Below are 57,671 nucleotides of genomic sequence, written 5' to 3'. Positions count from 1 at the left end.
ACGGAGCCGGCCGCCCGGCCGTGGCCGGGTCCAGCGCGGGGCCCGTCGGCACCAATGCCAGCAAACTACCTGCGACCGGTGACTTCGCCACTCCTCCGTAACCGAGCGAGGACAGCGCCTGCGCGCTCACCACCGGGTACTTCCGGCCCGTGTCGGTCACCAGGTAGGTGGTGGCCGAGCCGGCTTCGACGACGACGGCTCCCCCCGACGGAGGTACGAACACCTCGTCCGCCACCCTTGCTTCGGTCCGGGTGGCGACCTGGATTGCCTTGGCACCAGGGGAAAGCGGGAATTCGGCCGAAACGAGCAACCGGCTGCCCTGAACGCACAGGGAAACCGAGCCGCCGGTGATCGGCGCCTTGCCGGGGATGCGGTCGGGGTAGGCCGCCGGGTCGGCGCCGCCGGCGCGGGGCGCGGCGACCTTGGCCACCGCGGCGACGTCGGCCGCGCGGACCTCCACCGGCGCCGGCGGTCCGGCGTAGGCGGCGGCGTTGGCCTCCGTCGTCACCAGGAGGCTCGCTTCGGTCTGCCCGACCGGCTCGAGACCGTCGCGGCGGACGAGGTAGTACGAAGTCGCGGCGCCGGGCGCGGCCATCGCGTCGACGACGGCGAGCACCTCACCGACGCGGGTTTCGCGGCCGCCCACCGCGGGGCCCCGGTCGCCGGCGCCCTCGACCGGGAGCGCGGCGAGGTCGCGCCCGGCCGGGACGGTGTCGATCCACCGCGAGGACACGGCGATCGTCGGGTAGCTGTCGAACTGCAGCGCGGTCGCGGCTTCGTCGCTGAGCTTGTAGCGCCGCCCGCCGGCGAGGAGGAAGCGGTCGCCCTGCGGCAGCCGGACGATCACGCCCTGGTCCCGCGGCAGTTCGACGCCGGACGCGGGCGGGGCCAGCAGGACGGCGGTGCGCGGTTCCTCCGACGCCGGCGCGTCCTGGCTGGTGCGGCTGCAGCTCGTCCAGGCGGCGCTCACGAGGGCGCCGGCCGCGGGCAGCGAGTCGGGTGCGCCCGGGATGCCGATCTGGGTGCCGCGGCCCGCCTTGCCGAGGTTCTCCGGCGACACGCTCACGGTCGCCTCACCGGTGCCGCCGGCCAGCAGCCGCGCGGACGCGTAGTTGAGCACCGGGTGCAGCACGCCGTCGGCGCCGAGGACGAACCGCGCACCGGTGCCCTCTTCGACGATCACCTTGCCGCCGGCGAGCCAGTCCTTGCCGCCCGAGGGGTTCAGCAGGCCGATGATCCCGAAGACGGCGGTGACGAGCAGCGCGGCCACGAGCCCCAGCACGGTGGCGAGCACGAGCCGGCGGCTGGGCGAGACGGGGTGGTTGGCGTCGGCGGCGACGAGCGCGGAAACGAGCCTGCGGCGGAGGAACTGGTACGCCTGGATCTGGTCCCGCTGCGTCCACACGCTGTTGTGCCCCCGCTGTGCGTCGTCCCTCCGAGAGGCCGATGCTAAGCACCCTCCCGCGCGGCGGCGAGGGTAATTTTTACGCCCACGCGACATCTGGGGAGGCAGTAGCGTCGGGTTCCGGGGAAAGGGGAGCCCGTGTCCGTCGAAACCGCCGGCGCCGTCCGCCCGGCACCGTCCCGGCCCGCCTCCGCCGCGCTGCCCTGGCTGCTGCCGATCCGGCCGCTGCAGGCCGCGGTGTGGGAGCTCGCGGCCATCGCCGTCCTGCTCGCCTGGCTGGTCGACGGCGTCACGCAGCCGGTACGGATCGTCGTCAGCGTGGTCGCCGGGCTCGTCGTGCTGCTGACGTCGGTGCGGTTCGCCGGCCGGCACCTGGCGGGGTGGGCGCTGACCTGGACGGCGTTCCGGCTCCGGCGCCACGACACCCGCCGCGACAGCCCGGACCCGCTGCTGTCGGTGGCCGGGCCGGTGAAGGTCCGCCAGCACGTCGACCGCGCGGGCAACCGCTTCGGCGTCGCGGAGATCGACGGCAGCTGGAGCGCGCTGGTGCGGCTGACGCCGGGCACGGGAGCGCCGGGCGCGCTGGCCGACGTCCTGCGCGAGGCGTACCGGCGCACGGACGTCCCGCTGGCTTCGGCGCAGCTGCTGACGTGGGCCATCCCGCGCGGCGAGCAGGTGCTGCGCGTCCGCTGGCTGGCGGTCCGCTACCGCCCGGACCAGGCCCCGATCGCGGCACTGGCCCGCGGCGGCGGCGACCTCGGCGCGCTGCGGAGCACGGCGTCGGCGGCGCTGAGCCTGATGGGCGCGCTGGCCGAGGCGGGGTACCAGAGCACGGTGCTGGAGGCCGGGGAGCTGGCGAAGGAGCTGCGGGTGGCGCTGGGCGTCCAGGGCCCCGCGTCCGGCGCACCCGAGAGCTGGAAGGCGTGGACGTGGGGTGGCGGCGCACCGCAGATGTGCTTCGCGCCCCGGTCCGCCCGGATGCAGGACTTCGCGGTCCCGGGCGCGGCGTTCACGGCGACGTCGTACACGCTGACCCGGACCGCTGGTGGGCGTGAGAAGGCGGAAGTGACGATCCGGGTGGGGGCGCGGCCGGGTGCGCCGGTCCCGGTCCCGCCCGCGGCAGTCCCGCTGCACGGCCGGCACGGTGCCGGGGTTCGCCGGACACTGCCGCTCGCACTGGACAGCTGAAAGTTCAGCGCTCGCCCAGTAGCGCGGTCTGGAGGCGGACCACGAAGTCGTCTGCCTCTGCCCGCTTCACGGGATCCGCCAGCCAGCTGCACAGCATCGCTCGACGGAGAACGTGTTGCGGCACTGCCAGGCTGTCCGCCGCAAACGGAATCCACTTGTTGTGCGGCAAGAAGCGGATCTGATCGAATACCATCTCCACTTCTGCCTGGCTTTTTCCCAACAAAGTACTCAATTCATCGACTCGATCGACACAAGCGGACAGCAGCTCCGACTCGGGCCCCGCCAAGCCTGGCAGACACAGGGTCCGGCCATCCGACGAGGTCGTTTTTCCCTGCTGGTCGGCGTCCAGCACTGCGGCAATACCCACTCGCCTGATCCTGGACAAGTCCTTGACGATCCGCGCTGCGGCGGTCGCACCGCCAACGGCGACGATCTCGCTCGTGGCGATGAGACCAGGAGCGAGAATTGCCAGCAATGCGTCGATAAAACCTGCGGCTTCGTCGTCCTCCACGAACACGATGCCGCGCAACTCAGGGCGTTCGTTGCGGTAGAGCGCGACCTGGTCGTCACGCTCGGGCTTCACCACCCGGATACCGGAAGCCGTCAGCGTCAGGACGCGAATCAGCTCAGGTGGGACCCTGGCGAGAATATCGCGTGAATTGGTAGCCAGCACGGCCTGCACGTCATTGGCAAGCGCCAACCGAGCCAGTTCGGCGACCAACGGCCCCTGTCCACGCGCAGCCAGGCCACGTTCCGGCTCGTCGATGAGCAAGACGTCGTCGGGACACGGAGAACGGAAGGCCCCAGACAATGAGCTTCGACCACAAACATATGCTCCGCACAGACGGGACTCGACCGCAACTTCTCCAATCTGCCGTCGTCTTAATTTCGACCGAATCGAAGTTGTAAAGATCCTCTCGGTGGCGAATCGCATCGCCAGACCGGATCCAAATGTTGTGCATTCGCAGCATGGACTCCGGCCGCAGAATGTGCGCGAACGGAGCGATCTCGACCTGAGGATCCCATCTCGTGCCGACTTCCTCCGTGAACGAAGCTGCTCTCACGATCGGCACGCCGTCCGACGTGGCACGCAGAACGAACCTACCGGGTTGCTCGGTGACGACGGGTGGGGAGTCATCACTCGACCAGTAGTTGCAGGTCAGCTCTTCCAGCAACCTGAGCAGGAAGGATTTGCCCGTTCCGTGCAGTCCGCAGAGGACCGTGAACGCACCGAATTCGATCTCCTGATCAGCGAATACCGACGATCCTGTCACCGTCAAGGAGTCGACGCGGCGACTGACCTTCGCGTCGGCAAGCCGCCGCCACACTTTCTGCTCATCGGAAACCACCGGTGCAACTCTGCACCGCGGCAAACCGGAGAGCAAACCGTTTCGTACTCAGCCGCGGACGGCCTCGTAAACTCCCGCGATCATGCCCACGAACGGGACCAGCGACAGCAGCACCAGGAACTCGGACACGTCCAGCAGCCGCGACCAGTACGGCGAACGCAGCCCCCGCGCCACCCGCGTCGCGTAGACCAGGCACACCACCGCGGCCAGCACGACCGCGCAGCCCGCCGCGAAAACCACCGTGCGATTGCCCGACGCCACCAGCCACACACCGGCACACACCAGGCTCAGGATCCCGAAACCGACGAGCACCAGCCGCTGCGAACGACCGGCGTACGACCGGGACCGCAGGATCCACGCCACGCCCAGCACCGCCGCCAGGCCGGCTTCCCACGGGCCGTGCGAAGACAGCACGATGGAAGAAGCCAGCACCACCAAGCCGAGTGCGATGAGCAGGCCCGTCAGCACCGCTTGGGCGCGGGACGTCCGGCCGATCATCTCCGTGCCGAGCGACGGCTGTTCGTCCGCGCGGAACGCCTCCATGTCGTCCGGGACGCGGGGCAGCGGCAGCCGCGCCAGGCGCAGGGACAGCATCGGGGCCACCGCTGCCAGCGCCGTGCACAGCACCGCTGCCACCGAAGCCGCCGAAGCGGGTGAGACGCCGGCCAGCAGGACCACGCCCGTCGTCACCGCGCCTACGCCCGCCGCACCGGTGATCGCCACGAACCACGGGAGGCGGTCGGCCACCGAGACCGCCGCCAGGACGCCGTACACCGTCACCGCCGCCAAGCCCGCTGCCAGCGGGCCCGCCGACAGCGAGAACAGCGGGTGCGGCGGCAGCACCGACATCCCCGCCAGCAACGCGACCCCGACGCCCGCGACCGCGCCCGCGGCACCGGCCTCGGCGTCGCCGTAAGCGCGGCTGAGCGCGCCGCCGCCGAGCAGCAGCACCAACGCCAGCAGCCCGGTGCCGATGGGCGCCAGGACGCTGCCGGACGCCGCCGACTGCACCAGGAGACCGCCCGCCAGCAGCAGCACCACCGCGGCCACCAGGCCGGACCGGCGGGCCACCGACGGGCTCCAGCCGCCGGAGGTGTCGGCGACGCTCGCGATCGAATCGACGACGTCGTCGAACAGCAGCGGACCCCGCGGGCGTTCCCGCGGGGTCAGGTGGAGCACTTCGCCGTCCCGGATCTGGGCGGCCGCGACGCTCAAGCCGAGGGCCAGTGGTGCCCCGCCGAGCCGGGAGAGCACCCAGCCGGGGTGCTCCGCCGACGCCTGCCCGGCCGCCCCGGCCAGGCGGACCAGCTGGGGCACCAGCTCGGCGAACGTCGACTGCTGCGGCAGCGCGACGTCCACGCGGGCCCTCGGCGTGACCACCGTGACCCGGCGGGTCGTGCCCGTGAGCGACGCCGTCATCAGATGTCTTTCGCGGCCGAGATCACCGGGGCGAACTTGGCGTTCGACGCCTCCGCGAGCTTCTGCAGCCCGGCGTTCACCGCCTCGAGGACGATCTCCGAGAGGTTGCGGGCGTCGTACTCGCGGATCGCGCGGGGGTCGATGTCGATCGAGGTGAACCGGCCGTCGCCGCGGAGGGTGACGGTGACCTCGTTCTGGCGCGAGTGCGCCTTGACCTCCATCGCCTCGACCGTGCGCTGGATCCGCTGGACCTCTTCGGTCTGCTTGCGCACCTGCGCGAGCAGCTCGTCCATGTCCGGCACCGCGTACGGATCGGTCACTGTGCTTTCCCTTCGTGCTGGCGGACGCGGACGCTGCCCACGAACCGCTGGAAACCGGGTGAGAGCCGCCGCGCGGTAGCGGGCGCGGCCGTGCAGGCGAGCTCGAGCACCAGCCGGTCCGCCGGCACCGCGCCGGGAACCGTCAGGTGCACCTGGGTCTGGATCAGCTCGTCGCCTTCGCCGGTGCGCAGGCGCAGCAGCTGCATGACGCCGGGCGCGGCCGGGTCGCCGACGTCGCGCCGGCTCAGCACTTCGAGCCCGGCCAGCGTGCGGGAAAGCCGTTCGACGGCTTCGGCGGCGATGGCGTCGATCGACGCGTCGTCCGGCCGCTGCTGCACGCTGACCGTGATGTTCGGCGTGAACTCCTCGCCCGGCACCGGGTGCACGGCGACGAAGACCGCGCCCGAGCCGCCCGGGTCGACGGCGGTCCAGCCGTCCGGGATGACGAAGTCGAGGGGAAGCGTCATCACAGCCCCACGTACGAAACGGCGTCGTCCCAAGCGGAGCCGACCGCGTTGGCCGCGTCGTTCGCGGCGGTCCCGACGTAGTCCGCGGCCGCGCCGCCGTATTCGGTGATCGTGTGGCCGAGCTTCGGCAGGTCGATGTCGATCTTCGCGCCGACGCCGAGCCCGAGACCCAGTGCCGCGCCCGCCTTGAAGTTCACCTTGAGGTGCCCGGCGTCGTAGACGGCCTGGGCGTCGAGCTGCGCGCCGAGGCCGTACTGCAGCGTGCCGTTCGCGCCGACGCCGACACCGGCGACGTCCGCGGCGACCTCGCCCTCGACCTTCCCGCCCACGAAGGCGTTCGCGTGCGCGCCGACGCCGTGCGCGCCGATCGTGCCGGACGCGCTGACCTCGCCGCCGGCGAACACCGTGCCCTTGGCGTGGGCTTCGGCGACGCCCCACTCCTTCTTGGCCTCGGCCTCGCCGTGCACCGCCGCGAGTTCCGCGTGCCCGGACGCGCCGACGTCCCAGCCCTTCGACGTGACCTTCCCGTCGTACTCCGGGGAAAACCCGTCCTGCTCGTGCTGGAACTTGTAGTAGGTGATCTCGGTGTTGCGGCCGATCTTGTTCTTGAGGCCCTCGGCTTCCGGCTGCCCGAACGGCGTGTCCGCCTTCTTCGGCGCGCGGGTGCCTTCGAGGCCGTCCCAGGTGAGCTTCTTCCAGCCCGAGTTGCCGAACCACGACGGCACGGTCCGCGGCCGCTTCCGGCCGTCGAGCGGTTCGCCGTTGAGCCAGTGCAGCGGGCCGCGCGCCCACTTGCCCAGCTCGTGCTCCAGCCGTCCGACGCCTTCGGGCGGGAACAGCCCGGCGAGCGCGTCGGAGAACTCGTCGACGACCTGGCGGGCGGCCTGCACGCTCTGTTCGCCGAGCTGCCGGGCGGCCTGGATGAACGCGCCGACCGAGCCGGAGTTCACCGCGCGCGCCTGGGCGGTCAGCTGCTGGGCGTACTGGTCGAACTGCGCGAGCACCGAGTCCACGGCGGCTTTCGCCGACTGGACGAGCTGCGACGCGGTGGCGAGCCGTTTCGCCTGGTCGTCCAGTTTCGTGGCGGCGTCGGTGAGTTCTTCGCCGAGTTTTCCCGCCGCCGTCGCGAACGCGGTGTAGGCGTCGCCGTCCCAGTCCGCGTGCAGCGTCTTCGCCGACTCGTCGACTTCGCGGGCCTTGCCCGAGACCGTCGAAGCCTGGGTGGCGACCCGTTGCGACGCGGCGCTCAGCGCCCCAGGATCACCGGTGACGCGCCTCTGGCACTCGACGAGCACGCGCCGGTACCCGGACAGCACGGAGCTGACCACCCCCGACGCGTCGACGACCCCCGAGGACCACATGGGCTAGTTCCCGGCCGCGTCGTAGCCGACGTGCTGGCTGAAGTGCTTGCCGTTGTAGTCCAGGTCGATGTCGAGGTCGAAGTCCTGGCCGCCCGGGGCCTCCACAGTGGACTCCCCGGTGGTGAGGTTGGTGTGGATGACGACCTCGTCGGCGCTGTGCACCGGCGCCGCCGGCTGCGTCACCGGCGCGGGCTGCGTGACCGGCGACGGCTGGGCCGGCACGGTCGCGCCGTGCTGCGCCGGGTCGACGGCGATCCAGCTGTTCGCCGGGTTCAGCGGGGTGCCGTTGCCGGTCACCGCCGCGCCGCCACTGGAACCGCCGCCGGTGGCGAGTGCGGGCGGGGTGTAGTCAGTGAACGAGGGCTGCTGCGGGATCCCCCCGCCGCTCCCGCCCGCCACCGCCTGCTGCCCGGCCGAGCTTGCCACCGGCGGCGGGGACTGGGGCGCCGTCACGGGGGTGTTCCCGATCGACGGCGTCGTCGCGCCCGCACTGCCGGAGTCGTGGTGGAAGAGCTTCTCGATCTCGCCGATGACCTGCGCGAGCGTGGTGATCTGCTGCGCGAGGTCGACCGCGCCGAGGGCCTTGAGCAGCGCGCCGATCGCGGTGATGAACGCCCGCAGCGACGCGCTCGTCGCGGTCGACAAAGCGACCGCCGCGCCGTAGGTCCACGGGTTCGACATCAGCGAGGCGACCGTCGGGTTCACCGCGGCCACGACCGAGCGGTACGCCTGCTGCGCCGTCTTGACCAGCGTGCCGGACACGCCGAGCAGCTCGGCGCCCTTCTGCACGACGTTGATGATCGTCTCGAGCTGCTTCAAGGAGTCGGCGATCTTCTTCAGCGCCGACTCGCTCGCCGCGCCGGACCAGATCTTGCCGAGCTGGTCGGCGGCCTTGGTGAGCTCGGAGTACATGCTCAGGAACTGCTCGGCCTTCTTGACCAGGTCGACCACGTGCTTGGCGATCTGCTCCGGCTGGCCGGTGACGATCTGCGGCAGGATGGTGATCGGCCCGCCCGAAGACGCGGTCGCGTCCATCGCGCTGGAGTTCGGGAAAGTCAGCATCGGACCTCACAGAGTCTCGGGGTGCGGAGGGTCAGACGACGGAGGCGGGCCGGTACACGCTGACCCTCGCCAGCCCGCTGATCCGGGCGTCGAGGAGCCCGTGGTTGTACAGGCGGCCGCCGTCGCCGGCGACGCCGATGACCGGCTGGCGGTCGGAGAACAGCAGTGGTTCGACCACCACGACGTCCCCGCTGTGCACGCCGCCGGGAACGTCGGAGAAGGTGCGGGCCGTGCCCGCGTAGACCTCGATCAGCCCGACCCGCGCCTGGTTGTCGGCGTCGCCGGCGAGCCAGTCGTTGAAGTCGGCGACCCCGTGGAACCGGGCGTCGGTGATCGGGTGGTCACCGAGCCCGCCGAGCCGCGCGTCCCCCAGGTAGCGCAGCACGTTCCCGACCGACGACGGCTCGCCGTGGGCACCCGCGCTGTCGTTGATGGCGAGGGTGGCGAGCTCCGACGCGTGCGAGTTGCCCCAGATCGACGAGGACGGCGCCGTGCTCCCGTCGTGCCCGCCGCCGTAGCCGGCCGCGGCGTCCTGGTCGGCCGCCTGGTAGGCGTCCGCGCTGGCCTTGACCAGCCCGTTGATCTGCTGCAGCAGCTGCAGGAGCGTCCGGACGGCGGTGATCTGGCTGGAGTGCAGGGCGGCGTTCGCGGCGGCGACGGCGCTGCCGAAGGTCGCGAACGACATCGGCTGCACGACCAGGCGTTCCAGATCGGCCACGGCGTTGATGCCGTGGGCCAGGATGCCCCCGACGTTGCCCACGGCGGAGCGCATCGCCTCGGGCTCAGCCCGGTACTCGCCGGCCATGGGTCTCCTTCCGGATGGCTTGTCCGGCTGAGCGTAAGTTCGTCCCCGGAAGCGGGCGGACGGCAAAAGTACCCACCGCGGCGTGGCGGTAAGTGGCCAAAATACCGGTCAGAGCCACCCCGATCCGCTGGAGCATTGCTACATGAGCCTCACGCCCGAGCGTCCTTCCGAGATCGTGCTGCAGTCGCCGCCGATGCTCCCGAAGAGCTCGTCCGGCGGGATGGTGCAGCTCATGATGTTCCTGCCGATGATGCTCGGCATGGGCGCGATGTCGTTCGTCTACATCGGACGTGACGGCGGGGTGATGACCTACATCTTCGGCGCGCTGTTCATCTGCGCCATGGGCGGCATGGTCGTGATGTCGCTCGGGCGCGGCGGGATGGCGAAGAAAGCGCAGATCAACGACGAGCGCCGCGACTACCAGCGCTACCTCTCCGGGCTGCGCGCCCAGGTCCGCGACATCGCCGACGGGCAGCGCGCGGCCATGGTCGCCGTCCAGCCCGACCCGGCCGACCTGTGGGCCTACGTCGAGTCCGGGAAGCTGTGGGACCGGCGGCCCACCGACTCCCAGTTCGCGCAGGTGCGCGCGGGCACCGGGCCGCAGCGCCTGGCGACGCCGTTGAAGGCCCCGCAGACCGTGCCGCTGGAAGACCTGGACCCGGTGTGCTCCACCAGTCTCAAGCACTTCATCCGCACCTACTCGACGGTGGACGGCCTGCCGGTGGCGTTGTCGCTGCGGTCCTTCGCCGCGGTGACCCTCGCCGGACGGCGCCCGGACGTGCTCGGCCTCACCCGGGCGCTGCTGTGCCAGCTCGTCGCGTTCCACTCCCCCGGTGACCTGCGCGTCGCGATCTGCGTGTCCCCGGACCGGCAGCACGACTGGGAATGGGCGAAGTGGCTGCCGCACGCGACGGCGGCCGGCGCGACCGACGCCGTCGGCTCCCGGCGCCTGGCCGCGGACTCGGCGGCGGGACTGGCGGAGCTGCTCGGCGCGGACCTCGGCGAGCGCCCCGCGTTCAGCCGCCGCGCGGCGAGCCAGCTCGACCTGCCGCACCTCGTCGTGGTGGTCGACGGCGGCAACGCGCACGGCGAACCGCGGCTGATCGGCGAAGACGGCCGGCTCGGCGTCACCGTGCTCGAAGTCGGGCAGGAGCACCCTCGGACGTACTCGACCGAGCGGCTGCTGAGCCTGCACACCACGCCCGACTCGCTCGGCATGGTCGTCGGCGACGCCACCGAGCAGCGGCTCGGCTTCCTCGGCCGCCCGGACATCCTCGACCGCGGCGCCGCCGAAGCGCTGGCCCGCATGCTGACGCCGTTGCACACCCCGGCCGCGGTCGTCGGCGAGAAGCCGATGTCGTCGACCTTCGGGCTGTCGGGCCTGCTCGGCATCGGCGACCCGCGCGACACCGACACGGCGGTGACGTGGGCACCGCGCGCGGCCCGCGACCGGCTGCGGATCCCGCTGGGCGTCAACCCGGACGGCCGCCCGGTGGAGCTGGACCTCAAGGAGTCGGCCGAGGGCGGGATGGGCCCGCACGGCCTGGTCATCGGCGCGACCGGGTCGGGCAAGAGCGAGCTGCTGCGGACGCTGGTGACGGCGCTGGCGGTGATGCACTCGTCGGAGACGCTGAACCTGGCGCTGATCGACTTCAAGGGCGGCGCGACCTTCGCCGGGATGACCGGCCTGCCGCACACCTGCGCGGTCATCACCAACCTTTCCGACGACCTCGCGCTGGTCGACCGCATGGCCGACGCGCTGAACGGCGAGCTGCTGCGGCGTCAGGAACTGCTGCACGCGGCCGGGAACTACGCGTCCGTGCGGGACTACGAGAAGGCGCGCGCGGACGGCGTCCCGCTGGACCCGCTGCCGTCGCTGCTGGTCATCATCGACGAGTTCAGCGAATTGCTGTCCGCCCGGCCGGAGTTCATCGACCTGTTCGTCGCGATCGGCCGGCTCGGGCGGTCCCTGGGCATTCACCTGCTGCTGGCTTCGCAGCGGCTGGAGGAGGGCCGGCTGCGCGGGCTCGATTCCCACCTGTCGTACCGGGTCGGGCTGCGGACGTTCTCCGCCGCGGAAAGCCGCGCGGTGCTGGGCGTCGCCGACGCCTACCACCTGCCGCCGGTGCCGGGGTCGGCGTACCTGAAGGCCGACACCGACACGCTGATCCGGCTCAAGGCCGCGTACGTCTCCGGGGAGCTGCCGCCGCGCAGCACGGTCGTGCGCGAAGACGGCCAGGAGCTCGGCGTGCTGCCGTTTTCGCTGGCCCCGGTGGAGATCCCGGTGACGACCGAGATCGAGGACGCGCCGAAGGCCGACGGCACCGGCGAGACGATCATCCACGCGATGCTGTCCCGGCTGGAGGGCCGCGGGCCGTCCGCGCACCAGATCTGGCTGCCGCCGCTGAACGAGCCGCCGACGCTGGACCAGCTGCTGCCGCCGCTGGGCGAGGACGCCGCGCGCGGCCTGTGCCCGCTGGGCTGGGGCGGCAACGGGAAGCTGACGATCCCGGTCGCGCTGGTGGACAAGCCGTTCGAGCAGCGCCGCGACATGATGTGGGCCGATTTCTCCGGTGCGGGCGGGCACGCGCTGATCGTCGGCGCCCCGCAGACCGGCAAGTCGACGCTGATGAAGGACATCGCGGGCATGCTCGCGCTGACCCACACCCCCGCCGAGGTCCAGTTCTTCGTCCTCGACATGGGTGGCGGCGCGCTGGCCCCGATCGCCGGGCTGCCGCACACCTCCGGCTACGCCACCCGCCGCGACGCGCAGCGCTGCCGCCGGGTCGTCGCCGAGCTGACGACGTTGCTCGAACAACGCGAGGAGTTCTTCGCCGCCAACGGGATCGAGTCGATCACGACGTTCCGGCAGCGCCGCGCGGAGTTCACCGAGAGCACCGACGGCCGCGAGTTCGGCGACGTGTTCCTGTTCGTGGACAACTGGACCACGATCCGCCAGGAGTACGAGCAGCTGGAGGAGCAGATCACCGGGCTGGCCGCGCGTGGTCTCGGGTTCGGCATCCACGTGATCGTCTCGCTCAACCAGTGGATCGGCGTCCGCGCCCAGCTGCGCGACGCGATCGGCACGCGCTTCGAGCTGCGCCTGGGCGACCCGATGGACTCCTCCATCGACCGCAAGGTGGCGGTCAACGTCCCGGCCGACCGCCCGGGCCGCGGCATCACGGCGGAGAAGCTGCACTTCCTGGCGGCGCTCCCCCGCATCGACTCGGACCAGCGCCCGGAGACGATCGGCTCGGGCGGCGTCGACCTCACCCGCCGGATTTCGGAGGCGTGGAAGGGCCCGCGCGCCCCGCAGGTCCGGCTGCTGCCGCCGGAGGTCCCGCTGGACACGCTGCCCGCGGCCCCGTCCCGCCAGGTCACGCTGGGCATCGCGGAATCGACGTTGCGCCCGGTGTACCTGGACTTCGCGGCGGACCCGCACTTCGTGGCCTTCGGCGACGTGGAGTCGGGCAAGAGTTCGCTGCTGCGGGCGATCGCCCACGGCATCACGTCGGCCTACACCCCGGAGGAAGCGGCGATCATCGTCGCGGACTACCGGCGCGGGTTGCTCGGCGCGGTCCCGGAGCCGCACCTGCTGGGGTACGCGGGCGCGGAGGGCAAGCTGACGGACCTGATCGGCGAATGCGCGACGGCGATGCGCAACCGCCTGCCGGGCCCGTCGGTGACGCCGGAGCAGCTGCGCAACCGCTCGTGGTGGCGCGGACCGGAGCTGTTCGTGCTGGTGGACGACTACGAGCTGGTCGCCACGGTCGGGCGCAACCCGCTGCAGCCGCTGCTGGAGTTCCTGCCGCAGGCCCGCGACATCGGCCTGCACGTGATCATCGTCCGCGGCTCCGGCGGCGCCGGCCGGGCGCTGTTCGAGCCGGTCCTGCAGCGCCTGCGGGAACTGGGTTCGCCGGGCCTGATCATGTCGGGCACCAAGGACGAAGGCGCGCTGCTGGCCGACGTCAAGCCGTCACCGCAACCGCCCGGCCGCGGAACGCTGGTGTCACGCCGGCACGGGACGGGGCTGGTCCAGGTGGCGTGGACCAAGCCGGCGGAGAGCTGATTCACCGCGCGGGCGCGGTCATCTCCGTGGCGAAGCGGTAGTAGCAGACCGCGAGGTGCTTGCCCTTGTTCCAGCTGTCGGCGGTCGGCGTGACGACCTGGACGCGCACGTCCGGCAGCTGCCGGGCGTCGGCCTCGCAGCGGGCCAGGGAGCGCTGGTAGACGTCGAGGATGTCGGGCATCGGGCCTTCGCCGAGCGGAAGCACCTCGAACGCCTCACCGGTGTGCCCCTCGGTGCACGACCGCCGGAGGACATCGGAGGCCCCGGACGCGGGCGGCGCCCAGAAGCAGTCCCCGGCGGCGAGGTCGAACCCGTGCACGGCCCCTTCGGGCAGCCCGCCCTGTGCGGCTCGCTGCTGCCACCAGGCGGTCCCGGTGCTGATCTTGTACCCGAGGAACCCCATCCACCCGGCGAAGGCGACCATCCCGCAGATCACGAGGACGAGGCCGCGCTGCCGCTGCTTCCGGATCCGCACCAGCGCGACGACGGCGAAGACCGGGGCGAGCAGGCCACCCATGAGCCCGGAGACGAGCGTGGCAACCGCGTACCGGCTGACGGGCTGACGGCGGAGTTCGCTCCGCATGAGCTCGTCGAAGAGCTCAGGATCGTGCTGTGGCGCTGCCATGGTTCCCCCTCGTGCCGGAGCACGAAGACTCTAACCACCCGGCCGGCGCCGGCCTCACCGCCCGGTCAGGCGGCGAGCACCTCCCGCGCAAGGGAGTCTTCGCCGCCATGAGCGTCGAGCCCTCCTCGGAGACTCGGAGTGGCTCACGCCGGACCGAGCTCCCAGCCGGCCAGCAGCAGCCGCCACCGTTCGTTGATCACTCCGTGCTCCGCGATCGGGTTCATCTCGGGGTCGAAGTACTCGAGGATGTCCCTGCTCTTGGTGAAGGGGATCCCGGCTTCCTCCTGCAGGGCCAGCAGGAACCGGCCGGGTGGGAGCTTTCCCCCCGCGCGCCTCTTCAGGTGTTCGAGGAGGTCGAGGAACGGAGTCCCCGCGACGACCATGGCACGTAGTTCGGACTCTTCACCCGGCACGGCGTTCTCCTACGGGCGCGAAAACTCAGGCTCGACATTGGTGTAATGACCGTATTCACCCCTGAGCTTGCTCTGATCCACCTTGGCGACGGTCAGACCGTACTTGGCGCACTGCCGGCCGGTGAAGGTGTTGGCCGCCGCCTGTTCGTACGTCATGCCGTTCCTGAGGTTCAGGTTGAACTCGTCGAGGTTGCTCGGCATCGCGGGCACCCACTTCCCGCTGAACACCCGGACGTTCTCCGGGCCGAAGGACCTCATCACCTGGGCGAACATGGCTGAGCCGCTCGGCGACAACGCCCCCTTTTCGATGGACATCGTCAGGACGCCGTCGGTCAGGTCGGCCATGATGTGGCCGCCGTCGTCCCCGTAGAAGCGCACGAGCGAGTTGCACGCCGGGTTGTTGGTGTTGTGCACCAGTACGGGCGTGTTCCCGGCCAGCACGTAGTAGGTGTGGACCGCGTTGACGGTCAGGTTGTACGTCCGTTCGGCACCGGGGTGGCGACGCTCGGCCAGAACCGTCGCCCGGCCGGCCTCCGGGGTGTCGAGCAGGTCTCCTGGTCGCAGGTCCGCCGCCGCGGACCAGACGCCCGCCGACGCGTTCCGGTAAAGGTGCTTCGCGGTGGATTCGATCGTCCGGGGACCGTCGGGTGTGCCGACTGCCAGGTCGACGAAGTCGTGATCGTCGTCGGTGACGTGCACGGCCTCGACCAGGTGCTGCTGGCGCCGCGGATCGCCTGGTTCCTCGTTGGCGACGTGGTCGCCGACCGCGATGTGCTCGATCGGTTCGGTGTGCCCGTCGGCCATCAGCACCCGGGTGCCCGCCGCGAAGCTGTTGCCGGTGCACAACGGGAACCGGTTCTCGTACTCCCGTGCGATCCGGGCCAGCTCGGCGCCCTGGAGATCCGCCTGGATCGCCATTTCCGACACCTTGCCGAGCTCCGCCGCGGCTTCCGCGGCCGCGGCGTTGAACAGCCCGTCACCGCGGGCCAGCGCCTCCGCCATCATCGCCGAAAGCTCCCGGGCCCCGGTCAGGCCTAGTTCCGTTTCGGCGTTGCCGAGGAACGAAGCCAGATCGCACTCGGGGCACATCAGCGCGAGCAGCCCCGCGAGCACGAGGCCGGTCACCGACTGCCCGAGCGCCGAATCGCCGTACGGCGCGGGGCCGGGCATGAACTCGGCGTTGAGCAGGTTGCGGGGGTCGAGGCAGTTGCCCAGCTCGACGGTGCCGGGGTCGTTCAGCTGACGGCACAGCTGCTGCAGGTGGCCGAGGATGCGCTGCTGTTCGGCCGGGGTGCCGCTGAACAGCTTGATGCAGTCGTCGGTGTTCAGCGACTGCGCCACCCAGGCGGCCCGGTTGTTGCAGTCCCACGTCCGCTGGTTGATCGCGTTCTGCTTCTCCAGCTTGGCTTTGTCGGCGACGCCCTGCCAAGCCTCCTTCGCCAGTGCGGCGGCCTGTTGCGCGCTTTTGCCCGCGTCGATCGCGGCGCCGTAGGCGATGTTGGCCGAGACTGCCGCGTCCGATGCGTAACCGGCGGCGTCGTACGCCGACTGCTGCGCCCAAGCCGCCGAAGCGCTCGCCTTGTCCGCGGAGACCGCCGCGGCCTTCGCGGCCGCCGCCGCCGTGTTCGCCGACGCCTGGGCCTGCTGCGCCGACTCCGCGGCCCGGTTGGCCGCGTCCCGCGCCTGGTTCGCGTAGGTCGCGGCTTGGGCGGCCGCGGCCGACGCCTGATCGGCGTAGTTCTGCGCGTCCTGCGCCGCGTTGCGCGCGCGGGCGGCCGCGGCCTGGGCGTCGTTCGCGTCGTGCGTCGCGGTCGCGGCGGCCGTCGCGGCCTGGGCGAGCAGGCCGTCGATCGCCGCGTTGTGCGTCGCGGTGTTCTGGTCCCGCCGGGCGGCGGTGAACTGGCCGACCGTCAGGAACTCGTGCCGCAGCGTCGGCGGCCCGTCGATCGCCGCCTGCGCCGCCGCCACGACCTCGCGGGCACCCGCCGCCTTCGCCGCCGACATGACCTGGTTGACCTTGAGGTCCTCGTCGGTGCTCAGCGCGGTGTACTGCCCGGCCTCGAGGAACGCGCGCAGGGCCTGATCGGTGTTCTGGTCCAGCGCCCGCTGCGCCTGCTGCACCACGACCGTCCGGCCCGCCGTGCGCGCGGCGGCCATCAGCTGGTTGACCAGCAGCGAATCATCGGTGAAGCGGCCCGGGTAGTCGCGGCTGCGCAGGAAGTCCCGGACGGCGGTGTCCGAACCGGCCAGTGCGGTCGCCGCCGCGGCCTTGAACCCGTCGGTGGCCGCCTCGCTCAGGTCGCCGAGGACGACGCGGTCGTCCTGTCCCGCGGCGGCGGCGAGACCGGTGGTGATGAAGTCGACGACCTGATCGTCCGAACCGGCCAGCGCGGCGGTCGACGCGGCCTGCGTCCACGGGCCGCCGGTGACGGCGAGATCGAGCGCGACCTTGCGCGCGTCGGTCAGCACCGTGGCCCGGCCGGTACCGGCCGCCTGCGCCTCGGCGATCAGCCGGCTCGTCTCCGCGCTCCAGGTGCTCGCCTGGTCCACGTCCCGCCGCGGCGGGAGCGCGCGGTTCGCGTACTCGTCCAGCGCCGCCTTCGCCGCGTCGTCGGCCTGCTGGCCGGCCAGTGCGATGCGGTCGTCGTCCGCCTTGCGCGCGTCCTGGGCGATCCGGGTGGCCTGGTTGGACGCGTTGACGGCCGCGGTCGCCGCGGCGGTCGCGGCGTTCGCGTGCTGGGTCGCCTGCTCCGCCGCGTTCGCCGCGTTGCCCGCGTGCGCGGCGGCGTCCAGCGCCGCCACTTCCGCGTTGTGCGCGTCCGTGGCGGCGGCGTCGGCGGCCGTGGCGGCCTCGCCCGCGGCCTGGGACGCCTGGTGCGCCCACGCCTGGGACGCGGCCGCGGCCGCGGCCGCGCGGTCGGCCTGCACGCGGGCTCGCGCCGCGGCGGCCTTGGCTTGCCGCGCGTCCGCGCCGGCGGCGGCGGAGCTGGTGGCCGCGTCCGTCGCGGCGTCGGCCGCGATCCGGGACTGCGCGGCGGCGTCCTTGGCCAGACCGCCCGCGGTTTCCGCTTGCTGGGAAACGGTTCTCGCGCTCTGCGCCGCATCCCGGGCCGCCGCCGCGCTCAAGGACGCGTCGTGGGCGATTTGGGCGGCCTCGCGGGCGGCCGCGGCCTTGTCCCGGTCACCGATCGCCAACGCCGCCGCGTCGTAGGCCCGGGAAGCCGCCCGGCCCGCTTGGGAGGCCGCCGTAGCGGCCCGCGACGCGGCGACCGCGGCGGTGTGCGCCGCGTTGGACGCCGCGTTCGCCGCGCCCACCGCCTGCCGCGCGGTCGCCGCGGCCTGGTCGGCGGCATAGGCCGCGCGGGAAGCCGCGGCCGCGGCCTGCTCGACGTGCCCCTGCGCCGCCGCGGCGGCGTCCTTCGCGGCCTGAGCCGCCTTCTGCGCCGCGGCCGCCTCGGTCACCGCGAGATCGGACTGCCGCTTCGCCACGTCGGTTTCGCTCGCGGCCTGCACCGACGCGGCCTTCGCCGTCGCGGTCAGCTGCGCGATCGAGTCCGTCTCCGCGTCGCGCGCCTGGGCGACGGGCAGATCGACGGCCAGGAACTGGTTGAGCGCGTCGACGGAGTTGGCGTCCAGCGCCTGCTGCGCGACCTTCTTCACCTCGGGGCCGCCGGCCGCCATGATCTGGTTGACCTTGAGGTCCTGGTCGACCCGGAACGGCGCCTGCCAGCCGCTGTCCAGGAACGCCCGGAGCGCGTCTTCCGCGTTGGCGTCGAGCGCCTTCTGCGCGGCCTTCCTGACCTGCGGTCCTCCCGCGGCCATCACCTGGTTGACGTGCAGGTCGAGATCCGTGCCGTGCGGGGTGATCCAGCCGGTGTCCAGGAAGGTGTCGAGCGCGGCGTCGCTGTTGGCGTCCAATGCCTGCTGGGCCGCGTTCCGCGTCGCCGGGCCGCCGTTCGCCATCACCTGGTTGACCTTGACGTCCAGGTCGATGGACGTGTCGACGTCCTTCTGCGTGGTGAGGAACCGCGTGATGTCGGCGTCCGTGCCGGCCAGCGCGGCGGCCGCGTCCCGTTTCGTCGCCGGGCCACCGAACTGCCACAGCCGCAGGACTTTCGCGCGATCGCCGCTCGAGGACGCGGCCGCCGTCGCGGCGGCCCGGGGTGCGGCCTGCGCTTGCGGAACAAGCGATGCACCGCCCGCCAGCGAAACCGTCAAAACCGTTATCAGGGCAGCACGAAATCGCCGTCTCGCCGCACGCATTTCAGGTTTCCCCCCTGTTTAACCCGCCCTCACGAACAGAGCCGCCGGCCCCATTCGCCCGCTGGGGACATTAACGGGCCGGGCAGGTGCCATCAACGGCCAAATGGTCGTGATCGACATCACAACGACCGCTCTGACCTCGATGCCTTAGCCTCACCACGCCCCACCTTCCGACGAAATAATGTCGGATTTGGGGCGAAAGTCTGCTTGTTAATCGAAGAGGGGGAAATAATGCGCGCGCTCAACCGGACAATTCTGGTCATCGCCGCCGCCGGTATCGCCGGGACGGCCGGGGTGCTCACCGCACAGGGGTCCGAGATCGCGGCGAGCGACCAGCCGCCGTCGGTGGTCGAGGACTACAGCTACCCCGGTGCGGCGGCGCTCCTCGCCACCGACCACGTCCAGCTGATCAGCGGTGACGGGCACATCGTGTACACGCCCTGCCCCACCGGGCAGGACACCGTCGGCGTCATCCAGGTGAAGACGACCGAAGCCGTCGGCCAGTCGCTCAACGGGCGGGTCTGCTTCAAGGTCCTGGGCACGGGCGGCGAATTGACCATGAAGATCCCGGCCGTGTACGCCATCCGCTCCGACGGCCTGTCCGCGGGACAGGGACACAAGCTCAAGGCGTCGCTGACCACCGACGCCGGGGTCCACTCGAGCGTCGACGTCCCGTCCGACGGCATCACGCAGGTCGGCGTGGGCGCGGACCCGAACGGCGACCCGACGACGCTGCTGGAACTGGTCGCCACGGCCCCCTGAGCACCGTCGGCGACTTACCGACTTCGGTAGGTACCCGGGAACCTCCCACGAACTTACGTTTGTGCTCGTCGCCCGGTTTCGGGGCCGACATCCGGATCACCTGGCCGAAGGGCATTTTCATGCGAATGTCGAGGGCTGTTGCCGCGGTGGGTGCTGCCGCCGCGGCGCTGAGCGTGGTCTCAGCGGGGGTTGCGGACGCCCAGCAGGACATCATCGGCGGGAGCACCGTCTCCTCCGCGCCGTGGGGCGCCCAGATCTACTGGAACAACGTCACCACCTACGGCGGCTTCGAGTGCTCGGGGACGATCATCGCCCCGCAGTGGGTGCTCACCGCGCGGCACTGCCTGAACTCGCCGGGCATGCACGTCAAGGTCGGCAACGTGACGCTCCAGCAGGGCACGAACGCCAATGTCGACCAGCAGAAGGCGTCGCCGAACGGGGACATCGCGCTGCTGCACCTGACGACCGCGGTGAACACCACGTACATGAAGCTCGGCACCGGCAACCCGCCCACCGGTTCGACCAACCAGATCTACGGCTGGGGCCGCACGCAGGGCACCAGCCCGCCCTCGAGCACGCTCAAGACCGCCAACGTCCGCGTCACCGGCACGAGTTCCGACGCGTTCGGCGGCACGGCCATCGCCAGCCAGGGCGTCAACGGCTCGGCGTGGCACGGCGACTCGGGCGGCCCGCAGCTCTACAACGGCGCCCAGGTCGGGGTGTGCTCCACGGGCAACAACTCCGGTTCGAACCCGCAGGGCACGCAGAACTACGCGAGCATCACGTCGAGCCGCAGCTGGATCCGCACCACGGCCGGCGTCTGACCCGCCCGGACCGGCCTCTCCGCCCGGGAGGCCGGTCCGAGGCATACTCGCCGTCATGGAGTTCCGCACCGAAGTGCTGCTCGGCGGCAAGACCGCGACCGGCCTGCCGGTACCCGACGACGTCGTCGAGGCGCTCGGCGCCGGCAAGAAGCCCGCGGTCACGGTGACGCTCGGCGGCCACACCTACCGCACGACGGTCGCCAGCCGCGGCGGGCGGTTCCTGGTCCCGCTCAGCGCGGAGAACCGCGAGAAGGCCGGCGTCGCGGCGGGCGACGAGGTGACGGTCGGGATCGCCCTCGACACCGCCCCGCGCGAACTGGAGATCCCGCCGGACCTGGCGGCCGCGCTGGCGGCGGACGACACCGCGCGGGCACGGTTCGAGAGCCTTTCCTACAGCGCGAAACAACGGTTCGTGCTGCCGATCGGCCAGGCGAAGACCGAAGAGACCCGGCAGCGGCGCGTGGCCAAGGTGATCACGGACCTGCACGCCGGGAAGTGATGGACTCGCGCACGGTGCTGCGCGTGCTCGGCGCCGCCGCCCCGAACGCGGTGTGGCTCGCGGGCGGCTGGGGCATCGACGCGCTCCTCGGCCGGCAGACCCGCGAACACCGCGACCTCGACCTGCTGCACCGGCTGGACGAGGAAGAAGCCGTCGTGGCAGCGCTCGCGGCCTCGGGCTACCGCGAGACCCTCGACCTGCGCCCGGTCCGGTTCGTGCTGTCCGGCGGCGGCACCGAGCTGGACCTGCACCCGCTCGTCTTCGCCGGGGACGGCTCGGCCACGCAGGAGGCCGACGACGAGGGCGCCGTCTTCCGCTACCCCGCGGACTGCTTCGTCACCGGGCACGTCGACGGCGTCGAAGTGCCGTGCGTCTCGGTCGCCCAGCAGATCTTCTTCCACCAGGGGTACGAGCCGCGCCCGCACGACCTCGCGGACATGCGCCACCTCCGCGAGACCTTCGGCGTCGACACCCACTTCTAGTCCACAACGGACCGCCGCAGCGCCACCTTGTCCGGCTTTCCCGACGGCGCAACGGGAACCGCGCCCACGAAACTGAACCGCGCCGGCACCGCCGCCTCACCCAGCTCCGCCGCCACGCCCTTGCGCACCTCCGCCAGGTCCGGCTCGCGGCCCGGCACCGGGACCACGAACGCGTGTGCCGCCTCGCCCGTCCGCGGGTCCGGGACCGCCACCACGTACGCCTGGTCGACGTCCGGGTGCGCCGCGATCGCCCGCTCGATCGGGCCGGTGTAGTGGATGATCGCGTTCACGATCACCACGTCCCGCGCCCGGCCGGACAGGTGGAGGTAGCCCGACGAATCCAGGTGCCCGAGGTCCTGCGTGCGCACCCAGCCGTCGCGCAGCACCGACGCCGTCGTATCGGGATCGCGCCAATAGCCCGAAAACGCCGACGGTGTGCGCACCCAGATCTCGTCGCGGACGTCGATTTGCACCGTGTCGCAAGCCTTCCCGACCGAGCCGATCCCCTCGTCGGCGCGGCAGATCGTCAGCATCCCGGTCTCGGTCTGCCCGTACGCGTGGTGCATCGCCGGCCCGATCCGCTCGGCCGCCTCGGCCAGTTTGTGCGGTGGTACCGGGGATCCCGCGACGATCAGCGCCCGCAAATCGCCGAGGTCGACCGGCTCCTCGCGCAGGACGTCGAGGATCTGGTGCAGCCGCGGCACGGTCGTCAGCGCCGCGGTGATCCGCAGGCGCGGGAGCACCGCGGGGAAGTCCGGCAGTCCCTCGGGGATCACCGCCGTGCCGCCCGACATCAGCGACACCCCCAGCTGCTCGACCATCACCGCGCTGGCCAGGGAGCCGAACAGCAGGTACCGGCCGAAGCACGCGCCCAGCCGTTCGTGGGCCGTGCCGGGCAGCGGTTTCCGCCAGACGCGGCCCTCGGTCAGGGCGCGGTAGCTGTAGGCCACGCCCTTCGGGAGGCCCGTGCTGCCGCTGGTGAACACCACCGTCGCGATGTCCTCGAGCCGCGCGCCCGGCAGCGGCTCCTCGTACGCGCCCAGCAACGCGGACCCGATCCGCAGCACCGGCACCCCGGCGTCGACCGGGTCCGCCGAGTCGTCCACGACCAGCGCCGAGACGTCGGCGAGGACGTGCCGCAGCTGCGCCTCCGGCAGCCCCGGCCGGACCGCGACCGCGCGGCCGCCGAGCACGTGCACCGCGATCAGCGCGGCGAACCCCTCCGCGGTGACGGCGGTGGCGATGCCGACCCCGTCGCCGGCGCCGAGCCCGGCCGCCCGCAGGCCCGCGGTGAACCGGCCGATCAGCTCCCGCAGCTCTCCGCGTGACGTGACGCGGGAGCCGTGTTCGAACGCGGGAACCTCCGGAGCGCGCTCCAGCTCGTCCAGCAGAGCCTGCGGGTGGACCATCTCGACCGCCTTTCGCCCGGGGGTCCCGGTCTACCGGGCGGATCTCAGAATTTCGGCAGAAGATCCGCCGGTCACCGTTGACGAGCGTGCGATCATCGGACGGCGGGCCGAGCGGCGGCACCGCACCCGGCGTCGCGCCGGGCACTGGATCGCGCCCCCGAATCCCCGCGGAACGCCCCCCGCCGGTCCCCTGTGGGTAGAAGTGCCGTCACCGCGACCGGCAGTTGTGCCGTTTGACCACACTGGCCTCTTTTCTAGCGTGACTTTCACACCGCGCGGACCACCGCGCCAGGGGAATTCGCTTCAGGAAGGAGGTGGCCCGTCGATGTCCAGTCCGGGATTCCAGGCAGATTCCGCTGCCATGACGCGCGCCGTCCAGGGTTTCGAGGAAACCGCGACGAACGCCAAGTCCACGATGGCCAGCTTGGAGTCCGAGCTGACCGAGGCCCTGCGCAACTACAAGGGTGACCAGGCTGTCGCGTTCTGGGACCTGCAGCGCCGGCTCCAGGAGAAGATGACCGTGGCCGTGAAGGAGCTCGACACCATGTCGCAGCTCGTCCACACCAGCCACCAGAACTACGGCCGCGGCGACGCCGACGTCCACCAGAGCTTCCAGGGGGTCGGCAACTCCCTCGAGGGCTCGGGCGTGATCCCCCGCCTCAACCCCTGACCCGAGAGGACGCCCACCATGGCCGACGTCGTCGAAATCAACTTCGCCGCGCTGCAGCACAGCTCGGCATCCCTGGCCGCCAAGGCCAAGGCGCTCACCTCGCAGCTGGAGCAGCTGCACCAGAACCTCCAGCCGATCACCGCGACCTGGTACGCCTCCGGCAGCTCCGCCGGTGACGCGGCCCGCCAGTCGGAGACCCGGCTGCGTCAGGCCACCGCGGACATCGTCGCGATCATCGCGCAGTTCGGCGGCAAGGTCGGCGAGGCCCACGACCTCCAGCAGTCGCTGGAGAACCGCAACCAGGGGCTGTTCGCGGGCTGATCCGCGCCCAGACGTCGGTCGGCCGGTGCGGGAAACCCCCCGCTCGCACCGGCCGACCGGCTTTCCCCATGTCCGCAAGTCGCGCCCAGAGAGCCGGGACCGATGCCAGACCAGTCGTACTACGTCCACCTGGAATCGCTGAAGGACTTCGTGCGGGAGCTGGAAACCCAGATCCACGCGATGTCGAAACCGAACGACTTCCTGCTCACCCTCGGCTCGGAGCCGCTGTTGTTCGGCGAGTTCGGGGAAGCCGGGTCGCTGGCCGACGCGCACCACGCGGCCGTCTCGGAGATGCAGGGCCTGCTCGACCAGGTCCGCAGCGCGATCGGCTTCGCGCAGGACGTGACCACCACGGTGGCCGACGGCTACCAGAACGCCGACCAGGCGGTCGCCGGGGACCTGCACCACTCGGGTGCCGTCACCAACCTGCTCGATCCGGTGCTCGGGCTGCTGGGCCTCGGTGACTCGGACGGGAGCCGCAAGGGATGACCAAGAACACCGCGCACACGAACTTCGCCGCGTACAGCCACCAGCAGCTCTACGCGATGCTCCAGGCCGGCGACCCGAACAGCGCGCGCCACGCCGCCGACAAGTGGAAGTCCGCCGCGCTGCACCTGCACGAGCAGTCCCACAACCTCAACTCGGAGCTCGCCGAGTTCAAGGACCAGTGGACCGGTGGCGCGGCCGACCAGTACCAGCACATGATCGTCGACCTCGCGAACGGCATCGCCAAGGTGGCGCAGACCGCCGAGGCGATGAACGTGATGCTCGGCGACGCCGCCGACGCGCTCGTGAAGGCCAAGAAGGAGATGCCGCCGCCGGTTTCGGTGCCGGACGTCTCCCCCGCCGACGTCGCGCTCGCGGTGAACCCGCCGCTGCTGCCGCCGGACGCTTCCCCCGCCGTCGTGCAGGCCGCGGCGCAGCAGCGCCAGCAGGCGATCTCGAACGTCGAGGCCCAGCAGTCCGCGGCCAACGCCGCCGGGTCGGCGCACGGCAAGGCGATCGTCGTCATGACCGAACTGGCCGGCGAGTACTCCGTGGCCGAGGAGTCGATCCCGGCTTCGCCGAACGCCGTGCAGACGCCCACCGCCCCGCCCGCCGGCGGCGGCGGTGCGGGCAGCGCCGGTTCGCCCGGGCTGGTCGGCAACGGCGTCACCGACCCCGGCGTGGTGGTCACCCCCGGCGACGGGCACCCGCTGCCCTCGACCGGCACGCCGCAGCCGGGTACCACCGTGCCGACGTCGAACCCGCTGTTCGGTGACATGTTCACCGCCGGGCTCGCCGCGGCCTCGGCCGCCGCGTTCGGCCGGTTCGGCTCGATCATGCCCAAGGTGCCGTCCTGGGCCACCGGCAAGGACCCGAAGGACAACAAGGACGAGGCGCCCGGCACCAAGCTCGGCGGCGGCGGGGCCGGCGTCGAAGGCGGCGCCGGGGGCGGCATCCCGATCGGCGGGGGCGACGCGCCGTCGATCGGCGGCGGCATCCCCGGCGGGTCCGGGATCGGCGGCGGTGGCGCCGACGCCCCGGCCGCGCACTCCGGCCTGGCCGGCGACGGCGGCACGGGCAACGCGCTCAGCGGCCTCGCGGGCGGCGCGGCCGGTGCCGTGGGCGCGGCGGCGGCCAAGAGCGCGATGCCGATGATGCCCATGATGCCGATGGGCATGGGCGGTGGCGGCGACATGGGCTCCGGCCGCCGGATCCCGGCGTGGCTGGTCGAAACGGAGAACGTCTGGGGCCAGTCCGCCCCGGTCGCGCCCCCGGTGATCGGCGAAGAGCCCGAAGCGTACTGACCCGGTCGTGGGTGTTCAGGGCGGTTCCCACCGCCCTGAACACTCACGGCCTCTGCTGCGGAACGGAGGCGGGCCGTGACGGCTGCCGGCTATCGTGTGGTCCCCGCCCGCCTCGACACCGCGGCCGGCGAGTTCGGCTCACGCGCGGACGCGCTGGGCACCGCGCAGAAGGCGGTCGCGGGGGAAAAGGTTCCCGCCGCCGCGTTCGGCCAGGTCAGCGAGTCCGCGGCCGCGGCCAAGACGTTCGAGAAGACGATGACGGAGCTGGGCGAGAAGCTCGGCGAGCACGTCGCCCGCGCCAAGAAGCTCCAAAGTGGACTGACCGAGTCGGCCGCCGGCTACCGCCGCACCGACGCGCAGATCGCCGCGATGTACCGGGCGCTGCTGCCCGAAGACCCGCTGCCGAAGGCCGGGAACCCCGCCGGGATCGGCGGTTCCGCCGACACCGGCGCGTGGGCGCACGCGATCGAGGAGAACCGCACCAAGGTCTCGGACGCGCTGACGGCCGAGCGCACCAAGCTCGCCGGGCTGACCGACGCCGACGAGATCAAGCGCTCGCAGGCGCGGATCAAGCTCTACGAAGACATCCTCGCGAACAACCGGCAGATCCTGAAGTTCGACCCGTCGGGCAACGGCCGGATCGCCGAGCTGGTCGGGCACATCGAGCCGGGGACGCGGAACGTCGGGTTGTTCGTCCCCGGCGTCAACACGCAGATGTCCAACTTCGACGCCTACGCCGGCCTCGGGCGCAGCCTGGTGGCCGCGGACCCGACCGGGCGCACCGCGATGGTCGTCTGGGCCGACGGGGTGTTCCCGCAGAACCCGGTCGTGCAGGGCCCGGACGCGAGCTACGCGCAGACGATGGCTCCCGATCTCAAGCACTTCGCCGACGACCTGCGCGGCGAGATCTCGAGCCACGCCGGCTCCGACGTCACGCTGACCGCGATCGGGCACAGCTACGGCGGCGCCACGGTCGGGCTGGCCGAGACGCACGGCCTCGACGTCGACCGCGTCCTGCACGTCGAGTCGGCGGGCATGGGCCACGGCGTGTGGTCGCCGTCGGACCTGCCGGCGAGCCAGGCGGGCGTGCAGCGCTACTCGATGACGGCGCCGCTCGACCCGATCGAGATCGCCCAGGGCAACGCGTGGGGCCTGGAGTGGACCGGCATCGGCCACGGCGCGGACCCGGACACCTTCCCCGGCGTCACCGAACTGGAGACCGGCCGGGACGCGGAGGGCGGCCAGCTGTGGGGCCTGTCCTCGCACAGTGACGTGCTGAAGCCGGGTTCGGAGTCGTGGACGAACATGTACCGCGTGATCACCAGCGGCCCGGTCACCCCGAACGGCACCTTCGACCCGAATGGCATCCTCGAACACGGCGTCGAGTTCCTGAACGACGGAGGGGTGCTGCGATGAGCCCGGAACTGGAGCGGCTGGCCGTCGAGCTGACCGACGTGATCGACAGCGTCGCGGAGGTGTTCGGCGACAGCGCGGACCGCACGGTGGACGGCGAGCTCGACTGCGACCCGACCCGGCCGGGCCGGCTGCTGTGCTGGCAGTACGGCGTCCGGCTCGAACACCCCGGCGAGCCGGAACGCCGCCTGGCCGAGGTCGTCCTGCCCACGCTGGCGGAGCGCGGCTGGCAGGCGCACGACCGCAGCACCCCGCGCGAGCTGATCGCGCGGTTCAGCCGGGAGGGCGCGGACTTCACGGTCCACGTGGCCCGGGCGAGCCACGCGGTGGCGATCATCGGCTCGACCCGCCCGGTCCCCGCCTGACGCTGCGGCCCAGGACGTCATGAACGACCAAGGTTGGGTAGTTAGGGCTGTGGGTGTGGTGTCAACCCCCATGACATAAGGCAACGGAGCTTCCGCTAGAACATCGTCGACCAAGATCAACGTTCGGCGGGAGCTCCGTTGTCCGCGCAGTCTGTCATAACCCGGATAGTCCATGCCGCGTCCGGGGTCTTCGCCCCCGGCCACCTCGGTGAACTCACCCAGATCGTGCCCTTCGACATGATCGACGCCGTCCTGGCCGACTCACCCCCGGCCACCCAGCGGCGGGTGCGGCTGCTGCCCGCCCGGGTCACGGTCTATTTCCTGCTGGCGATGAGCCTGTTCCCCGAGCGCAGCTACCGCGGGGTGTTCTCGGCCCTGACCGCCGGCCTGGGGCAGCCGAGGCCGGCGACTCCGACGGCTGCGGCGTTGCGTCAAGCCCGGTCCCGGGTCGGTCCCGCTCCGCTGGCCTCGTTGTTCCGGCTGTTGAGCGGACCTCTGGCCTGGCCCCGCACCCCCGGCGCCTGCTGGCGGGGCCTGCGACTGGTGGCGATCGACGGGACCGGCATCGCCATCCCCGACAGCGACGCCAACCAGGCCTGGACCGACAAAACCACCGCGTCCCATCCGGCGGCCGGGTATCCGCTGCTGCGGCTTGTCACGCTGGTCGAGTGCGGCACCCGCGCGCTGATCGCGGCGGTGTTCGGCAGCCCCGCCGAGGGGGAACTGGCCTACGCGGCCACGCTCGGCAACCGGTTACGTCCGGGGATGGTGCTGCTGGCCGACCGCAACTTCGACGCCGCGACCTTCATCACCACCACCGCCGCAACCGGCGCGGACCTGCTGATCCGACTCAAAGCCAACCGACGCCCACCACTGCTGGGCCGTCACCGGGACGGGTCGATCACCTCACTCATCGGCGGGGTCGAAGTCCGGATCATCGAAGCTCTGATCACCGTCACCGGAGCCGACGGGTCCCGCCGCAGCGAGCACTACCGGCTGGTCACCACCCTGCTCGACCCCGAGCGTTATCCGGCCACTGACCTGCTCGAGCTCTACCACCAGCGCTGGGAAATCGAAACGGCCTACCTCGCCCTCAAACACACCCTCACCCGCGGGCGGATCCTGCGTTCGCACACCCCAGCCGGGGTCGAACAGGAACTCTGGGCATTGCTGGCGACCTACCAGATCCTGCGGATCGCGATGACCGACGCCACCGGCTCCCACCCCGACATTGATCCCGACCGGGCCGGGTTCAGCGTTGCCCTGCACACCGCCCGCGACCAGATCATCACCGCTCACGCGGTCATCGCCGGCACCCACATCGACCTGGTCGGCAGCATCGGCCGCCACGTCCTCGCCGGTCTGTTGCCCGCCCGGCGGGCCCGGGCCTGCCCCCGGGTCGTTAAACGCCCCTTGTCCAAATACGCCTACAAGAAACCCCGCCAGCCCCGCGCCTGCATCAAGATCACGATCGAAGTGACCGTTACCGACGCCGCGACAAGTCCCTTGACCCGACCGACCCCGCCCTAACTACCCGGCCTTGCATGAACGACCCGTTCACCTCGCCAGACGCCGTGAAAGGGTCGTTCACGACGTGCGCGCGCCCTACGGCGTGAAGCGGGACGGCCGCCAGCCGCGACGCCGGGCTCGCCGGACCGCCGCCACCGTGACGCCCGCCGCCGCCGCCAAAGCCACCCCGGCCAAGGCGATCGTGCCCGCCGGCACGTCCGACGGGTGCTGGGCCGGGGCCGCCGCCGGGACCACGTCGGGTTCGGTGGCCGCCGGGGCGGCCGAACCGGGCGGGGCGATGTCCGCGGGCAGCGTCGACGAGACCGCCGCGTACGCGTCCAGCACTCCCCACCCCAGCCGCGGGTCGTGGCCGCCCGAAGCCGGGCGGTGGGCCGTGAGTGTGAGGCGCGTGGCGACCTGGTCGCCGGTCAGGTCCGGGTGGTACGCCCGGACCAGGGCCGCGACCCCCGCGACGTACGCCGCCGCCAGGCCCGGGTCGGTCACCGGCCAGCGGTGCGCGATCGCGCCGCCCGCGCCGGCCGACGTGCTGACCAGCTCCGCGCCCGGTGCCGCGACGCCGACGTAGTCGCCCGCCTCGGTCTGCACCGGCTCGCCCGCTTGGTTCACCGAACCGACGCCCAGCACCCCGGACGTCGCCGTCGGGTAGGTGCGCGCGCCCTGCTGGGTCGCCGACGCCGCCGAGACGATCACCGCGCCCTCGGACCGCGCGCGGGAAACCGCGCCGGACAGCGCCGGGCTGTCGAACGCCGCCGGGACGGCGATCAGGATGACGCCCGCGTGCCGGTCGAGCGCCGTGTCGATCGCGCCGGCCAGCGCGCCCGGGTCGCCGCCGTCGCGCGACGAGCTGTCGGTGTAGCGGATCGGGAGCAGGCGCGTGCCCGGCGCGACACCGGCGAACGTCGTCGACGGATCCGGTTGCGCGCCGACGATCCCGGCCGCGATCGTGCCGCGGCCGTCGCAGTCGGCGGACTCGGTGCCCGCGCCGCCTTCGAGCTGGCCGGGCGCGAACTGGCGGTTCTGCCCGTCGACGCCGGTGCCGATCACGGCGACCAGCTGGCCGTCACCCCGTGTCAGCGGCCAGATCCGCGCCGGGTCGATCTGGCGCTGGCCCCACGGGACGGCGCCGGAATACGTGCCGGACGGGTTCGCGCACTGCGCTTGCGGGGCCGCGGCCGCCACGGCGGGCGAGCCGGCCGCCACCAGGCCCGCGACCGCGAGCGCCGCCGGTATCCGCACCCGAACCCCCGAACCGAAAGACGGTGGCGGAAAAGGACTTCCGCCACCGCCAGTCTACCCGGGAACCCGCGCTCAGCGAAGGTCCATGCCGAGATCCAACGCGGGTGAAGAGTGCGTCAGCCCGCCCACCGACAGGTAGTCCACACCGGACCGGGCATAGGCTTTACCACGGTCGATGGTGAGCCCACCAGAGGATTCCAGCCGCGTCTTCGGGGAAACCTCGTCGCGGCGCGCGACCGCGAGCCGGCACTGCTCCGGCGTGAAGTTGTCCAGCAGCACCTCGTCCGCCGCCGCGGCCAGCGCCTCCTCGAGCTGTTCGAGCGTGTCGACCTCGACCTCGCACGGCAGTTCCGGCGCGTGCGCGCGGGCCGCGGCCAGCGCCGCCGTCACCGAACCCGCGGCGACGACGTGGTTGTCCTTGATCAGCACCGCGTCGCCGAGGCCCAGCCGGTGGTTCACCCCGCCACCGCAGCGGACGGCGTACTTCTGCAGCAGCCGCAGCCCCGGCAACGTCTTGCGGGAGTCCCGGATCGCGCACCCGGTACCGTCCACTTCGGACACCCAGGCGGCGGTCGCGGTGGCGACGCCGGAGAGGTGGCAGAGCAGGTTCAGCGCCGTGCGCTCGGCGGTGAGCAGCCCTCGCACCGGGCCGGCGAGGACCAGCGCGGGCTCCCCCGCGACCAGCCGGTCGCCGTCCTCGCGCCGGGCGAGCACCTCGTAGCCGTCGCCGAGCACCATGTCGAACACGGCCAGCGCCACCGGCAGCCCGGCGACCACGCCGTCGACGCGCGGGGTCAGCTCCGCCACCGCCGTCGCGGACGCGGGCACCGTCGACGCGGTCGTCGCGTCCGGCCCGTACCGCAGGTCTTCGCCCAGCGCGGTGGTGACCACCCGCTTGACGTCTTCGACGTCGAGACCCGAGGCGGCGATCAGGCGCAGGACCGGTTCGGAGATCGGGAACGTCATGCCACGCCCTCCAGGCGGATCGGGTCGGCCAGCACCGGCTGGCCGGACGGGCTGAGCCGGATGAGCTGGCTGCGCCGCCAGTTCTCGTCCGGGTCCGGGAAGTCGGACCGCACGTGGCAGCCGCGCGACTCGGTGCGCCGGACGGCCGCGGCGAGCAACGCCTGCGCCACCACGGTCAGCGCCGCGTCTTCGACCGCCGCTTGCGTCCACAACGGACTGTCCTGGGTGGACAGGTCGAGCACGGACCCCGCCGCCGCGAGCCCGTCGGCGTCGCGGCCGATCGCCGCGTACCGGCTCATCACCCGCTGCAGCGCGTCGCGCTCGGCGGCGGGCGCGGTGGTCCACGACGGCAGCCGCCCGCGCGCCGGGTCGGCCAGCAGCCCGGCCGCGAGGTCCGCCGCGACGGCCTCCGCGACGCGCTGCCCGACGACCAGCCCTTCGAGCAAGCTGTTGGAGGCCAGCCGGTTCGCGCCGTGCAGGCCGGTCCGCGCCACCTCGCCCGCGGCGTACAGGCCGGGCACCGACGAACGTCCGTCCACTGTGGTCACCACGCCGCCGCACGAGAAGTGCGCCGCCGGGGTCACCGGGATCGGGTCGACGGCGGGGTCCAGCCCGAGCGCCCGGCAGGCCCCGAACACCGTCGGGAACCGGGTCGCGAACCCGGCGATCGAGGTCGCGTCGAGGAAGACGTGGTCGTCGACGCCGCCGGGCGCCGTCGTCATCCGCCGCGTGATCGCCGCCGAGACGACGTCGCGCGGGGCGAGGTCGCCGAGCGGGTGCACGCCGCGCATCACCGGCAGGCCGGCGCCGTCGACCAGGGTCGCGCCCTCGCCGCGGACCGCCTCGGTGACCAGCGGGCAGCGCCCGCGCGCGCCCGGGGTGTAGAGGACGGTCGGGTGGAACTGGACGAACTCGATGTCCGCCACCGCCGCCCCGGCCCGCAGCGCGAGCGCGAGGCCGTCGCCGGTGGCGATCTCCGGGTTCGACGTCGCCTGGTAGAGCTGCCCGATCCCGCCGCTGGCCAGCAGCACGGCCGACGCGCGGACCACCCCCGGCACCCCGTTGCGGTCGAGCACCGTGACCCCGGCGACCCGCCCGCCCGGCGTGCGCAGGGCGTCGACGGCGAGGTGGTGCTCCAGCACCGGCACCCGCGCCTGTCCCGCCCGCGCGACCAGGGCGCGTTCGACTTCGGCGCCGGTCGCGTCGCCGCCGGCGTGGATCACGCGGAACGCGCTGTGCCCGCCCTCGCGGGTCCGCGCGAGCAGGCCGGTGGCGGCGGCGTCGAACTCCGCGCCGTCCGCCCGCAGCCGGGCGATCGCGGCCGGGCCGCCGTCGAGGATCGAGCGGGCCGCGGCCTCGTCGACCAGGCCGGCGCCCGCGGCGAAGGTGTCCTCCGCGTGCTTGGCGACCGAGTCGTCGAGGTCGTGCTCGTTCTCCAGGACCACGGCGACGCCGCCCTGCGCCCAGCGCGTGTTGCCGTCCGTGACCGCCGACTTGGTGACCACCAGGACGTGCAGCCCGAGCGCCTGCGCCCGCAGCGCCGCGGTCAGCCCGGCGACGCCGCTGCCGACCACGACCAGATCCGCGCGGGCCTCCCAAACCGGAGTTTTCGCCTGGGGGTCATTAACCGGCGGCGTCATTCGCCGCCGCCCGGCTGCCCGATCTCGATCATCCGCTGCACCGACGCCTTCGCGCGGGCCGCCGTTTCGAGGTCGACGTGGACCTCGTCGAGGCCCTCACGCAGGCAGCGCAGCAGCGCGGCGGGGGTGATCATCTTCATGTACCGGCAGGACGCGCGGTCGTTCACCGCGCGGAAGTCGATGCCCGGCGCGGCCTTGCGCAGCTGGTGGATCATGCCGATCTCGGTGGCCACCAGCACCGTCTTGGCCTTCGTGTCGCGGGCCTCGTGGACCATGTCGCCGGTGGAGAGGATCTTGACCCGCTCCGGCGCCACGGCACCCTCGCCGGCCAGGTAGAGCGCCGAGGTCGCGCAGCCGCACTCGGGGTGGATGAACAGGTCCGCCTCCGGGTCCTCGGCCGCCCGCTCGGCCAGCTCCGCGCCGTTGATCCCGGCGTGGACGTGGCACTCCCCGGCCCAGATGTGCATGTTCTCCCGGCCGGTCACGCGCTTGACGTGGGCACCGAGGAACTGGTCCGGCAGGAAGAGGACTTCCTGGTCAGCGGGGATGGACGCGACGACGTCGACCGCGTTCGAGGACGTGCAGCAGATGTCCGTTTCGGCCTTCACCTCGGCCGTGGTGTTGACGTAGGAGACGACCACCGCGCCCGGGTGCTCGGCCTTCCAGGCGCGCAGTTCGGCGCCGGTGATGGAGTCGGCGAGCGAGCAGCCGGCCCGCGCGTCGGGGATCAGGACGGTCTTCTCGGGGGCGAGGATCTTCGCGGTCTCGGCCATGAAGTGCACGCCGCAGAAGACGATGGTGGACGCGTCGCTGCTCGCCGCGATGCGGCTGAGCGCGAGGGAGTCGCCGGTGTGGTCGGCGATGTCCTGGATCTCGGGGACCTGGTAGTTGTGCGCGAGCAGGACCGCATCGCGCTGCTTCGCCAGGCGCCGCACCTCCTCCGCCCAGGCCGCGTTCGCCTCGACCCCGCCGAACGGGGTGAGGCCTTCCGGAACCAACGTGGTGGTCATGTGGCCCTCCTGGACCGATCGCGGGTTTTCGCCTTACAATCGAAAACCGTGCGAAGTCATCTTAACACCCAAGCCCCCCTCGCCCACGAGGTTTTGGGAGCGGTCCTTCAAGTGCGCTCGGACACACTGCGGGTCCTCCTGTGGCGCCGCGCGCTCGACCCGCACCTCGGCCGCTGGTCGCTGCCGGGCGGCCGGCTGCGGCCCGACGAGGACGTCGAGACGTCCGTCCGGCGGCAGCTCAAGGAGAAGGTCGACGTCCGCCAGCTGAAGCACGTCGAGCAGCTCGCGGTGTTCAGCGACCCGCACCGGGTGCCCGGCCCGCGCGTGGTGGCGACGGCGTTCCTCGCGCTGGTCCCCTCCGACGTCGACCCCGAAGTGCCCGAGGACACCGAGTGGCACGACGTCGCGAAGCTGCCGCGCACGGCGTTCGACCACGAGTCGATCGTGCTGCGCGCCCGCGACCGGCTGCGTTCGAAGCTCTCCTACACCAACCTCGGGTTCGCGCTGGCCCCCGACGAGTTCACGATTTCCGCGCTGCGCGGCCTGTATTCGGCGGCGCTCGGCTACCGCGTCTCCGCGACCAACCTGCAGCGGGTGCTGTCGCGGCGAGGATTGCTGGTTCCCACAGGTCACACGGCCCCGCCCGGGCGCGCGGGCGGGCGTCCGGCGGCGCTCTTCTCGTTCGCCGGCAAGGGCATGCAGATCACGGACCCGTTCGCCGTGTTCAGACCGCCCAGCCGGTGACCATCCTGCGGGAGCAGCGTTCTCCCCTTACGGTTGACCCGTGACCGAGCCGGAATCGGAAAGCGACGCGACGACGACCTTGCTGCCGTTGTTCCCCTTGCAGACCGTTCTGCTGCCCGGCACCAAGCTCCCGTTGCACATCTTCGAACCGCGCTACCGGCAGCTGACGGCGGACCTCGTGAGCGGCACGGTCCCGGGCCGGGAGTTCGGCGTCGTCGCGCTCCGCTCGTCGCTGACCCGCGAGGTACGTGGTCTGGACCAGCTGTACGAGGTCGGCTGCAGCACGATCCTGCGCGAGGCGAAACGCCTCCCGGACGGCCGCTTCGACGTCGTCACCCAGGCCCAGCGCCGCTTCCGCCTGACCGACCTCGACTGCACGTCGGCGCCGTACCTGATCGCGTCGGTGGAGTGGCTCGACGACGAGCCGGTGGCCCCGTCCGGCGGCATGGCCGAGCGCCTGGCGACGGTCGCCCGCGCGGCCCACCAGCGCTACTGCGAAACGGCGTGGCGCAGCGACGACTGGACCAGCCCGGAGCCGGACACGACGCTCGAGGAGCTGGCCTACGTGCTGGCCGCGGACTGCCTGCTGCCGCTGGAAGACCGCCAGCGCCTCCTGGAGGAACGCCACCCGCTGCGCCGGCTCCGCATCGCGTGCCGCCTGCTGACGCGGGAGACGGGCTTCCTGAACACACTCGGCGCGGTGCCGCTGCCGCCGGGCGAACTCACCGATCTGAGCCGCCCGGCCAGCCTCAACTGACGCGGCTCAGGAACCGTTGCCGTTCCCGAACTTGTTCCACACCTTGCCCGCCGCGCCCGAGACCGCTTCACCGGCGTCGCTGAACGCCTTCGTCAGCGGGTCGGCCGAGGAGTTCCACGACTCCTTGTACGACTGGGCGGCCGCCTTGAGGTCGTCCTTCCAGTCCGACGCCGGCTTGTCGTCGTCGCGGCGCGGGTAGTCGCCGGCCAGGATCGCGCGGTACTCCGGCGAAGCCGCCCACCGCTGCAGCTGCGCCGCGCGGACCACCGCGAACGGGTGCGACTCCGTCTCGACGAACTTGAGCTTGAGGAAGCTGTCGCGGAGGTCTTCGACCGACTCGTACTCCGCCGCCTGCTGCAGGAACGACGGGATGTCGATGCGCGACGGGTCGATGCCGCCCGCGATCTGGATCTGGGCGCGCAACGCCGCCGTCGGGTCCTGCCCGCACAGCAGGCCGGCGCGGTCGCACGACAGCTCGGCCTTGCGGAACCACTCGCGCAGCGCCGCGATGACCGCCCGGATGCCGAGCGCGCTCACCGGCGTCCACGACATCGACAGCTGCAGCGCGACCAAGCGCACCATGATCGTGCGGTACACCGCGTGCCCGGACAGCACGTGCCCCATCTCGTGCCCGAGCACGAACCGCAGCGAATCGGGGCTCATCAGCTCGACGAGCCCGGTGCTGAGCCGGATGAACGGCTCGTCCATGCCGACCGTCTCGGCCCGCGCCCGCGGATCCTGGAAGACGAACACGTTCGGCACCGACGGCAGGTCGAGCGTCTCGGCGCACTCGTGGCGCAGCCGCTCGAGCTCCGGGTACTGCTTCGGCCCGACGCGGATCGACGACGCGAGCGCCATCAGCCGCTCGCCGCGTTCGTTGTAGAACCCCGAGATGGCCTTGACGACCTGAGCGAACCCGGGCACCGCGCGCAGCGTGGCGAGCGCGCCGCGGTCCACCGGGTGCTCGTACGCGCGCGAGCTGATGCCCGGGAACCGGACGGCGTCTCTCCGCGAAACTTCGATGTCTTCGGTCACTGCCGATACCCCCTGTGAGTGAGGGCACCAGAGTAGGGCAAACCACTCAGCCCAGGCGGCGGCCCAGGTCGTCGCGTCCGTTCCAGGTGGCCAGCAGGCTGTAGGCGATCGACACGCCGAGCGGGCCGGTCAGCAGCACCCACCACGACTCCAGCCGCGGTGCCAGCTCGATCACCGAGCCGAGCGCGGGTGGATCGGTGATGGCGTAGTGGCTGTTCGCCCACGTGACGCCGAGCAGCATGGCGAGCACGCCCGCGAGCGCCACGCCGAGCACGGCGGCCAGGAAGACGACCGGGCCGCGGCGTTCGCGCAGCAGCCAGCTGACGACGCCCACGACGATCCCGAGCCCGAGCGTCATCAGCCCGAACACCGCGAGGTCGTCGAACCGGTGCCAGCTCTCCAGCTCCAGCGCGCCTTGGGAGCCGTCGGCGGCGATGATGCGGACGCGCTCGGGCGGCGCGAGCCGGGACCACGCGAAGGCGAGCGGGAAGCTCAGCAGGCCCACCGTGCTGAACACGCTCACCGCGGGCAGCAGGTCGGCCTTGACGACCACCCGCGGCCGCCGCTCCCGGAACAGCACGGGCACCGACCACGGCCCGGCCACGGCCGACGGCCGGTGCGCGGGCCCCGACGTCTCATTCACCCGGACTCCCTCCTGCAACTGCACCAACCGGGGCTGCGCCCCGGGCCGGGGGCTCCGCCACCCGGAGCCCCCGAAAAGCGTGCGTGTTGCGACCGAGGGTAACCGGTCAGCGTGCAACCACCGTCAGCCGCCGGCCGTGTCGCCGTGCCTGCTGCACTTCGCCGTCCAGCCGAGCGGGCTCACCTGGACCACCAGCCGCCGCGCGCAGAACGTGCAGTAGCGCGGCGGTTCCAGCACCGTGCGGGGGTTGTGGCACGCCGGGTGGTCCGCCCCGCCCGGCGACTCCTGTCCACAGTGGACGCAAAAGGCCGGGGCGTCAGAGGCTGTCACTGAGCGCCTTGATGGGCATCTTGAGCTCGTCGAGCATCTCGAGGTCCGCCGAAGCCGGCCGCCCGAGGTTGGTCAGGTAGTTGCCGACGATGATCGCGTTGACGCCGCCGAGCATGCCCTGCTCCGCGCCGAGGTCGCCGAGCGTCAGCTCACGGCCGCCGGCGAAGCGCAGCATCGTGCGCGGCATCGCGAGCCGGAACGCCGCCACCGTCCGCAGTGCGTCCTTGCCCTCGACGATCTCGTAGTTCTCGTACGGCGTGCCGGGCTGCGGGATGAGGAAGTTCATCGGCACCTCGTGCGGGTTCAGCTCGGCCAGCTGCACCGCGAACTCCGCGCGCTGCTCGACCGTCTCCCCCATGCCGATGATGCCGCCGCAGCAGACCTCCATGCCCGCCTCGGCCACCATCCGCAGCGTGTCCCAGCGCTCCTCCCACGTGTGCGTGGTGACCACCGCGGGGAAGTGCGAGCGCGCCGTCTCGAGGTTGTGGTTGTAGCGGTGCACGCCCATCTCGACGAGCTCGTCGACCTGCTCCTGGGTGAGCATGCCGAGCGAGCAGGCGATCTGGATGTCGTTGCCGTCCTCGCGGATGGCCTTCACGCCTTCGCGGACCTGCGAAAGCAGCCGCTTGTCCGGGCCGCGGACGGCGGCGACGATGCAGAACTCCGTCGCGCCGGTCTCGGCGGTCTGCCGGGCGGCCTTGACCAGGTTCGGGATGTCGAGCCACGCCGAGCGCACCGGCGTCGGGAAGCGGCCGGACTGCGAGCAGAAGTGGCAGTCCTCCGGGCAGCCGCCGGTCTTCAGGCTGATGATGCCTTCGACCTCCACCTCGGGCCCGCACCAGCGCATCCGCACTTCGTGCGCGAGCGCGAGCAGGTCGGGCAGCCGGTCGTCGGGCAGCCGCAGCACCTCGAGGACCTCGGCTTCCCCCAGGCCGGCGCCGGTTTCGAGGACGAGTTCACGGGCATGGGCGAGGACGTCGGTGTCCGGAACTGCGGTCAAGGCGTCTCCTTGGTCGTGACGGAAGCGTCCCTCATCGTGCCTGACGGGCCCCTCGGGCGACAGCGACGCAGGTCACTTCCCCGCCGAAGCGCACCCGGCGAACAGCTCGGGGTCGAACTCGCCGCCGAACCACGGCGAGAGCCCGCCCCTGGCGGCGGTGAGGAACTCGTCCCGCGACGCTTCGCCGAGCCCTTCGGGCAGCACGCCGAGCAGCGGCGCCCCGGCCGCCACCGGCAGGTCTTCGAGGTTGGACAGCGCCGCGAGGTCCGGCTCGGCCGGCCAGGAGCCGATGATCACACCGGCGACGGTCAGGCCGCGCTTGGTGGCGACTTCGGCGGTGAGCGCGGTCGCGTTGAGCGTGCCGAGCCCGGCTTCGGCCACGACGATCACGAGCGAGCCGAGCGACCAGGCGACGTCGGCGAGGCTGGCCCCGGTGGCGTCGAAGCGCACCAGCAGGCCGCCCGCGCCTTCGATCAGGGTGAGGTCGTGCCCGGTGTCCAGCTCCGACGCCGCCCGCGCGATCTCCCCGGGATCGAGCGTCGGCAGGCCACTGCGGCGCGCGGCGGCCTCGGGCGACAGCGGGTCCGGGTAGCGGCGCAGTTCGAGGGTCGTGACGTCGCCGGCCAGGCGCCGGACGTCGGCGAGGTCACCGGGTTCGTCGGGCCGCACCCCGGTCTGCGCCGGTTTCAGCACCGCGACCCGCTGCCCACCGTCCGCCGCCAGGGCGGCGATCGCCGCCGTGGTGATCGTCTTGCCGACCCCGGTCCCGGTCCCCGTCATCACCAGCATGGTCACGGACCATCAACTTAGTGACCCGGGGTCGGGGTGCGCACACGCGGGCCGTGCTCGGGCGCTCACAGCGCCGGGCCGCGACGTCGTGAAAGGGTCGTTCACGTCGTCCGACGCCATGAACGACCCTTTCACCGGACCGGTGCCCGGGTGGGCGCGGCCCGCGTGCGGGGGTCAGGCTCCCGGCACCGCCACCGGCGCCCCGGCCGGCCGGAACGTCCGCTCCTTCGCGTCGAACAAGTGGACCTGCGCCGTCCCGACCGCGAAGTACATCCCGGTCAGCTGCAGCTTCCCGGCGCCCTCGGCCGCGGCCACCGACGGGTACTCGCGCAGGTGTTCCAGCTGCTGGAGCACGTTGTGCAGGGCCAGCCGGTCGCCTTCGCGCTCCGGGACCGCGCCGTCCAGCGTGGCCGAGCCGAGGCGGTGGGCGCTCGGCTCCGCGTGGCGGAGCCAGACCGACAGCGGGCCCGGCGGCGGACCGTCGGCGAGCGCCGCCATCGCCCCGCAACCCGAGTGGCCGCACACGACGATCTCTTCGACGCCCAGCACACCGACCGCGTACTCGATCGACGCGTTCATCGACGGGTCGGCCTGCCCGGCCGGGACCAGGTTGCCGATGTTGCGGATGGTGAACAGGTCGCCCGGGCCGCTGGTGGTGATCAGGTTCGGCACGATCCGGGAGTCGCCGCAGGTGATGAACAGCGTGCGCGGGCGCTGGCCGTCCGCGAGCCCGGACAGCGTGTCCTTGAGCAGCGGCGCGGCCCGGCGGTGGAACTCGGTGGCGCCGTTGCGGGTCTGCTGCGTCGGGATGCCTTCGGTGGCCTGCCACGCCGACCAGGGCGCGAGCCAGCGCGGCACCGCCCGGCTGGCGTGCAGCCGCGACCGCGTCGGGCGGCCCGCCTTGCCCTCGCCGAACCACGGGTGGCCGACCTCGTCGACCTCGACCGTGCCGCCGGCGTTCTCGTGCGCCTGCTGCCAGGTCGTGAGGCTTTCGAACGCGGCGTGGTCGAGGTAGTCGACGACCAGTTCGAGCCGCACCGGCACGCCGGCCGGGATGGTCCCGAGCACCTTCGACAGCCGCGGCACCGACAGGAACGTCAGGACACCTTCGACGACGACGCGCCAGGCGTCGCCTTCCTGTTCGACGTGGATGCCCGACCAGAGCGTCCGGCGCAGCATCAGGACCAGGGCCAGCCCGATGCCGGCGAGCACGCCGGTGAGCAGGTCGAACACCACGACGCCGGCCAGCGTCAGCAGGTACACGGGCAGGTCGCCGTGCGCGAGGACGGTCCTGATGTGGCCGGGGTTGACCAGCTTCGCGCCGACGTGCACCAGCAGCCCGGCCAGCGCGGCCAGCGGGATGCTCTGGATCAGCCCGGCCAGCAGGACGACGAACAGCAGCACCCAGACGCCGTGCAGCACCGCCGACGCGCGGGTCTTGGCCCCGGCGGTGACGTTGGTGGAGCTGCGGACGATGACGCCGGTGACCGGCAGGCCGCCGAGCGCGCCGGAGAGCATGTTGGCCGCGCCCTGGCCGACCAGCTCGCGGTCGAGGTTGGCGCGCCGCCCGGTGTGCATCTTGTCCACCGCCACGGCCGAAAGCAGGCTTTCGACGCTGGCGATCAGGGCGATCGTGACGACGGCGAGGGCGAACCCGCCCCACCCGCCGTCCGGCAGCTGCGGGACGAGGTGGACGTCCAGCAAGTCGCCGGGGAGCTCGACGCGGGGCAGCGTCATGCCGAGCACGACCGACACGACGGTGGCGGCCGCGATCGCGGCGAGCGGCCCCGGCACCTTGCGGACGGCGGCGGGCAGCTTCGGCCAGACGAGCAGGATGGCGATGGTGAGCAGGCCGATCACGGCGGCGGAGTCGTGGTGGGCGACGATCTGGCCGGGCAGCTCGGCGATGTTCTCCACCGCCGAGCTCTGCGCCTTGCCGCCGAGGACGACGTGGAGCTGGCCGAGCACGATCGTGACGCCGATGCCGGCCAGCATGCCGTGCACGATCGCCGGCGAGATGGCCAGCGCGGCGCGCGCGATGCGGCTCAGCCCGAGCAGGATCTGGCACGCGCCGGCGGCGACGGTGATCGCGCAGGTGACGACCCACCCGAACGTCTGGATGGTTTCGGCCATGACGACGGTCAGGCCGGCGGCGGGCCCGCTCACTTGCAGCGCGGAGCCGCCGAGCGCGCCGGCGACGACGCCACCGACGACGGCGGCGACGAGCCCGGCGGCGACCGGCGCGCCCGAAGCGAGGGCGATGCCCAGGGACAGGGGTACTGCGACGAGGAAGACGACCAGTGAGGCCGGCAGGTCGTGGCGGAGCACGGCGAGGGGTCTCATGATCGCCATGCAACCGGAAAACGAGTGAAATGTCCGCTATGCACCACTCGATCGGGTGAATAAATGGCGGTATTTAGCTCGAATGTCACATACCGGACAAGTCGTTAACAAGCCGTTCACAAGCACGGGCCTGTCAGGTGACAGTTGAATTCCGTACTACACAAGGGTTTCACAGCCTCGGATGTGACGCCGGCCGGGCCCGGCGCCACACCGAGGGCCGTCCGGGTCAGTGCTCCAGCGCACCCGCCGGGACGAAGCCGCGGGCCGCGTCGTCCAAAAGGGACACTTGCGCCGCGCCGACGTCGAAGTACATGCCGGTGAGCCGGAGCGCGCCGCGCTCGAGGGCGGCCGCCACCACCGGGTAGGCGCGCAGGATCTCCAGCTGCTGCACCACGTTCTGCAGCGCGAGCTGGTCGGCCTCGGCGGCCGGCCGCTCCCCGCCGAGCAGCAACGGCGCTTCGCGGCTTCGGCGTCGCAACGTCGCTTCGCCGTGGCGGAGCCAGCTGCCGAGCTGCTCGAGCCCGGCCGGGGCCTGGCCGAGCAGCGCCTTCATCGCGCCGCAGCCGGAATGGCCGCACACCACGATCTCGGCCACGCCCAGCACGCCGACCGCGTACTCGATCGCCGCGCCGACCGACGAGTCGTCGCCGTCCGGCGGGGGCACCAGGTTGCCGATGTTCCGGACGGTGAACAGGTCGCCCGGCCCGCTGGTGGTGATCAGGTTGGGCACGATCCGCGCGTCGCCGCAGGTGATGAACAGCGTGTGCGGCTGCTGGCCGTGCGCCAGGCCGCTCCACGTGTCGCGCAGCAGCGGCGCGGTGCGGCGCTGGAACTCCGAAGCGCCGCGGCAGAGCAGCGAGCTCGCCGTGCGCTGGGCGGGCAGCACGACGTGCTCGGCCTGCCACTCCGACCACGGCGCGAGCCACCGCGGCACGACCCGCGCGGCGACGCTGCGGCGCACGGTCGGCGCGTCCGAGCTCCCGCGCGCGAACCACGGGTGCCCGATCTCGTCGACCGTCACCGCCCCGGCGTGCGCCTGCTGCCAGCCGCGCAGGCAGTCGAACGCGGCGTGGTCGAGGTAGTCGACGAGCAGCTCCAGCCGGACTTCGGCGTGCGGCGGCACCTCGGCGAGCACCCGGGTCAGCCGCGGCACGGACAGGAACGTCAGCGCGCCTTCGACGACGACGCGGTGGCGTTCGCCGTCCTTCTCGACGTGGATCCCGGAGAAGAGCATCCGCCGCAGCATCATCGCGAGCGCGAGCAGGATCCCCGCCGCGACGCCGGTGAGCAGGTTGACGGCCACCGCGCCGGCGAGCGTGACGACGTACACCGGCAGGTCGCCGTGGCGGTGGACTTCCTTGAGCCCGTTGAGGTTCACGAGCTTCGACCCGACGTACACCAGCAGCGCGGCGAGCGCGGCCAGCGGGATCAGCCGCAGCACCCCGGTGAGCGCCAGGCAGGCCGCGAGGATCCAGACGCAGTGCAGGATCGCCGACAGCCGGGTGCGCGCGCCCGCCTCGTAGTTGGTCATGCTGCGCACGATGACGCCGGTGACCGGGAACCCGCCGAGCGCGCCGGCGGCGACGTTCGCCGCGCCCTGGCCGATGAGCTCGCGGTCGAGGTCGGTGCGCGGGCCGCCGCGGAGCTTGTCGACCGAGACGGCGGACAGCAGGCTCTCCAGGCCGGCGATGAGCGCGATGGTGAGCGCGGCGAGCGCGAACCCGCCCCAGCCGCCCTCCGGCAGCCGCGGCACGACGTGCAGCGCGGGCAGCCCGGCCGGGAGGTCGACGCGGGGCAGCGACATGCCGGTCAGGACGGACAGCCCGGTGGCGAGCGTGACGGCGGCCAGCGGCGCGGGCACCCGGCGGACGACCGAGGGCAGCCGCGGCCAGGCGACCAGCACGGCGAGGGTGACGACCCCGATCAGCACGGCCTGGTCGTGGTGCGCGGCGATCTGCCGCGGCAGCGCGACGACGTTGGCGAGCGCGGAGCCCTGCGCCGTCCCGCCGAGCACGACGTGCAGCTGCCCGAGCACGAGCGTGACCCCGATGCCCGCGAGCAGCCCGTGCACGATGGCGGGCGAGACGGCGAGCGCGGCCCGGGCGAGCCGGGTCAGCCCGAAGAGGATCTGGAGCAGCCCGGCGGCGACGGTGATCGCGCAGGTGACGGGCCAGCCGTGGGTGGCGATCGTGTCGGCCAGCACCACGGTGAGGGCGGCGGACGGCCCGCTGACCTGCAGCGGCGACCCGCCGAAGAGGCTCGCGACCAGCCCGCCGACGACGGCGGAGACGAGGCCGGAGAGCAGCGGCGCCCCGGCGGCGAAGGCCACGCCGAGGGACAGGGGGACGGCGACGAGGAAGACGACGATCGACGCGAGGAGGTCGTGCTTGAGGTTCTCCCGGTGGTGGGGGTGCTTCGGGGGGCCGGTGTCGTGTTCGCCACGAACGATCTCGATCATGGGGGCAGGATCGCCGAAACCAGGCGAAATGTCTGCTACGCAAGCATTTCTCGCGTTTGCTCCGGTACGGATCGGTTCGCGCCGGCGGATCTTTCAGGCGAACCGCGTCCCGGCAACCTCCGCCGATCGCGTGGTGTCGATCTTGCTCCGGCACGCAGCGCGACGATGAGGGACCTTCGGGTCTCGCTGTGGGCGTGGTCACACCCGATGTGCTGAAATCACGCCTTTTCGGCGACCGCGAGCATCGCGCGGGTGATCACGGCCAGGTCGTCGTCCGTCGAAACGTACGGCGGCATCGCGTAGACGAGGTCCCGGAACGGCCGCAGCCAAGCGCCGTGCCCGGTGACCACCTCGGTCGCCACCGCCATGTCGACCGGGTGGTCCAGCTGCAGCACGCCGATGCCGCCGAGGACCCGGACGTCGGTGACCGACGGGAGGTCGCGCGCCGGGGCGAGGCCGTCCAGGAGGCCCTTCTCCAAGCGGGTGACGTCGTGGCGCCAGCCGCCGTCGGCGAGCAGGCCGAGCGAGGCGTTCGCGACCGCCGACGCCAGCGGGTTGCCCATGAACGTCGGGCCGTGCGCGAGCACCGGGAGCGCGCCGCGCGAAATGCCCGCCGCCACCTCCGGGGTGCACAGGGTCGCCGCCATGCTCAGGTAGCCGCCGGTCAGGGCCTTGCCCACGCACAGGACGTCGGGCGTCACGCCCGCGTGCTCCGCGGCGAAGAGCGTGCCGGTGCGGCCGAAGCCGGTCGCGATCTCGTCGAAGATCAGCAGCACGTCGTGCGCTTCGGTCAGTTCCCGCAGCGCGCGCAGGTAGGCGGGGTGGTGGAAGCGCATGCCGCCGGCGCCCTGCACGACCGGTTCGACGATCACCGCCGCGAGTTCCCCGGCGTGCGCGGCGATCGCCTCGGCCAGGATGTCCACATAGGACTGATCCGGCGGCGCGTCGAACCCGGACGGCGGCGCGGGCACGAAGACCTGCTCCGGCAGCACCCCGCGCCACAGCGAGTGCATGCCGCCGTCGGGGTCGCACACGCTCATCGGCGTGAACGTGTCGCCGTGGTAGCCGCCGCGCCAGGTGAGCAGCCGGCGCTTCTCCGGCAGCCCGCGCGAACGCTGGTACTGCAGGCACATCTTCGCGGCGACCTCGACCGACACCGACCCGGAGTCGCAGAGGAAGACGTGCTCCAGCCCGTCCGGGGTCAGGTCGACGAGGGTCTTCGCCAGGGTGATCGCGGGTTCGTGCGTCAGGCCGCCGAACATGACGTGGCTCATCCGCCCGGCCTGCGCGGTGAGCGCGGCGTCGAGCACCGGGTGCCGGTAGCCGTGGATGGCCGACCACCACGACGACATCCCGTCGACGAGCTCGCGGCCGTCGGCCAGCTTGAGCCGCACCCCGCTCGCCTCGGTCACCAGCAGCGACGGCACCTTCGCCGGCATCGGCGCGTACGGGTGCCACACGTGCTGGGCGTCCAAGGCGAGCAGGTCGGTGTCCATGACCGGATTAAAACAGGCCGCGCAGCGGCTCCGTCGAGGGTGGTGGTGGGGAGGAAGGTGGAGCCTACGACGTCACTTCAGCCGGACCGGCAACGCCTCCAGCCCGTGCACCAGCGAGCTCGGCCGGTACACCAGCTCGTCCGGCTTCGCGTCCAGCGCCAGCTCCGGGAACCGGGCGATCAGCCCGCCCAGCGCGATCTCCGCTTCCAGGCGGGCCAGCGGCGCGCCCACGCAGTAGTGGATGCCGTGCCCGAAGGCCAGGTGCCCGCCCGCCGCGCGCGTGATGTCCAGGCGGTCCGGCTCCGGGTAGCGCTCGGCGTCCCGGTTCGCTCCCAGCAGCGAGACGAGCACGAACTCGCCTTCCGGGATCGTCACGCCGCCCACCTCGACCGGCTCGGCGGTGAACCGCAGCGTCGCCAGGTGGATCGGGCCGTCGAAGCGCAGCAGCTCCTCGACGGCGTTGGGCAGCAGCTCCGGCTCGGCGCGCAGCCGGGCCAGCTGCGCCGGCTCGCGCAGCAGCGCCAGCACGCCGTTGGCGATCAGGTTGACCGTGGTCTCGTGGCCGGCGACCAGCAGCAGGAACGCCATCGAGACGAGCTCGGGCTCGGACAGCGAGTCCCCGTCGTCGGTCGCGTGCACCAGGTCCGACAGCAGGTCCTCGGCCGGCTCGGCGCGCTTCTGCGCGATCAGGTCGGTGAGGTAGCCGAACATGTTCTGCCCGGCGGCCTGCATCTCCTCCGGTTGCGAGGCGCTCAGCAGCGTCTTCGACCACGCGGCGAACTCCGTGCGGTCCTGCGCGCGCACCCCGAGCAGCTCGCAGATCACCGTGATCGGCAGCGGCGCGGCGAAGGCCGGCAGCAGGTCGGCCCGCTCCTGCCCGGCCAGCGCGTCGAGCAGCTCCGAAGTGATCTCCTCCACCCGCGGCCGCAGCCGGGCGATGGTCCGCGCCGTGAAGGCCTTGTTCACCAGCTTGCGCAGCCGCGTGTGGTCCGGAGGGTCGGAGTTGAGCATGTGGAAGCCGAGATCCGCACCCACCCCGGCCTGGGTCGCCTGGCCCGAGGGCAGCTTCGCCTCGAACAGTTCGCGGGCGCGCGCACTGTTCTTGTGCAGCCGCGGATCCGCCAGCAGCGCCCTCGCCTGCGCGAAGTCCGTCACGATGTAGCAGTCCAGGCCGCGCGGCATCCGGGTCCGGCGCACCGGCCCGCCCGCGCGCAGCAGCTCCGCGAACAGGTGCGCGTCCTGCGCGAAGTCCTCGGCCACCTCGAAAGTCGTCATCCCGCTCCCCCGTGCAGTCCGCTTCAGCGCTCGGCGAGTGCCGCCACCACGCGCTCGGTCACGTCCTGCCAGTATGCCCGCTGTTGCTCGCGTTCTTCCGCGTCCGCGAGCCATTCTTGGTGGAACCGCAGCGTGGTCTTGGCGCCCGCGCCGCTCAGCCGCACCTGGACGGTCGAGTCGTGGTCCCAGTCGCCCGGGCGCCACGTGAGCCGCACGCGGTCGTTCTCGGCGTAGCCGCGGATCTCGCCGACCGTGCCGTTCGCCGTTTCGTACTCCGCGCCCGGTTCGCGCGGCAGTTCCACGCCGGGACCGAGCCAGATCGCGACGCCGTCCCGGCTGACCAGGAACTCCCAGACCGTCTCCGCCGTGTACGGCAGCGTCCGCGAAACCCCGATGTTCCAGCCGACATCGGCCGTTTTCCCCACTGAGGAAGTCATGTCCGCATCCTCCCACCGGGGTACGACGAAACCGGCCGGTGGCCCGGGTGCAGGATCAGTGCTCGTGCGCTACCGCCCCATCTCCCCGGCCGTGCTGGCCGAAGAACTGGCCGAACGCATCGACGCGCTCACCGGGCGTCCGCGGTTCGCGGTCGCCGTCGACGGCGCGGCGGGTGCGACGGAAACCACGGAACTCGCCGACGCCCTGGTCGACCCGCTGCGCCTGCGCGGGCGCGCCGCCCTGCGCGTGTCCGCGAAAGACTTCCTGCGCCCCGCGTCGCTGCGCTACGAGCACGGCCGCACGAACCCCGACGCCCGCTACACCGACTGGCTCGACCTCGGCGCCCTCCGCCGTGAAGTGCTCGACCCGCTGGGCGACGGCGGTTCCGGCGAGGTGCTGCCGTCGCTGTGGGACGCCGGGCGCGACCGCGCGACCCGGGCGGAGCGGGTGCCCGTCCCCGAAGGCGGCGTCGTGCTCCTCGACGGTGAACTGCTGCTCGGCGCCGGCCTGGCCTTCGACCTGGCCGTGCACCTGTGGCTCTCCCCCGCCGCGCTGCACCGCCGCGTCCTCCAGGAGTGGGCGGTCCCGGCTTACGAACGCTACGAGGAAGAAGTGGACCCGTGCTCGCTCGCCGACGTCGTCGTGCGCGTCGACGACCCGCGGCACCCGGCGCTCTACACGCCGTGAAGCTCAGCGGACGACGGCCACCGGATCGCCGTCGAGCAGGCCGGACAGCCGCCCGGCCATGGTGTCCCACCGCCAGTTCTCGGTGACCCAGGCCCGGCCCGCCTCGCCCATCCGGCGCGCCCGCACCGGGTCGGCCAGGAGGCTGGCCACGGTCTCGGCGAGCTGACCGGTGTCGCGGCCTTCGACGACGTGCCCGGTGACCTCGTCGAGCACCGTTTCCGGGGCCCCGCCGGAGTTGCCGGCCACGACCGGCAGCCCGGTCGCCGACGCCTCCAGGTAGACGATGCCGAGCCCTTCGACGTCGAGCCCCTTGCCGCGGGTGCGGGCGGGCATCGCGAAGACGTCGCCGGCCGCGTAGTGGGCGGGCAGCTCGGACCACGGCACCGAGCCGGTGAGCACGACGTCGCGCTCCAGGCCGAGCCCGGTGACCAGCTGGCCGAGCTTCTTGCGGTACGGCCCGCCGCCGACGATGAGCAGCGCCGCGTCCGGCACGCGTTCGCGGATCAGCGGCAGCGCGCGGATCAGCTGGTCCTGGCCCTTGCGCGGGACCAGCCGCGACACGCAGACGACGGTCGGCCGGTCGGAAAGGCCGTGCCGGGCGCGGATTTCCGCGCGGCCGGCGGGATCCGGCCGGTACAGCCCGGTGTCCACACCGGACGGCAGCAGCTCCAGCCCGGCCATCGGGCCGAACGCGGCGGCGAACCGGCCGCGCGTGTACCGGCTGACGTAGGTGACGGCGTCCACGGTGTCGCCGATGCGGCGCAACGCCTGCCGCGACGCCGGGAGCATGGACCAGCCGACTTCGTGGCCGTGCGTCGACGCCACGATCCGCCGCGCACCCGCTTGGCGCAGCGAGTGCCCCAGCAGCGCCAGCGGAGCCGCGGCGCCGAACCAGACGGCTTCGCAGTCCCGCGCCCGCATGATCTGCTTCGCGCGGCGGAGCACGTCCGGCGTCGGCAGCATCAGCGACGTCGGGTGCCGCACGACCTCGAACGGCGCTTCGGCGTCGAACTCCTCGTGCGACCCCGTCCGAGACTCCCACGAAGGCGCGTAGACGACCAGGTCGTCCGACGGCAGCCGGGTGGCGAGGGAGTTCAGGTAGTTCTGGATCCCCCCGGGCCGCGGCGGGAAGTCGTTGGTCACGAGCAGGGTCTTGAGCACGTCCCAGAGGCTAGCGGCCGCCTCGGCCGGCACAGCCGAAAGGGCGGCACCGCGTGTGCGGTACCGCCCTTTCGACAGCTGCGCTCGGAATCACGACGTGGGGCGGCGTGCTCCCGCGTACTGGCTCTGCAGCGGCGAAATCTTCACGACGTCGCCGGTGTCGGGCGCGTGCACCATCTTGCCGTCGCCGATGTACATGCCGACGTGCGAGACGGGCGAGTAGTAGAACACGAGGTCGCCCGGCTGGAGCTGGTCGCGCGGCACCGCGGCGCCGAACGTGGACTGCTCGCGGCTCGAGCGGGGCAGCTTGATCCCGGCCTTGCCGTAAGCCCACAGCATCAGGCCCGAGCAGTCGAACGAGCTGGGACCGGTGTCGCCCCAGCCGTAGGGGCTGCCGAGCTTGCTCAGCGCCGCGTTGACCGCGGTCTGGGCGGCCGCGGTGGGCGCCTGGACGTTCGGCGCCGTGCCGCCCTTGTCGCCCTGCAGGGCCTTGTCGGCCGCGCTGAGGCTCTTGTTGGCGGCCTTGAGCTGGTTGATCTGGTCGTTCAGCGTCTTCTGCTTGGCTTGGATGTCCTGCGTCAGCTTAGCCGCGGCGTCACGGGCGTCCGTCGCGCGCTTCGCCGCGTCGGTCGCCTTGGCGGTGGCGTCGTTGGCCTGCTGGACGGAGCCGGTGAGGTTGCCCATCGCGCCGTTCTTCTCGGTCGCGATCACCTCGAGCGCCGAGGAGCGGTCGAGGAAGTCCTGCGTGGACGTGCCGGCCAGCAGCGCGGACAGCTTGTTGAGCTGGACCCCGCTGGTGAACGACGCGCCGGCGAACTTGTCGACCTCGGTCTGGTACTTCTTCTGGTTCGCGGACGCCTGGGCGGCCTGGTCCTTCGCCGCGTTGACGTCGTTGGAGGCCTTGTCGAGCTCACCCTGCTTGGCCTTCAGGTCGTCCTGGGCCTTGAGCAGGTCTTCGTTGAGCTTTTCGGCCTGTGCCGCGAGGTCGCGGTACTGGGCGAGGGCGTCCGAACCGGTGGGCGGAGCCTGGAGGACGGGGACGGGGGCGGCGATGGCCGTCGGCTGGGCCACGGTGACGAGGGTGATCACCGAAGCCGCGGCGAGGGCACCTGACACCACGCGCCTGACTGGATGCGACTGCACGGTCGCGCGGGTCTCCTTTGGTCTCGGCCGCCGTCGGGGACCGGGGCACGAAGAGGCCGGGGAGTCCTCTTCGCCGCTCGTCCCCACCGCTTCGGGGCTGCTTCATCCGCAACTGGTGAAGCAAGCGGTGGTGGTTCCGGTTCCCAGCTTCCCGACAAAGCTGCGTCCGGCGGCGATCTCGCGTCGCCGCCTACATCGACGGCCGGGGGCCACGAGATCTCGGACAGGTTACGAAAAGTCCGCCACGACGTCCACCACCCGTCGGCCAAAAACTCTCCGTAGCGCCCGGAAACACCATCGGACCAGCTATGGAGAAAACATGTGATGGGCGTTACACGCTGGGGATATTCCCGCAGCCTGTTCGGTCACCGACCGTTCACCTGATCCGATCGACCATTCGGCGCGCCGACACGAAACGGGCGCGTCAGGCGGTGCGCAAAGCCGCTCCCTCCACCAAGCGCAGCCGCGGCACCATCCCCGCTTCGGCGAGTGCGTCGACGGCGCGGCGCTCGTCGGCGTCCCACACGACGGCGGGCGGCGCGCCGAGCAGCACGCTGATCACGCAGTCGTGGCAGGAGATGCCGCGCACGACGCAGCGATCGCAGTCCACCACGAGGTTCTCGATGTCCTCGACGGATATGTGCGAGACGTCCACTTCGGACAGGTCAGGGGTGTCGTTCACGTGGTCCTCCTCACGTCGGTTCCGACTTGAGGAGGACGGTACGGGGCACCCCCGACAGTTTCGGGCGAGCTAGCCCACGCCCCCGTCCGGACGTGGCGCGCGAGACGTCATGAACGACCCTTTCACCGCGTCCGACGCGGTGAACGACCCGTCCATGACGTTTCGGGCCGCGCGATCGGGTGGCGGGTCGGCCGGTCAGACCCGGGACAGGCGGCTGACCAGCACCGACGAGGGTGTCGGGTGGGCGCCGCCGCCGCGGACCGAGTCCGCCACCGCGCGGTCGGACGTCGCGACCACCATCGGCCGGCCCGCGGGCTCGGTCGCGACGATGTTGCGGATCACGTCGTCGGCCAGCACGCCGCGGTCGGAGAACAGCACCCGCACCCCGCGCGGCACCGACGCGGGGACCGACAGCACGCCGGCGCCGTCGAAGACCACGGTGACCTCGGCGGACGTGCGGGCGGCCAGCGCCTGGAGCTGGTGGATCAGCCGGTCGCGCTGGTCGGCGAGGGCCAGTTCCGGGTAGCCGGTCTTCGTGACGTTGTAGCCGTCGACGATCAGGTGGACGTTGGGCAGCGCGAGGTAGCGGTCCAACGTGGACACGTCGGCGATCTTGCCGCCCTGCCCGGTGCCGGACCGGGTGCCGCGCACCATGTCCGCGGGGCGGGCGCCGCGGGCGCCGATGGCGAGTTCGCGCCGCAGGCCGTTGACGGCGCCGTCGATCGTGTCGATGAGCAGCCCCAGCCGCACCTCGTCGGCCTGCCGGGCCTCGCGGGCGGACTGGCGCGCGATCTCGGCGTCGGCGGCCGCGCGTTCGGCGCGGGCACGTTCCCCGGCGACGCGCTGGCGTTCGCGGTCGAGCTGCGCGGTCAGCGCGGCGATCTCGTCGGCGCGGGCGGCGGAACCGCGGTCGGCCTCGGCGGCCGCCGCTTCGGCCGCGTCACGGGCCTGGCGCAGCTGGACGCCTTGCTCGCGAAGGCGTTTCAGGAGCTTCTCGACTTCGCCTTCGCGCTCGCCCCGGGCACTTTCGGCGGTCTGCCGGGCCTCGGCGAGCTCCGCGCGGACCTGGCCGAGTTCGGCTTCGAGCCGCTGGTTGCGGGCCAGCGCGGCGTCGCGTTCGGCGCGCAGGGCGTTCTCTTCGGCGTTCTTGGCGACCAGCCGCACGCGCCCGGCGGCGCCGGACTCCCCGAGCAGGACGGCCGCGGCCGCCGCGGCGACCGAGTCGGTGGCGTTGGGGTCGAGCGCGTCGGTGCGGTGTTCGCGCAACCACTCGATGACGGCGGTGCGGAACTGCGAGGACTCGCCCAGTGAGGCCAGCAGGGCGGCCCCGCCGAGCTTGGCGCGCTTGGCGGGGGCGAACTTGGCGACCGGCCGCAGCTGGCGCGGCACGTCGGTGCCGGGGAGCTTGGCGACGGCGGCCGCGGCGAGCTCGGCGATGCGGTCCCGGACGGGCTCGGGCAGCGCCGGCCAGGTGGCGGGTTCCGGCCGGTCAGCGGCCTCTTCAGCCGGTTCCGGGCGCGAGGCGACACCCGAGGGACCGGCGGGGTCCCCTGGCGGCTCCGGCACGAGCGGCTGCGGGTGCATTGGTCCAGGGTAGGCCCCGCCCCCGCATCCCGCGCCGCGCGGCACACGGACCGGCCGCGCGCGGAAACTGTCGGTGGTCGGCCCTACAGTCCGACCATGCGTTCGATCCAGGCACAACTCGCGTTCGACGAGCTCGGAACCCCGTTGCGGGAAACGACTTTCGTGGTCTTCGACCTGGAAACCACGGGAGCCGGGCCGGGCGCGTCCGAAATCACCGAAATCGGCGCGGTGAAGGTGCGCGCGGGCGAGGTGCTCGGCGAGTTCGCGACCCTGGTCAACCCGGGCAAGACCATCCCGCCGCAGATCGTCTCGCTGACGGGCATCACCCAGCTGATGGTGTACGACGCCCCGCCGATCGAGGAGGTGCTGCCGGCGTTCCTGGAGTTCATCGGCGGCTCGGTGCTGGTGGCGCACAACTCGGGCTTCGACACCTCGCACATGCGGGCCGCCTGCGAGGCGCACGGGTACGTGTGGCCGAAGCTGACGGTGGTGTGCACCGCGCGGCTGGCCCGCCGGGTCGTGCCGCGCGACGAGGTGGGGCGCTACAACCTGACGGCGCTGGCGTTGCTGTTCGGCGCCCGGACCCGCCCGACGCACCGCGCGCTGGACGACGCGCGGGCCACGGTCGACGTCCTGCACGGCCTGCTGGAGCGCGTCGGCAACCTGGGCGTCCATTCGCTCGAGGAGCTGATGGGCTACCTCCCGGAGGTGACGGTCGCCCAGCGCGCGAAACGGCACCTGGCGGCGGACCTGCCGGCCGCTCCGGGGGTCTACCTGTTCAAGGGCCCGAAGGAGGAGGTCCTGTACGTCGGCACGGCGAAGGACCTGCGGCGGCGGGTGCGGACGTACTTCACGGGTTCGGAGAACCGCAGCCGGATCCGCGAGATGGTCGCGCTGGCCGAGCGCGTCGACCACGTCGTGTGCGCGCACGCGCTGGAGGCGGAGGTGCGCGAGCTGCGGCTGATCGCGGCGCACCGGCCCGCGTACAACCGCCGGTCGAAGAACCGCCCCCAGGGCTGGTGGATCGGGCTGACGGACGAGGCCTTCCCCCGCCTGTCGGTGGTCCGCCTGCCGCGCCCGGGCGTGCTGGGCCCGTTCCGCAACCAGGCGGACGCCCGCGCGACGGCGGACACCCTGGCCGGCGCGTCCGGCCTGCGCACGTGCACGCAGCGGATCTCACCCCGCTCCCCGAACGGCACCCCGTGCGTCCTGGCGGAGCTGGGCCGCTGCGGCGCCCCCTGCGCGGGACGGCAGAGCGTCGAGGCGTACGAGCCGTTGGTGGCGTCGGCGTCCGGCCTGATCGCGGGCCTGGACGGCCGCCCCCTGCACACCGCGGCGGAGCACGTGGAGCGGCTGGCGGCCGGTGAGCACTACGAACAGGCGGCCCGCCATCGCGACGAGCTGGCGGCCTTGATCCGGGCGCTGGGGAGGGCGCACCGGCAGGGATCGCTGGCCTCGATCGGCGAGCTGATCGCGGCGGGCCCGGACGGCGCGGGCGGCTGGGAACTGGCGGTGATCCGCTACGGACGCCTGGCGTCGGCGGGAGTCGCCCCGCGAGGGGTGCCGCCGATGCCGGTGGTCGAGGTTCTGGTGGCTTCGGCGGAGACGGTGCTGCCGGAACCGGGGCCCCTGCACGGCGCGCCGCCGGAGGAGGTCGGGGTGTTGCTGCGGTGGCTGGCTCGCCCGGGTGTCCGGTTGGTGAGGACGACGAGGCCGTGGGCGGAGCCGGCGGCGGTCGCGGGGTGGCGGGGGTGGCTCGACCTGGTGACGGAGGCGCATTCACTGGAGCACGTGAGTTGACGGGGCGGTCGCGGGGCCAACCGCAGCGGCGGGTGCCACTGCTCCCGGGCGCAAGCAGGCCGACGTGCCGTCACTCCCGAGCGGCACCTCGCCATCGGGCGCCACTGAAGCCGCAGGGCGACCGCGCGGTCCGTCTCGGCCCCCGCACCCTCACCCCACCGATCTGCCCAGCGCATCGAGCAGCCAGGTGTGCGCAACCCCCATCGGCGCCGCCTCCCCCGTGACCTCCCCCGCCAGCTGCCAGTACCGCCGCAGCCGGGGCGACCGGTCCACCGCCGTCCGCCGGTTCAGCGCGCGGCGGAACTCCAGGCTGTCCGCCCTCCGGTGCGCCGTCGCGTGAGCCGCCACGAACCGGTCCAGCGCCGCCCCGGACGCGGGTGGCCGCCCGGCCACCACCGCATCAGCCGCCAGTCCGCACGCCTCCCCCACCTCGGCGTGCAGCACCCCCAGATCCGCGACCCGCTCGTGCGCCACCAGCGTGCTCGCCCGCAGCCCCACGGCCAGCTCCCGGTCGGCCGCCAGCACGACCAGCTCCGCATACGCGACCACCTGCGCGGTCGTCGGGGAATCCGGCGGCAGCGGCGCACTGATATCCAGGAACATCCGGGCCGTGTCCGGCGGGATCGGGCCCGCGGTCATCGGCTCCCACAGCCGCACCAGCGCGGCATGCGCCCCCTCGCCGTCCTGGACCGCCGAGAGCAGGTCCAGCCGGGACGGGGCCTCCTCCACCGCCCGCAGCACCGAACGCCGCCAGGAGAGGGTTGCCAGCTCGCGGTCCAGTGCCGTCCGCTCGGCCGCCACCGCGTCGTCCAGGGAGCGGTCGCCCGCGAGGACGCCGGTGATCGACCGCAGGCCCAGCCCGAGGCCGCGCAGCCGGCGCACCAGGTTCAGCCGGTCGACCGCCCCTGCCTCGAACCGGCGGTGGCCGCCCACGCTGCGGGCCGGCTCCAGCAGGCCCTCGTCGCAGTAGAACCGGATCGTGCGGACCGGGACCCCCGTCCGGCGGGCCAGGTCGCCGATGCCCAGTGTGTCCTCGGTCACCTTCGGTCGAACCTCCAGCCGGGTGGAATTCCTACGGTACGGCCATGGACACCACCAGACTCGCCGAAGGCCTCCACGACCACACCGCCGGGTTCGCCGGGGCGGTGACCGGCGCCGACCCCGAAGCCCGGGTCCCCACCTGCCCCGAATGGCCGCTGCGGGTGCTCGTCGGGCACATCGGCCAGGCCCACCGCTGGGCCGCGGGCATCGTCCGCTCCGGGCCCTCCCCCGTCCCCGACCCGTTCGACGCCGACCCCGGCTCGCCCGAGAAGTGGTCCGACTGGCTGCTCCAGGGCGCCGCCGACCTCGAAGACGCCGTCCTGGCCGCCGGCGAGACGCCGGTGTGGACGTTCTTCGGCCCCGGACCCGCCCGGTTCTGGCTGCGGCGGATGGCGCACGACACCACCGTCCACCACGCCGACGCCGCGTTCGCCACCGGCGCCGCCTTCGAGGTCGCCCCCGACCTCGCCGCCGACGCCATCAGCGAGTGGCTGGACGTCCTGTCCGACCCCGTGACGCCGACCCTCAACCCCGCCTTCGCCGAGCTCCGCGGCACCGGCCAGACCCTGCGGGTCGCCCCGGACGACGGCCCCGGCTGGCTCGTCACCCGCACCCCGGACGGCGTCCGCTGGGCCCCCGGCGGCGACACGGCCGACGCGACCCTCGCCGGGCCCGTCCAGGACCTCCTGCTCGTCCTCACCCGCCGGCTCCCCGCGGACCGCGTGCGCCGCACCGGCGACCGCGCCCTGGCCGAGCACTGGCTGGCGCACACGGCGGCGTAGCGAGGCGGCTCACTAGGATCACCGGCGACACCCGCAGCCGAGTCTTGGAGGACCCCAGGTGATCACCGCGATCGTGTTGATCCAGGTTGAGGCGGACGCGATCCCGGACGCGGCCCAGGCGATCGCCGACATCGACGGTGTCGGCGAGGTCTACTCGTGCGCCGGGGACGTCGACCTCATCGCCACCGTCCAGGTGTCCGCGCACGAAGAGCTGGCCGACCTCATCCCCGGCCGGATCGGGAAGGTGCCGGGCGTGCTGGACACCGTCACGCACATCGCGTTCCGGTCGTACTCCCGCACCGACACCGAGTCGGCCTTCTCGATCGGCGTCGAAGACTGACCGGCGGGGTCAGGCCGGCTGCCAGAGCTCGACGCGGTTCCCGGCGGGGTCGGTGACCCAGCCGAAGCGGCCGATGCCGTCCATGTCCTGGACCTCTTCGGCGACGTCGGCGCCCTTGGCGCGCAGCTGCGCGAGCATCGCGTCGAGGTCGCGGACCCGGAAGTTGAGCATGACCTGCTGCGACGGCGACCCGAAGTAGTCCGTCCCGGCCTCGAACGGCGCGAAGACCGTCGGCCCCGGCTGCTGCTGCCACGAGCCGTGCTCGTCGGCGTCGAGGCCCAGGAAGTCCCGGTACCAGGCCCCCAGGGCGGCCGGGTCCGCCGCGCGGAAGAAGTAACCACCGATGCCGAGCACACGTTCCATGCCGCGCATCGTGCCAGCCCGGAAACACCGATGGCCACCGCCGGCGAACCGGCGGTGGCCATCGGGCTGATCTGCGGTGCTAGTGGTCCGACCGCTTGGCGGCCGAGGCCGCTTCGGCGGAGTCGAACTCACCGTGCTGGCCGTTCTCGTCCGCGGAGTGGCCGTTGCCGTGCCCGTTGCCGTGGGCCCGCTCCAGCGCGGCGGTCTCCTCGGCGGGGTCCGGCGACCAGAGCGTGCCCGGGACGGCGTGCCCGGCCGAGCCCAGCTTGTTCATCTTCTTCGGCACGGACGCGCCCTGGTACTCGAGCGGGATCGCGTGGCCGTGGCTGTCCACGCCGGCGAGCGGCTGGTGGATCTCGATGAACTCACCGTGCGGCAGCCGCTTGATGATGCCCGTCTCGACGCCGTGCTCCAGCACCTCGCGGTCGGCCCGCTGCAGGCCCAGGCAGAGCCGGTAGGTGAGGTAGTAGGCGACCGGCGGCACGAGCAGGACGCCGATGCGGCCCGCCCACGTCGTCGCGTTCAGGGAGATGTCGAACTGGTCGGCGATGATGTCGTTGAAGCCCGACAGCTCGATCACCATGAAGAAGCCCAGCGCCATCGCGCCCAGCGCCGTGCGGACCGGGACGTCCCGGGGCCGCTGGAGCAGGTTGTGGTGCGCGGTGTCCTTGGACAGCCTCCGCTCGATGAACGGGTAGCCCAGGAACAGGCCGAACAGGATCGGCATGCCGATCGCGCCGGGGAAGAACACCGCCGGGATCGTGTAGTTCCCGAGGTAGACCTCCCACGCGGGCCAGATCCGGAGCATGCCGTCCGCCCAGGCCATGTACCAGTCGGGCTGCGAGCCCGCCGACACCTGCGCCGGGTTGTACGGGCCGAAGTTCCACACCGGGTTGATCTGGAACAGCCCCGACATCAACGCCAGCACCCCGATGACCAGGGTGAAGAACGCCCCGCCCTTGAGCGCGAAGTACGGCATGATCCGCACCCCGACCACGTTGGTCTCCTTGCGGCGCACCCCCGGGAACTGGGTGTGCTTCTGGTACCAGACCAGCGCCAGGTGCGCCCCGACCAGCGCCAGCATGATGCCCGGCAGCAGCAGGATGTGCAGCGTGTA

At 72.4% G+C, this 57,671-nt stretch carries 52 protein-coding genes (1 of these 52 running past the window's edge); 19 read left to right on the top strand and 33 right to left on the bottom strand.

The window, feature by feature from the left end:
* Positions 1-1,405: the 5' portion of a type VII secretion protein EccB gene (gene eccB, locus AB0B33_RS03480; protein WP_360766350.1), read on the bottom strand. It extends 17 nt beyond the left edge of the window; 1,405 of the gene's 1,422 nt are visible here — the first part of the coding sequence; the start codon lies at positions 1,403-1,405; its stop codon lies beyond the left edge, outside the window.
* A gap of 138 nt (positions 1,406-1,543) precedes the next feature.
* On the opposite strand from eccB, the gene AB0B33_RS03475 reads away from it, so the two are divergent.
* Positions 1,544-2,593 carry a type VII secretion protein EccE gene (locus AB0B33_RS03475; RefSeq protein ID WP_360766347.1) on the top strand — a complete coding sequence of 350 codons (1,050 nt, stop codon included), beginning with the start codon at positions 1,544-1,546 and terminating at the stop codon, positions 2,591-2,593.
* A gap of 4 nt (positions 2,594-2,597) precedes the next feature.
* Here AB0B33_RS03475 and AB0B33_RS03470 read toward each other — a convergent pair whose 3' ends face one another.
* From AB0B33_RS03470 to AB0B33_RS03440, 7 genes are all read right to left on the bottom strand, one after another.
* Positions 2,598-3,365, bottom strand: coding sequence for a hypothetical protein (locus tag AB0B33_RS03470; protein WP_360766344.1), 768 nt, complete (start codon positions 3,363-3,365; stop codon positions 2,598-2,600).
* A 625-nt stretch (positions 3,366-3,990) separates the two neighbouring features.
* A complete protein-coding gene (gene eccD / locus AB0B33_RS03465) occupies positions 3,991-5,361 on the bottom strand; it encodes a type VII secretion integral membrane protein EccD (RefSeq protein ID WP_360766341.1) in 1,371 nt (456 codons plus the stop codon).
* Positions 5,361-5,681: a YbaB/EbfC family nucleoid-associated protein gene (locus AB0B33_RS03460; protein ID WP_360766339.1), complete on the bottom strand. Its 321-nt coding sequence runs from the start codon at positions 5,679-5,681 to the stop codon at positions 5,361-5,363. Before AB0B33_RS03460 ends, eccD begins: the two co-directional genes overlap by 1 nt.
* Positions 5,678-6,148 (bottom strand): hypothetical protein, encoded by a 471-nt coding sequence (locus AB0B33_RS03455; protein WP_360766336.1) that lies wholly within the window; start codon positions 6,146-6,148, stop codon positions 5,678-5,680. The genes AB0B33_RS03460 and AB0B33_RS03455 overlap by 4 nt, the downstream gene beginning before the upstream one ends.
* Positions 6,148-7,509, bottom strand: coding sequence for a WXG100 family type VII secretion target (locus AB0B33_RS03450; protein WP_360766333.1), 1,362 nt, complete (start codon positions 7,507-7,509; stop codon positions 6,148-6,150). Before AB0B33_RS03450 ends, AB0B33_RS03455 begins: the two co-directional genes overlap by 1 nt.
* Positions 7,510-7,512: 3 nt before the next feature.
* Entirely contained in the window at positions 7,513-8,571 is a 1,059-nt protein-coding gene (locus tag AB0B33_RS03445) for a hypothetical protein (RefSeq protein ID WP_360766330.1), read from the bottom strand.
* A gap of 31 nt (positions 8,572-8,602) precedes the next feature.
* Positions 8,603-9,376, bottom strand: coding sequence for a WXG100 family type VII secretion target (locus AB0B33_RS03440; RefSeq protein WP_360766328.1), 774 nt, complete (start codon positions 9,374-9,376; stop codon positions 8,603-8,605).
* A 142-nt stretch (positions 9,377-9,518) separates the two neighbouring features.
* Between AB0B33_RS03440 and eccCa the strand changes: the two genes are divergently transcribed.
* Complete coding sequence (gene eccCa, locus AB0B33_RS03435) at positions 9,519-13,445, top strand: type VII secretion protein EccCa (protein WP_360766325.1); 3,927 nt, start codon at positions 9,519-9,521, stop codon at positions 13,443-13,445.
* A 1-nt stretch (position 13,446) separates the two neighbouring features.
* On the opposite strand, the gene AB0B33_RS03430 is transcribed toward eccCa, so the two are convergent.
* The 3 genes from AB0B33_RS03430 to AB0B33_RS03420 all read right to left on the bottom strand — a co-directional run bounded on the left by AB0B33_RS03430 (position 13,447) and on the right by AB0B33_RS03420 (position 18,701).
* The gene (locus tag AB0B33_RS03430) at positions 13,447-14,070 is read right to left on the bottom strand and encodes a hypothetical protein (protein ID WP_360766322.1); all 624 of its coding nucleotides are present in this window, start codon (positions 14,068-14,070) and stop codon (positions 13,447-13,449) included.
* A gap of 143 nt (positions 14,071-14,213) precedes the next feature.
* Positions 14,214-14,483: a hypothetical protein gene (locus AB0B33_RS03425; protein ID WP_360766320.1), complete on the bottom strand. Its 270-nt coding sequence runs from the start codon at positions 14,481-14,483 to the stop codon at positions 14,214-14,216.
* Between the two features lie 9 nt (positions 14,484-14,492).
* Positions 14,493-18,701: a polymorphic toxin-type HINT domain-containing protein gene (locus tag AB0B33_RS03420; RefSeq protein ID WP_360766317.1), complete on the bottom strand. Its 4,209-nt coding sequence runs from the start codon at positions 18,699-18,701 to the stop codon at positions 14,493-14,495.
* Between the two features lie 276 nt (positions 18,702-18,977).
* Between AB0B33_RS03420 and AB0B33_RS03415 the strand changes: the two genes are divergently transcribed.
* The 4 genes from AB0B33_RS03415 (at position 18,978) to AB0B33_RS03400 (ending at position 21,313) form a co-directional block, all read left to right on the top strand.
* On the top strand, positions 18,978-19,508 hold the full coding sequence (locus AB0B33_RS03415) for a hypothetical protein (protein ID WP_247012488.1): 531 nt from the start codon (positions 18,978-18,980) through the stop codon (positions 19,506-19,508).
* Between the two features lie 125 nt (positions 19,509-19,633).
* Positions 19,634-20,332: a trypsin-like serine protease gene (locus AB0B33_RS03410; protein ID WP_360766313.1), complete on the top strand. Its 699-nt coding sequence runs from the start codon at positions 19,634-19,636 to the stop codon at positions 20,330-20,332.
* A gap of 55 nt (positions 20,333-20,387) precedes the next feature.
* Positions 20,388-20,831, top strand: a complete 444-nt coding sequence (locus tag AB0B33_RS03405; RefSeq protein ID WP_360766311.1) for a YdeI/OmpD-associated family protein — start codon at positions 20,388-20,390, stop codon at positions 20,829-20,831.
* The gene (locus AB0B33_RS03400; RefSeq protein WP_360766308.1) at positions 20,831-21,313 is read left to right on the top strand and encodes an aminoglycoside adenylyltransferase; all 483 of its coding nucleotides are present in this window, start codon (positions 20,831-20,833) and stop codon (positions 21,311-21,313) included. The genes AB0B33_RS03405 and AB0B33_RS03400 overlap by 1 nt, the downstream gene beginning before the upstream one ends.
* On the opposite strand, the gene AB0B33_RS03395 is transcribed toward AB0B33_RS03400, so the two are convergent.
* On the bottom strand, positions 21,310-22,722 hold the full coding sequence (locus tag AB0B33_RS03395) for a fatty acid--CoA ligase family protein (RefSeq protein ID WP_360766305.1): 1,413 nt from the start codon (positions 22,720-22,722) through the stop codon (positions 21,310-21,312). The two genes, AB0B33_RS03400 and AB0B33_RS03395, sit on opposite strands and share 4 nt — an antisense overlap.
* A gap of 325 nt (positions 22,723-23,047) precedes the next feature.
* On the opposite strand from AB0B33_RS03395, the gene AB0B33_RS03390 reads away from it, so the two are divergent.
* From AB0B33_RS03390 to AB0B33_RS03360, 7 genes are all read left to right on the top strand, one after another.
* A complete protein-coding gene (locus AB0B33_RS03390; RefSeq protein ID WP_086856673.1) occupies positions 23,048-23,392 on the top strand; it encodes a WXG100 family type VII secretion target in 345 nt (114 codons plus the stop codon).
* Positions 23,393-23,410: 18 nt separating this feature from the next.
* A complete protein-coding gene (locus AB0B33_RS03385; protein ID WP_020644701.1) occupies positions 23,411-23,713 on the top strand; it encodes a hypothetical protein in 303 nt (100 codons plus the stop codon).
* A 102-nt stretch (positions 23,714-23,815) separates the two neighbouring features.
* On the top strand, positions 23,816-24,202 hold the full coding sequence (locus AB0B33_RS03380; RefSeq protein ID WP_247012496.1) for a hypothetical protein: 387 nt from the start codon (positions 23,816-23,818) through the stop codon (positions 24,200-24,202).
* Positions 24,199-25,503, top strand: a complete 1,305-nt coding sequence (locus AB0B33_RS03375; RefSeq protein ID WP_360766302.1) for a WXG100 family type VII secretion target — start codon at positions 24,199-24,201, stop codon at positions 25,501-25,503. The genes AB0B33_RS03380 and AB0B33_RS03375 overlap by 4 nt, the downstream gene beginning before the upstream one ends.
* A gap of 75 nt (positions 25,504-25,578) precedes the next feature.
* The gene (locus tag AB0B33_RS03370) at positions 25,579-26,919 is read left to right on the top strand and encodes an alpha/beta hydrolase (RefSeq protein ID WP_360766300.1); all 1,341 of its coding nucleotides are present in this window, start codon (positions 25,579-25,581) and stop codon (positions 26,917-26,919) included.
* Positions 26,916-27,281: a hypothetical protein gene (locus tag AB0B33_RS03365; RefSeq protein ID WP_360766297.1), complete on the top strand. Its 366-nt coding sequence runs from the start codon at positions 26,916-26,918 to the stop codon at positions 27,279-27,281. Before AB0B33_RS03370 ends, AB0B33_RS03365 begins: the two co-directional genes overlap by 4 nt.
* A gap of 138 nt (positions 27,282-27,419) precedes the next feature.
* Positions 27,420-28,811, top strand: a complete 1,392-nt coding sequence (locus tag AB0B33_RS03360; protein ID WP_360766294.1) for an IS4 family transposase — start codon at positions 27,420-27,422, stop codon at positions 28,809-28,811.
* A 75-nt stretch (positions 28,812-28,886) separates the two neighbouring features.
* Here the strand turns inward: AB0B33_RS03360 and AB0B33_RS03355 are convergent, their stop codons facing one another.
* The 4 genes from AB0B33_RS03355 to nadA form a co-directional block, all read right to left on the bottom strand.
* Positions 28,887-30,047 carry a S8 family serine peptidase gene (locus AB0B33_RS03355; RefSeq protein WP_360766291.1) on the bottom strand — a complete coding sequence of 387 codons (1,161 nt, stop codon included), beginning with the start codon at positions 30,045-30,047 and terminating at the stop codon, positions 28,887-28,889.
* A 72-nt stretch (positions 30,048-30,119) separates the two neighbouring features.
* The gene (gene nadC, locus AB0B33_RS03350; protein ID WP_360766288.1) at positions 30,120-31,013 is read right to left on the bottom strand and encodes a carboxylating nicotinate-nucleotide diphosphorylase; all 894 of its coding nucleotides are present in this window, start codon (positions 31,011-31,013) and stop codon (positions 30,120-30,122) included.
* Entirely contained in the window at positions 31,010-32,653 is a 1,644-nt protein-coding gene (locus tag AB0B33_RS03345; RefSeq protein WP_360766285.1) for an L-aspartate oxidase, read from the bottom strand. The genes nadC and AB0B33_RS03345 overlap by 4 nt, the downstream gene beginning before the upstream one ends.
* On the bottom strand, positions 32,650-33,663 hold the full coding sequence (gene nadA / locus AB0B33_RS03340) for a quinolinate synthase NadA (protein WP_247012510.1): 1,014 nt from the start codon (positions 33,661-33,663) through the stop codon (positions 32,650-32,652). Before nadA ends, AB0B33_RS03345 begins: the two co-directional genes overlap by 4 nt.
* A 111-nt stretch (positions 33,664-33,774) precedes the next feature.
* Here nadA and AB0B33_RS03335 point away from each other — a divergent pair, with 111 nt between their 5' ends.
* The gene (locus tag AB0B33_RS03335; protein ID WP_360766282.1) at positions 33,775-34,407 is read left to right on the top strand and encodes an NUDIX domain-containing protein; all 633 of its coding nucleotides are present in this window, start codon (positions 33,775-33,777) and stop codon (positions 34,405-34,407) included.
* 40 nt (positions 34,408-34,447) lie between these two features.
* Positions 34,448-35,164, top strand: coding sequence for an LON peptidase substrate-binding domain-containing protein (locus AB0B33_RS03330; RefSeq protein ID WP_360766280.1), 717 nt, complete (start codon positions 34,448-34,450; stop codon positions 35,162-35,164).
* Positions 35,165-35,170: 6 nt separating this feature from the next.
* On the opposite strand, the gene AB0B33_RS03325 is transcribed toward AB0B33_RS03330, so the two are convergent.
* From AB0B33_RS03325 to AB0B33_RS03280, 10 genes are all read right to left on the bottom strand, one after another.
* Complete coding sequence (locus AB0B33_RS03325) at positions 35,171-36,199, bottom strand: M48 family metallopeptidase (protein WP_247012516.1); 1,029 nt, start codon at positions 36,197-36,199, stop codon at positions 35,171-35,173.
* Positions 36,200-36,245: 46 nt separating this feature from the next.
* Positions 36,246-36,842 carry a DUF2567 domain-containing protein gene (locus AB0B33_RS03320; RefSeq protein WP_360766277.1) on the bottom strand — a complete coding sequence of 199 codons (597 nt, stop codon included), beginning with the start codon at positions 36,840-36,842 and terminating at the stop codon, positions 36,246-36,248.
* Positions 36,843-36,965: 123 nt separating this feature from the next.
* Positions 36,966-37,172, bottom strand: coding sequence for a hypothetical protein (locus AB0B33_RS03315; protein WP_360766274.1), 207 nt, complete (start codon positions 37,170-37,172; stop codon positions 36,966-36,968).
* A complete protein-coding gene (gene bioB / locus AB0B33_RS03310; protein ID WP_086856687.1) occupies positions 37,159-38,172 on the bottom strand; it encodes a biotin synthase BioB in 1,014 nt (337 codons plus the stop codon). The genes AB0B33_RS03315 and bioB overlap by 14 nt, the downstream gene beginning before the upstream one ends.
* A gap of 72 nt (positions 38,173-38,244) precedes the next feature.
* Positions 38,245-38,967 (bottom strand): dethiobiotin synthase, encoded by a 723-nt coding sequence (gene bioD, locus AB0B33_RS03305; RefSeq protein ID WP_360766272.1) that lies wholly within the window; start codon positions 38,965-38,967, stop codon positions 38,245-38,247.
* Positions 38,968-39,135: 168 nt separating this feature from the next.
* Positions 39,136-41,313, bottom strand: coding sequence for a bifunctional SulP family inorganic anion transporter/carbonic anhydrase (locus AB0B33_RS03300; RefSeq protein WP_360766269.1), 2,178 nt, complete (start codon positions 41,311-41,313; stop codon positions 39,136-39,138).
* Positions 41,314-41,530: 217 nt separating this feature from the next.
* Positions 41,531-43,762, bottom strand: a complete 2,232-nt coding sequence (locus AB0B33_RS03295) for a bifunctional SulP family inorganic anion transporter/carbonic anhydrase (protein WP_360766266.1) — start codon at positions 43,760-43,762, stop codon at positions 41,531-41,533.
* Between the two features lie 218 nt (positions 43,763-43,980).
* Complete coding sequence (locus tag AB0B33_RS03290; protein ID WP_360766263.1) at positions 43,981-45,258, bottom strand: adenosylmethionine--8-amino-7-oxononanoate transaminase; 1,278 nt, start codon at positions 45,256-45,258, stop codon at positions 43,981-43,983.
* A gap of 72 nt (positions 45,259-45,330) precedes the next feature.
* Positions 45,331-46,533, bottom strand: coding sequence for a cytochrome P450 (locus tag AB0B33_RS03285; RefSeq protein ID WP_247012531.1), 1,203 nt, complete (start codon positions 46,531-46,533; stop codon positions 45,331-45,333).
* Between the two features lie 23 nt (positions 46,534-46,556).
* A complete protein-coding gene (locus tag AB0B33_RS03280) occupies positions 46,557-46,970 on the bottom strand; it encodes an SRPBCC domain-containing protein (RefSeq protein ID WP_247012533.1) in 414 nt (137 codons plus the stop codon).
* Between the two features lie 64 nt (positions 46,971-47,034).
* Here AB0B33_RS03280 and AB0B33_RS03275 point away from each other — a divergent pair, with 64 nt between their 5' ends.
* Entirely contained in the window at positions 47,035-47,658 is a 624-nt protein-coding gene (locus tag AB0B33_RS03275) for a uridine kinase (RefSeq protein WP_360766258.1), read from the top strand.
* 3 nt (positions 47,659-47,661) lie between these two features.
* Here AB0B33_RS03275 and AB0B33_RS03270 read toward each other — a convergent pair whose 3' ends face one another.
* The 4 genes from AB0B33_RS03270 to AB0B33_RS03255 all read right to left on the bottom strand — a co-directional run bounded on the left by AB0B33_RS03270 (position 47,662) and on the right by AB0B33_RS03255 (position 52,228).
* Entirely contained in the window at positions 47,662-48,819 is a 1,158-nt protein-coding gene (locus AB0B33_RS03270; protein ID WP_360766255.1) for a glycosyltransferase family 4 protein, read from the bottom strand.
* 90 nt (positions 48,820-48,909) lie between these two features.
* The gene (locus AB0B33_RS03265) at positions 48,910-49,962 is read right to left on the bottom strand and encodes an NlpC/P60 family protein (protein WP_360766252.1); all 1,053 of its coding nucleotides are present in this window, start codon (positions 49,960-49,962) and stop codon (positions 48,910-48,912) included.
* A gap of 424 nt (positions 49,963-50,386) precedes the next feature.
* Entirely contained in the window at positions 50,387-50,644 is a 258-nt protein-coding gene (locus AB0B33_RS03260; protein WP_247012537.1) for a hypothetical protein, read from the bottom strand.
* A gap of 195 nt (positions 50,645-50,839) precedes the next feature.
* Positions 50,840-52,228 (bottom strand): NYN domain-containing protein, encoded by a 1,389-nt coding sequence (locus tag AB0B33_RS03255; protein ID WP_360766247.1) that lies wholly within the window; start codon positions 52,226-52,228, stop codon positions 50,840-50,842.
* Between the two features lie 96 nt (positions 52,229-52,324).
* On the opposite strand from AB0B33_RS03255, the gene AB0B33_RS03250 reads away from it, so the two are divergent.
* Complete coding sequence (locus AB0B33_RS03250) at positions 52,325-54,028, top strand: DEDD exonuclease domain-containing protein (protein WP_360766244.1); 1,704 nt, start codon at positions 52,325-52,327, stop codon at positions 54,026-54,028.
* 150 nt (positions 54,029-54,178) lie between these two features.
* Here the strand turns inward: AB0B33_RS03250 and AB0B33_RS03245 are convergent, their stop codons facing one another.
* On the bottom strand, positions 54,179-55,069 hold the full coding sequence (locus AB0B33_RS03245) for a MerR family transcriptional regulator (RefSeq protein ID WP_360766241.1): 891 nt from the start codon (positions 55,067-55,069) through the stop codon (positions 54,179-54,181).
* A 44-nt stretch (positions 55,070-55,113) separates the two neighbouring features.
* On the opposite strand from AB0B33_RS03245, the gene AB0B33_RS03240 reads away from it, so the two are divergent.
* Positions 55,114-55,851: a maleylpyruvate isomerase family mycothiol-dependent enzyme gene (locus AB0B33_RS03240; protein ID WP_360766238.1), complete on the top strand. Its 738-nt coding sequence runs from the start codon at positions 55,114-55,116 to the stop codon at positions 55,849-55,851.
* 58 nt (positions 55,852-55,909) lie between these two features.
* Positions 55,910-56,191 (top strand): Lrp/AsnC ligand binding domain-containing protein, encoded by a 282-nt coding sequence (locus AB0B33_RS03235; protein ID WP_247012548.1) that lies wholly within the window; start codon positions 55,910-55,912, stop codon positions 56,189-56,191.
* A 9-nt stretch (positions 56,192-56,200) separates the two neighbouring features.
* On the opposite strand, the gene AB0B33_RS03230 is transcribed toward AB0B33_RS03235, so the two are convergent.
* Entirely contained in the window at positions 56,201-56,554 is a 354-nt protein-coding gene (locus AB0B33_RS03230) for a VOC family protein (protein WP_247012550.1), read from the bottom strand.
* 79 nt (positions 56,555-56,633) lie between these two features.
* A partial coding sequence (locus AB0B33_RS03225) for a cytochrome b N-terminal domain-containing protein (RefSeq protein WP_360766233.1) occupies positions 56,634-57,671 on the bottom strand: 1,038 nt, incomplete at its 5' end.

Source organism: Amycolatopsis sp. NPDC049159 (genome assembly GCF_040648295.1).
In the GTDB taxonomy this organism is placed as follows: Bacteria; Actinomycetota; Actinomycetes; order Mycobacteriales; family Pseudonocardiaceae; genus Amycolatopsis; species Amycolatopsis pretoriensis_A.
Note: the sequence above shows the minus strand (reverse complement) of the source record. Positions and strands in the feature narration are given on the sequence as shown.

Coding starts and splice junctions, on each gene's coding strand:
- AB0B33_RS03405 (WP_360766311.1), top strand. CDS start 20,388: ATGGAGTTCCGCACCGAAGTGCTGCTCGGCGGCAAGACCGCGACCGGC.
- AB0B33_RS03400 (WP_360766308.1), top strand. CDS start 20,831: ATGGACTCGCGCACGGTGCTGCGCGTGCTCGGCGCCGCCGCCCCGAAC.
- nadA (WP_247012510.1), bottom strand. CDS start 33,663: ATGACCACCACGTTGGTTCCGGAAGGCCTCACCCCGTTCGGCGGGGTC.
- AB0B33_RS03390 (WP_086856673.1), top strand. CDS start 23,048: ATGTCCAGTCCGGGATTCCAGGCAGATTCCGCTGCCATGACGCGCGCC.
- AB0B33_RS03300 (WP_360766269.1), bottom strand. CDS start 41,313: ATGGCGATCATGAGACCCCTCGCCGTGCTCCGCCACGACCTGCCGGCC.
- AB0B33_RS03380 (WP_247012496.1), top strand. CDS start 23,816: ATGCCAGACCAGTCGTACTACGTCCACCTGGAATCGCTGAAGGACTTC.
- eccD (WP_360766341.1), bottom strand. CDS start 5,361: ATGACGGCGTCGCTCACGGGCACGACCCGCCGGGTCACGGTGGTCACG.
- AB0B33_RS03255 (WP_360766247.1), bottom strand. CDS start 52,228: ATGCACCCGCAGCCGCTCGTGCCGGAGCCGCCAGGGGACCCCGCCGGT.
- AB0B33_RS03375 (WP_360766302.1), top strand. CDS start 24,199: ATGACCAAGAACACCGCGCACACGAACTTCGCCGCGTACAGCCACCAG.
- AB0B33_RS03250 (WP_360766244.1), top strand. CDS start 52,325: ATGCGTTCGATCCAGGCACAACTCGCGTTCGACGAGCTCGGAACCCCG.
- AB0B33_RS03450 (WP_360766333.1), bottom strand. CDS start 7,509: ATGTGGTCCTCGGGGGTCGTCGACGCGTCGGGGGTGGTCAGCTCCGTG.
- AB0B33_RS03230 (WP_247012550.1), bottom strand. CDS start 56,554: ATGGAACGTGTGCTCGGCATCGGTGGTTACTTCTTCCGCGCGGCGGAC.
- AB0B33_RS03280 (WP_247012533.1), bottom strand. CDS start 46,970: ATGACTTCCTCAGTGGGGAAAACGGCCGATGTCGGCTGGAACATCGGG.
- AB0B33_RS03290 (WP_360766263.1), bottom strand. CDS start 45,258: ATGGACACCGACCTGCTCGCCTTGGACGCCCAGCACGTGTGGCACCCG.
- AB0B33_RS03455 (WP_360766336.1), bottom strand. CDS start 6,148: ATGACGCTTCCCCTCGACTTCGTCATCCCGGACGGCTGGACCGCCGTC.
- eccCa (WP_360766325.1), top strand. CDS start 9,519: ATGAGCCTCACGCCCGAGCGTCCTTCCGAGATCGTGCTGCAGTCGCCG.
- AB0B33_RS03240 (WP_360766238.1), top strand. CDS start 55,114: ATGGACACCACCAGACTCGCCGAAGGCCTCCACGACCACACCGCCGGG.
- AB0B33_RS03415 (WP_247012488.1), top strand. CDS start 18,978: ATGCGCGCGCTCAACCGGACAATTCTGGTCATCGCCGCCGCCGGTATC.
- AB0B33_RS03430 (WP_360766322.1), bottom strand. CDS start 14,070: ATGGCAGCGCCACAGCACGATCCTGAGCTCTTCGACGAGCTCATGCGG.
- AB0B33_RS03440 (WP_360766328.1), bottom strand. CDS start 9,376: ATGGCCGGCGAGTACCGGGCTGAGCCCGAGGCGATGCGCTCCGCCGTG.
- AB0B33_RS03385 (WP_020644701.1), top strand. CDS start 23,411: ATGGCCGACGTCGTCGAAATCAACTTCGCCGCGCTGCAGCACAGCTCG.
- AB0B33_RS03445 (WP_360766330.1), bottom strand. CDS start 8,571: ATGCTGACTTTCCCGAACTCCAGCGCGATGGACGCGACCGCGTCTTCG.
- nadC (WP_360766288.1), bottom strand. CDS start 31,013: ATGACGTTCCCGATCTCCGAACCGGTCCTGCGCCTGATCGCCGCCTCG.
- AB0B33_RS03410 (WP_360766313.1), top strand. CDS start 19,634: ATGTCGAGGGCTGTTGCCGCGGTGGGTGCTGCCGCCGCGGCGCTGAGC.
- AB0B33_RS03365 (WP_360766297.1), top strand. CDS start 26,916: ATGAGCCCGGAACTGGAGCGGCTGGCCGTCGAGCTGACCGACGTGATC.
- AB0B33_RS03345 (WP_360766285.1), bottom strand. CDS start 32,653: ATGACGCCGCCGGTTAATGACCCCCAGGCGAAAACTCCGGTTTGGGAG.
- AB0B33_RS03295 (WP_360766266.1), bottom strand. CDS start 43,762: ATGATCGAGATCGTTCGTGGCGAACACGACACCGGCCCCCCGAAGCAC.
- AB0B33_RS03395 (WP_360766305.1), bottom strand. CDS start 22,722: ATGGTCCACCCGCAGGCTCTGCTGGACGAGCTGGAGCGCGCTCCGGAG.
- AB0B33_RS03285 (WP_247012531.1), bottom strand. CDS start 46,533: ATGACGACTTTCGAGGTGGCCGAGGACTTCGCGCAGGACGCGCACCTG.